The following is a 56764-nucleotide window of genomic DNA, read 5'->3' as shown; positions in this document are numbered from 1 at the left end:
AGCCCAGACCCGCCTCACCGTCGATCAATGCGCCGCCGGCGCGCAGCGTGGCGATATCGCGATAAAGCTGCCGCAGGGAAACGCCGGTATCTTCGGCCAGAGTGGCGGCGGTGACGGGGCCGCGGTGACGACGCATCCGGTCCATCAGCCGCATCAGCCGGTCGGTGCGGGCCATGCTGTCACCTTCTGTCAGCGTTCCTGTGCAAGATGATGGCCAGCCACATCGAAGGAGACAAGCGATGCTGACACTGTACCACTCGCCGATGAGCCGCTCGACCAGCATCCTGCAGCTGATCGAGGAAATGGGAATCGCGGACCAACTGGCGATCGAGCAGGTCGAGATCCCTCGTCAGGATGGGACAGGCGGGCGCGACCCGAACAATCCCCATCCCGAAGGCAAGGTGCCCTACCTCACCGACGGCGACGATTTCGTGCGCGAACGCAGCGCCATCATCCTGTACCTGACCGACCGCTTCGACAGTTCGCTGGGCCGCGAGGTGGGCGATCCGCAGCGCGGACGTTACCTGTCGTGGCTGTCATGGTATCAGGGCGTGTTCGAGCCGGTCGTGATCCTGTCCTGGGCCGAGGTCGATCATCCGGCGATCCATGCGGGTCTTCGTGATTACGACACGGCACTGCAACGGCTGGATGAGGGTCTGTCGAAACAGCCCTATCTGCTGGGACAGGATTACAGCGCCGCCGATCTGCTGTGTGCAGGCCCCTTCGTCTGGTTCGGCGATCAGATGAAGTCCACTCCGGCGATCGACGATTGGGTCGCGCGCTGTGCGGATCGCCCGGCCGCGAAGAAGGCGGCCGAGCGGGATGCGGTGGCCCGGACCTAGCCTTCCAGCGCGCGGTCCAGAAGCGCCTTGATGTCGTCTTCGGACGTGGCCGCGACGACGCGGCCCAGTTCCTGATTACCCTTCAGCACAATCAGGGTCGACCGGCGCGGCACGTTCATGTCGGTGACGATCTGGCTTTTCCCCCATTCGTCCCAATCGGCGATCATGAACGTAATCTGCTCATCATAGGCCGGGTTTTCGGCGCGCAGCGCGTTGATGACCCGACCCTGCGCGGCGCAAGTCGGGCACCAGCTGGCCTTGAAGTCGAGCAGCACGGTCTGACCGTCCGCCAGCGCGGATTGCAGTGCCTCGGGCGTGTAGGCGACGCCCGGCACCTCTTCGGCAACGACGGGGAGGGGTGCTGCGAGCGAGACGGCGATGGCGGCCGTGAAGGCAAGAAGGTTCATCTTTGGCTCCTGTCAGGGTCAGAGGGAAACGGAAAGGTCCTGCAGCCAGATCGGCAGGTTCTGAACGGCGAATGTCTCGATCATCCGCATCAGGCCGGACAGCATCGCCACGCCGACACCGATGAAAACCAGGCCCATCGCGGGGCGGGCACGTTGGGCGAAGGCCTGCGCACGGGCGCGGTTGCGCATCAGGATGCCTCGCGCGCCGAAGGCCAGCGCAAGGATCAGGGTGGACACGCCAGCGGCGAAGGCGAGCATGATAGCCGAGGCCCACAGCAGGCTTTCGCCCTGGCTCGCCAGCGCGATCGCGCCCCCGAGCGTCGGGCCGATGCAAGGGCTCCACGCTGCACCAAGCAGTGCCCCGGCGACGGCCTGCCCGCCCAGCCCTGCATCTGCGGTACGGTCGATCCCGGCATCGGCCCGCGCGGCAAGTCCTGCCGTCGCGGTCTGAAACAGCGTGCCAGCCTGCGGCAGCAGCAGGGCCGCGCCAAAGGCGATCATCGCCAAGGCTGCGATCTGCGTCAGCCCCTCACCGCTCAGCCCGATGGCACGCCCGAGCGCTGCGATACCGATGCCGAACAGCACGAACGAGGCGCTCATACCCCCGGCCAGCGCCACCGGGCCCAGCCGATGTTTCGATGCGGCCGAGGCCAGCACGATGGGCAGGACCGGCAGCACGCAAGGATTTATCAGCGTCAGCAGTCCGGCAAGATAGGCAAGGATCAGGGTCATCAGCGGTCCTCGTTTACCGCCGTTACGCTGATCCAAGCGCTGCCGTTACGCGCGTCCCCTTCACCGAAGCGTGAGCTAGACGCTTCTGGGTCGAACCGCCGGTGCGTTCTTGGAAAGTTGCACGGCGAGGATCCCCGCCATGATGATCGCAACGCCGATCATGTCGGTCATGCGCAATTGCTCGCCCAGAAGGATCGAGGCGATCAGGACCCCGAAGAAGGGCGACAGGAAATGGAAGGTCGCTGCCCGGACAGCGCCGATGCGACGGACCAGCTGAAACCAGACCCAGGTCGCCAGCAGGCCAGGCACGATGACGGTGTAGACGAAGGCAACGGTCAGCCGCAGGTTCGGCACCAGATGCCAGTCCTCAAGGAACGGGGCGATCAGCGACAGTGCGGCCGAGCCGACAAGCATCTGCAGACCCACGATCATCATCACGTTCCCGCCCGAACTGGCGCCGCGAACGGTCAATGTGGCGATCGCCAAGGCCAGGGCAGCGCCGAAGCAAAGAAGGATGCCAAACAGGTCGCTACCGCCGCGCAGCCGCGCGCCCATGATGATGGCGACACCGATCAGGCCAAGCGCCAGCCCGGCAATGCCGAGTGGCCGCAGACGCTCGCCCAGCAGCGCCCAGCCCAGGACGGCGACGATTAGCGGCATGGTCGCGGCGATGATCGAGGCAAGGCTCGCCTCCACCCATTGCATCGCGACCCAGTTCATCCCCAAGTAGAGCGCGTTCTGACACAGGCCAAGGATCACGATGGCCCGCCAGTGGGCACGGGTCAGGCTGCGGATGCTTTCACCCATCGCCCAGGCAAGGCCGATCCCGATCGCGCCCGACAAGGCGAAGCGCAGCGACAGCGCGATGAGCGGAGGGGTCTCGGTGACGATCAGACGCGTCGTGCTGAAGGCTGACGCCCACATGACGGCGAAAGCGACACCCATCGCGATGGCCTTGAAATCCATGATCCCTCGCTCTGGCTGGCTGGCCATGGGCTAGCAGAGTGGTTCGGCAACGAAAAGGGGCCGCGCCGTGCAGGCGCGACCCCGAAAGGATCGGTCCTGAAACGGACCCTGTCTTATTCGTTGACGCTGTCCTTCAGCGCTTTCGCAACGGTCACCTTGACCTGCTTGTCCGCCGGCTTGGTCATCATTTCCTGCGTCTGCGGGTTGCGAACCTGACGCTCGGGGCGGGCCCGGCAGGCGATCTTGCCGATACCGGGCAGCGTCACCGCGCCACCGCCGGAGACTTCACGCGTGACCACGGCGGTCACGGCGTCGAGCGCCGCAGCAGCCGACTTCTTGTCGCTGCCCATCTCGTCGGCAAGGGCCGCGACCAGCTGGGTTTTGGTCATCGGTTTCGCGGAAGGCGTAGCCATTCTTGGTGTCTCCTCTTTCCCCGTCGGGCTATTGTTTTGAGCCGAATTCGCGGCGTAGAGCCTTGCTACACACGCTTTTGATCGGCAGATCAAGTATTTTTCGACCAAAAGGCGATTTGCTGCCGCTTTATGTCAGGTTTGCCCCGGGTCACAGAAATGCGGTCTCGCTGAACGAGCGCAGCTTGCGCGAATGGATGCGTTCCAAGGGCATCTCGCGCAGCTTTTCCATCGCGCGGATTCCGATCAGCAGATGGTTCGCAACCTGCGTGCGGTAGAAATCCGTGGCCATACCCGGCAGTTTCAGTTCGCCGTGCAGCGGCTTGTCGGACACGCACAGAAGCGTGCCGTAAGGCACCCTAAAGCGGAACCCGTTGGCGGCAATCGTCGCACTTTCCATGTCCAGCGCGATGGCGCGCGATTGCGACAGGCGCTGGACGGGGCCGGACTGGTCGCGCAACTCCCAGTTGCGGTTGTCGATCGTGGCCACGGTTCCAGTACGCATGATCCGCTTGAGCTCGTAGCCTTCAAGCTTCGTGACCTCGGCAACCGCCTCCTGCAGAGCGACCTGAACCTCGGCCAGGGCCGGGATCGGGACCCAGACGGGCAGGTCGTCGTCCAGAACGTGATCTTCGCGCAGATAGGCGTGGGCCAGCACGAAATCGCCCAGACTCTGCGAATTGCGCAGTCCCGCGCAATGGCCCACCATCAGCCAGGCATGGGGTCGCAGGACGGCGATATGGTCGGTTGCGGTCTTCGCGTTCGATGGTCCGACGCCAATATTGACCAGGCTGATCCCCTGACCGCCCGGACGCAGCAGGTGGTAGGCCGGCATCTGCGGCATCTTGGCGCCGGTGTTGGCGGGATCTTCGGGTGCTTCTATCAGGTGGTTGCCCGGACCAACGAAGCCTGTGTATCCCATCGACGGATCGGCCAACGCCCGTCGCGCGAAGGCTTCGAACTCGTCGACGTAGAACTGATAGTTGGTGAACAGGACGAAGTTCTGGAAATGCTCGGGCGCGGTCGCGGTGTAGTGCGCCAGCCTCGCCAGCGAGTAATCCACCCGCTGCGCGGTGAACGGCGCCAGATGCGCGGCGCCATCGGCATGGGCGCCCGCGACGCCGTTGACGATGTCATCGTTCATCGTGCCCAGATCCGGCACGTCGAAGATGTCGCGCAGGCTGAAGCTCAGGACGCCTTCGTGCGGCACGTTCAGGTCGGTCTTGCTCGCCACCGCGAAATGGACGGGCATCGGCGTCTCGCTGAAGCCGACGGTGACGGGTGTCGCGTGGTTTCGCGTCAACAGGCCGATCTGCTCGGTCAGGTAATGCTGGAACAGATCGGGGCGGGTGATGGTGGCGGCATAGCTGCCCGGCACGACGACATGGCCAAAGGACAGGCGCGAGTCGGTCTTCGAATGGCTTGCCGTCGTCAGCCGCACTTCGGGGTAGAAGGCGCGATAGCGGGCACGCGGCTTTTCGCCGTTCAGCACGTCGACGAAGCGGTCGGTCAGGAAGCCGGCGGAGATGTCGTAAAGCTCGCGCAGCCGGGCGACCGCCGCTGCGGGGTCGGTGAACTGCTCGCGCGGGGCCGGTTCGGGCGATTCGACCGGCAGGAAGCGGCTGTCGTGATCCATTTGTCTTTCTTTCCTTTATGGCGGAATGTGCCAGCGCGCCGCAGCCGAAACAAGCGCCGGGCGGGCGTTTCAGCGAACGGACCAGCAGCATGCATCTTCTGATCTTCGGGCACGGCTATTCGGCAGGCTTTCTGACGCCCTTGCTGGTGCAAGAAGGCTGGACGGTCAGCGGCACGACGCGCGGTTCGTCGGATCGGGTCCGTGCGGCTGGTGCAAATCCGCTCCTGTGGCCGGGGGATGAAGACGGCGTGGCGCGCGCGATCGCCCAGGCCGATGCGATCCTGGCCTCGGTCGCACCCGACGGGGACGCCGACCCGGTTCTGGCCGCGTTTGGGCCACAAATCGCCGCCGCGAAGCCGAGCTGGCTGGGCTACCTGTCCACCACCGGCGTCTACGGCGATCGCGAGGGCGGTTGGGTTGATGAGGACAGCCCGCTTGAGCCTGCGACACGCCGTGGCAAGGCGCGGGTGGCCGCCGAGGCGGAGTGGCAGGCGCTGGCAGACAAGGCCGCGCTGCCGCTGCATATCTTCCGCCTGGCCGGCATTTACGGCCCCGGACGCGGGCCTTTCCGCAAGCTGCGTGACGGGACGGCGCGGCGGATCGTGAAGCCCGGGCAGGTCTTCTCGCGCATCCATGCCGCAGATATCGCACAGGCCGTCGCTGCGTCGCTGTCGGGCAAGGGCGGGCCGGGGATCTACAACCTTTGCGACGACGATCCGGCGCCGCCGCAGGATGTGATCGAACATGCGGCGCGCCTGCTCGACATGCCGGTTCCGCCCGAGATCGCTATCGACGATGCCGAGATGACGCCCATGGCGCTCAGCTTCTATGCCGAGTCGAAGCGCGTTCGGAACGATCGCATGAAGGATCATCTGGGCATCACCCTGATCCATCCCGACTATCGCAGCGGGCTGTCGGCGATCCTGCGCGAGGAAGAGGACGGGGCCGGATGGACTTCGGCTGCCCCGCGTGCATGATCCTGCCATGGACGACACCTATGACGTGCTGATCGCTGGCGGCGGGCTGAATGGCCCGACCCTGGCGCTTGCCCTGGCGGGCGCCGGCCTGTCGGTCTGCGTCGTGGACGCGCGTCCGGCCGAGGCGCGCAGTGCCGACGATTTCGACGGCCGCGCCTATGCGCTGGCGCTGGCGTCACGCCGGCTGCTGACGGCGCTTGGGCTGTGGGGCGATCTTGGGCCGAAAAGCCAGCCGATCCTGCAGGTGAAGGCGTCGCAGGGGCGTCCCGGCAGCGGTGCGGACCGATTCTTTCTGCATTTCGACAGCGCCGAGATCGAGGAAGGCCCGGTCGGTCACATGCTGGAGGATCGGTTCCTGTACCGCGCGCTCTTGGCCGCGATGCAGGACCGCGTGACGCATGTCGCCGGGACCGCCATCACCGATCACGAGGTCGGACCCGCTGGCATCACGGCGACCCTCTCAGACGGGCGTCGCATCGGGGCGCGGCTGCTGGTCGGCGCGGACGGGCGCGGCTCGGGCGTGGCCTCGCGCGCAGGGATCACGCGGCGAGGCCACGATTACGGCCAGATCGCGCTGGTCGCGGCGATCGAGCATGACAAGCCGCATGACGGGGTCGCGCATCAGTACTTCATGCCGACCGGGCCGCTGGCGATCCTGCCGCTGCCTGGCAACCGATCCTCGGTCGTGTGGTCAGAGACGGAGGCAAACGCGAAGGCCATCGTCGCGCTGGACGATGCCGCCTTTCTCGACGTGCTTCGTCCACGCTTCGGCGACTTTCTGGGCGCCATCACGATAGCTGGTCCGCGTTTTTCCTATCCGTTGTCGCTGTCGCTGGCCGAAACCTATGTCGCGCCGCGCATGGCGCTGGTCGGCGATGCGGCCCACGGGGTTCATCCAATCGCCGGGCAAGGTCTGAACCTCGGCCTTCGTGATGTCGCCGCCCTGGCCGAGGTGCTGGTCGAGGCGGTTCGCCGGGGCGAGGACTTGGGCGCGCCGGACGTTCTGGAGCGATATCAGGCTTGGCGGCGTCCCGACGCGACCCGGCTGGCCTTGGGAATGGACGGAGTGAATGCGCTCTTCTCGAACCGAAGCGGGATGCTGGGCGCGGCGCGCGGGGTCGGGATGGGACTGATCAGCGCGATGCCGATCCTGCGGCGCGGCTTCATGCGTCAGGCGGCCGGGCTGTCGCTGAACCCGATGCCGCGCCTGCTTGCCGGCCTGCCGCTTTAGTCACGCCGGACGCCGGGTTTCGTCATGGAACCCTCACGGAAGCGAGAGTGTTCTGGGGTATCGCCATCCGCCGATCGTGATGTGCAAGTCTTTGATAAAAGGATATGATCCTTGGTTATGAAAACACTCCGCTTCGCCTTGGCGCCCGCCCTCGCCCTCTGCCTGACCGCGCCTGCCGCGCTGGCCGAGAAGATCCCGCTGAACGACATTTCGACCTATCTCAACAGCCTCGGGACCGCGACGGCGCAGTTCACGCAGGTGAACAACGACGGCACCATCTCGACCGGGACACTCTACATCAAGCGACCGGGCCGCGTTCGGTTCGAATACAACAACGACAACACGCTGGTGGTCGCGTCGGGCGGCAACGTCGCGGTGTTCGACAGCAAGTCGAACAGCCCGGGTGAGCAATATCCCCTGTCGCAGACGCCGCTGTCGATCATTTTGGATGCCAACGTGAACCTGGGTCGAGCCAACATGGTGACGGGTCACAGCGAGCAGAAGAATTCGACCGTGGTGACCGCGCAGGACCCGGCGCATCCGGAATATGGCAACATCCAGATGGTCTTCACCAGCCCGACCGAGCTGCGTCAGTGGGTCGTCACCGACGATGCCGGTGAAAAGACCACGGTCATCCTGGGCGAGATGGCGAAGGGCGCCGGGATCCCGGACAGCAAATTCTCGATCGAGCAGGAAGTCGCTCGCCGCCGCTGAGGCGCAATGTTCTTCGCAGCAAGGCCGGGCCGTAATTGGTCCGGTCTTTTTGTATCGGCACAAGGCATCGCTTGATCTTTGCCGCGCGAAGCGCGAACGGATAGGCGCAAGTGCTTCGCGAAAGTTGCGCCCATGGCCGTGTCGCAGTCCCGATCTCAATCGCTCTTCACCCCGATCCTGATCGGCGGCTCGCTGATCCTCTTGATCAACTTCGCGATGCGCGCCAGCTTCGGCGTCTTCCAGATCCCGATCGGCGAGGAATTCGGCTGGCCACGGGCCGAATTCAGCCTCGCCATCGCGATCCAGAACCTCGCCTGGGGCATCGGCCAGCCGCTTTTCGGCGCGTTGGGTGAACGGTTCGGCGATCGCTGGTCGATCATCTTGGGCGCGCTGCTGTATTCCGCCGGGCTGATCCTGTCGGCCTACGCGACGACGCCGGAATCGATGCAGATGCTCGAGGTGATGGTGGGCTTCGGCATCGCGGGGACAGGCTTCGGCGTGATCCTTGCCGTCATCGGTCGCGCGTCGAGCGACGAGAACCGCAGCCTCGCCCTGGGGATCGCGACCGCTGCCGGATCGGCCGGACAGGTCTTCGGCGCGCCTTTGGCCGAGATCCTGCTGAACTTCTATTCCTGGCAGGCGGTATTCATCATCTTCGGCGTGCTGGTCCTGTCCTGCATGGCGTTCCTGCCGATGCTGGGCGACACGAAGCCCGCGACCCGAACCGAGCTTGAGGAGAGCATGGGGACGGTCGTGCGCCGCGCTTTCCGCGATCCATCCTATCTGATGATCTTTGCGGGCTTCTTTTCCTGCGGCTACCAGCTCGCTTTCATCACGGCTCATTTCCCCGCGATGGTGACAGAGATGTGCGGTCCGATCTCGCCCATGGGCTCGCTCGCCTCCATCGGGATCACCACCACTTCGGCGTTGGGCGCGGCGGCGATCAGCCTGATCGGGCTTGCCAACATTGGCGGCTCGATCCTCGCAGGCTGGCTGGGCAAGCGCTATACCCGGAAGTATCTGCTGGCCGGCATCTACACATTGCGCACGATTGCGGCGGCCGCCTTCATCCTGCTTCCGATCACACCGACCAGCGTCATCATCTTCTCGCTGGTCATGGGCGGGTTGTGGCTTGCGACGGTGCCGCTGACCTCGGGGCTCGTCGCCTATATCTACGGGCTGCGATACATGGGCACGCTGTACGGCTTTGTCTTCCTGTCGCACCAGCTTGGCTCATTTCTGGGCGTTTGGCTGGGCGGCTGGCTTTATGACGTCTATGGGGATTATACGCTGGTCTGGTGGGTCGGCGTGGGCGTGGGCGCGTTCAGCGCCATCATCCACCTGCCGGTGCGGGAAGCACCCGCGCGCCTGCCCGCCGTCGCCACTGCCTGAGGAGAACCCGATGCCCGATGATGCCCGTAAGTCGCCGCTGAGCGAACACGTCGTCGCGGTCCGCTACCAGCAGCTTTCGGCCGAAGTTCGCGCGCTGCAGATGCAGTGCTATGCGCTGGCGACGCTGCGCCTGCACGAAGCGGTCGCGGCGAATGGCGGAACGGGCGAGGGCTTGGCGATCGTCACCGACATTGACGAGACGGTGTTCGACAATTCCGCCGTGATGGCACTTGCTGCCACCGTGGGCGATCTTCCGGGCAACCTGGATACATGGGGCGCGTGGGAATTGCATGGCGAACCGGGGCTGATCCCGGGCGCCTACGACTTCCTGTGGCTCGCGGATTCTCTGGGCGTGGGCGTCTTCTACGTCTCGGACCGGTTTGGTGAAAACAAACACGCGACGCTGGCGACGCTCGCGGCGCTTGGACTGCCGCAGGCCAGTGAGGATCGTGTACACCTGTTCGGCTATCCGAAAGCGCATCGTCGCGCGATGATCGAGCGCGACCACCGGATCATCCTGCTGTTGGGCGATACGCTGCACGATTTCCACGCCGATTTCGCCGACGCGACGCTGGAAGAGCAGCACGCGCGCGCGGATGCCCACAAGGCGCGTTTCGGACAGGACTGGATCGTCTTCCCGAACGCCGCCCACGGCACCTGGATGGAGGCGGAACTGCGTCCGTGGGACATGCCCGCGACCGACTGAGCGGCGCGTGGTTGCCATCCCGGCTTCTTGCCACCTAGATGCGGCCATGTCCTTTCGTCATTCTATCACCTCGGGCCTTCGCGCCTTCCGTCAGGCGGCCCGCGCGCGTGGCTTTGGCGCGAGTGCCGCGAAGGCACTGCGCATCCTGCGACATGAAGGTCCTGTCGGCCTAACAAAGCGACTTCGGGCCTTGACACCCTTGCCACGGGCCAGCCGCGGCGACCCCTCGGCCTGCCTGATCGTCACCACGCCCCATGTCGAATGGATCGCGCGGATGATGGCCCGGATCCTGCAAGGACATGGCTTGCGGGCCGAAGTCTCGGGCGACACCGCCGGTGCCGAAACCTACGGCCATGTCTTTGTGCTGACACCGCAGATGTTCAAGCATCTGCCGCAGGACTTCATTGCCTTCCAGCTGGAGCAACATGTCAGCGGGCGCTGGATGACACCTGACTATCTTGCGTTGCTGAAAGGCGCGCGGGCGGTCATGGATTATTCGACAGCCAACATCGTTCGGCTTCGGGAGGCGGGGCTTCCACTGCAGCGCCTGTTCCACGTACCGCTGTCACCAGATCCCGACGTCGCGCCGCCCCAAGGTGAGCGACAGGGCGTCCTGTTTGTCGGCGACATGAGCGCTCCGCGTCGAAAGCATCTGATCGCAGAATTGAAGACGGCGTTTCCCGACCTAAGAGTCGAGGTCGCGCTGTTCGGCCAAGATCTCGATCGCGCCCTTGATCGCGCACAGGTCATTCTGAACCTGCATTTCTACGAAGATGCGTTGCTGGAAACAGCGCGCATCCATCAGGCGAGGTCGCATGGCGCCTGGGTTGTCAGCGAGACCGCGGCAGATCAAGATAGCCACCGGGATGTGCCAGGCGTGATCTTCGCCCGTGCTGGCGATGTCGATGCGCTGCTGGCCGGGATACGGCAGGCACTTGCTGCAGGACCAGCCCCCACAATAGCCCGAAGCGATTTTTCAGGTTGGTTTGACCGTGCTTTGCTGGGCTTGGAAATCATCGACCCAGACACTTTTGACGACTGCCACCCGGACTGGCCTTGCAAACTCGAAGCGACCCCGTGTCTCTGTCTGTCGCTCAGCGAAACGCCCGAGCGCCGGGCACAGTTCCTGAAGCAGCATCAGGCTTCGCAGTTTCGGATTTGGGAGGGGTTGCGCGCATCGCCCGGCTGGCGTGGTGCCGCACTAAGCTATCGTCAGATGTTCAATCGGTTGCAGGCCGAGGCTATCGATAAAGCGATCATTTGCGAAGACGATGTCGAATTTCCTGCCGATTTCGACCGACGTTTCGACGCACTCCGTCGCCACCTTGCCGAGCGCAACGATTGGGACATGGCTTCCGGATTCATCGCCGACCTTTCACCACGCGCTAAAGTGCTCGACGTTGCCGATGTCGAGGGCATGACCGTTGTCACGCTCAACAGTGCCGTCAGCATGGTCTTCAACATTTATCGACGCGGCGCCATGAGCTTGCTGGCAGGCTGGGACGTCAACGATACCGACCCCTTCACCAACACTATCGACCGACGACTTGAAGCAGGTCAGCTTAGGGTCGTCACAACCCTTCCGTTCCTGGTTCGTCATCGAGATGACAGTGCGTCCACGCTGCGAGAATTCGGCAACGACAAGTATCAGTCTGAGATTGCAGCAACCGAAAAACTGCTTGCGGAGAAAGTCTCTGCGTATCGTCAGAAAATCTAGTTGAGGCCTGCGACGGTGTAGTACTCGACTGCCTCGTTCTGTGGCGAATACCCGGTTCCCGACGCAATGATGCAACTGACTCCGTCGTCACGCGCGGCAACCAGTGTCCACGTCCCCATCTGCTCTGATCCCCAAAGTTCGGTTCCCATTCCCTGGTGTCCACCCGCGTCAATCAGCGTTTCGGCGAAATCATGATCCAGGGTCTGCTCGATCTCTGCGTCAGCTGCGCAATAAGGCTGGTCGCCGACCGCCATATCCGAGGTCGGCATATCTTGGGCCTGCCTCAGCAGCACCGGGACGGGCTGTCCCGCCATGGCGGACCAAGCGCGAACCGGCGCGTCGGGTTGCGGAACGGCGTGGGCGGGGGCTGCGGCAATGATTGCTGCCGCGAGAACGCTGAATTTGACAGGGCTGAACATCGAACTGAACCTTTGTTGAGCTGCAGATCAAACGTTTTGGGTGCGGCGCGGTTCCGCCTTCCGACCCGATCGGACTTGACCACGGCCCCTGCATGGTGCCGTTAGAAAGATTAACAGGACCTGAACAAGCGGGCTGAGGGGGACGCCAATGGCGATGTTGCTGGGCGATGTGGGCGGGACCAATGCGCGGCTTGCATTGGCCAGAAACGGGCAGATCGACCGCGCAACGATCACCCGATATCGCGGCGACGATTATTCCCGTTTCGACGACGTGATCGGCCGTTTCCTCTCGGAACAGGATCAGCCGCGAATATCAGCGGTCTGTATCGCCGTGGCCGGTCCCGTCAGTGGCGGTCGGGCCGAACTGACAAACCGGGACTGGAGCTTTTCGGACGAGGCCTTGGCGCGGATGACCGACGCCGATCAGGTGCGGCTGATCAATGATCTGACAGCGCTGGGCTACGCGACGCCGACCCTGACAGGCGAAGGGCTGGCTACCCTTCGTGATGCGCCTGCGGACCGAGCGCGAAACGGGCAGGCGCTGGTCGTCGGGCTCGGGACGGGCTTCAACGTCTGCGCGGTTCGCGCGCTGCCGGGCGGGACGATCACGGCGATGGAGGCAGAGGAAGGTCACACGAACCTGCCCGCCAACATCATGGCGCGGCTGCTGACAGAGATCGGACCTGCCGCGACGGCGGCCTTCTTTTCGACCGAAGAGACCTTCGCGGGGCGCGGATTGTCGCGTCTGCACGCCCTGCGCACGGGCACGGACCCCGTTCGCAGCGAGGTCATCGCCGAGGCATTGGCGAAGGGGGATCAAGAGGCCGCCGCGACTTATGATCTTTTCGCCGAACTCCTCGGACTGCTGCTGCGAGAACTGGCGTTGCGGTTCATGCCGCTGGAGGGGCTGTTCCTTGCAGGAAGCGTCGGGCGCGGCATGGCCGATCGGATCGCGCTGGTCGAAGCAGCCATGCTCGCCGAGGATTACATGCGCCACATCCCGCAGAATACGCCGATCCACCTGATCCGCGACGACATGGCGGCGCTGCAGGGTTGCCTGACCGCGCTTGCGCCTGCCGCGCAATAGCCATGATGAAACATTCGTCACTCGGGGCGCAATTGCTGGATTTTGGACGCGCTTCCTGCGAGGATCGCCCAAAACGATAATCGGGGTGGCAGGATGCGAGCGAGTTGGGCAGCGTTTATCGCGGCATTTGCAATGGTGTCGCCCGCCACGGTGGACGCGCAGTCATCCTCGCCCTTCTCGGGTCTCTTCGGACGGGGCAGCGAGGCTGAGGGTCCGGTCTCGCTGGACGTCCGGGTGGCGGGGGATGATGGCGATCTGGAGCGCAGCATCCGCAATACCTCGCTGATCCGGGCCGCTCTGGATGAAGGACGGACCACCGGTCAGGATGTCTTGGCGGCTGCCCGTGCGGATTATGCCCGCATCCTCGGCGCGCTTTTTGACGACGGACGCTATTCGGCGGTCATCACCATCACGCTTGACGGGCAAGAGGCATCGCAGATCGCGCCGCTCGACGCGCCAGACCTGGTGAGCCAGGTCGTGATCAGCGTCGATCCCGGGCCGCAGTTCACCTTCTCTCGCGCAGAGATCGCGCCGGTCGCCCCGGGCTCGGATATTCCGGAAGAATACGCGGTGGGCGAGCCGGGCGGCACAGGGGTGATCAAGTCTGCGGCGGCGGCAGGGGTGTCTGGGTGGCGCGACGTGGGCCACGCCAAGGCCGATGTCGGCGGGCAGGAGATCGTGGCCGACCACAACGTGAACACGGTCGACAGCCGTGTCGCGCTGGCGCCGGGGCCGACCGTCAGCTTCGGGCGGCTGAACGTGACCGGGAACCAGCGCCTGAACGAGCGTCGCCTGCGCAAGATTGCAGGCTTTCCGTCCGGGCTCCGCTACAGCCCCGAGGCGATCGAGACGGTGCGACGGCGCTTGCGCCGTACAGGCATCTTCTCGGCGATCACTCTGGAAGAGGCAGAGCTTCTGAACCCCGACAACTCGATGGACGTGAACCTGACGGTGGTTGAACAGAAGCCGCGCCGGGTCGGCGTCGGTTTCGAGATCTCGAACACCGAAGGGGCAAAGGTTTCGGCCTTCTGGATGCACCGCAACCTGCTGGGCGGTGGCGAGCGGCTGCGGATCGAGGGAGAGACGTCGGATATCGGCAGCAAGGACAGCGGCATGGATTACCGGCTGTCGACCCGTCTTGAACGGCCCGCGACGTTCCACCCGGACATTACCGCCTATATCGAACTCACCGCCGAACGGCGCCGGGGCGAGGAAGACGACGACTACGATTCCGACACCGTAGCCGCAGCGTTCGGCGCGAACTACATCCACAGCGAGCGACTGACCGCGGATGCGGCCATCCAGTATCAGTTTCAACGCGTCGATGACGGCGGCGGGCTCGAGACCGACTACAAGGTCGTGGCCTTCCCGATGGACGTGACCTGGGACGCGCGCGACGAACCGACGGACGCGAAACGCGGCTATTGGCTGTCGGGCGATCTGGTGCCGTTCATCGGTCTGGGCGACACCGACAGCGGTGCGCAAATCCTGGGCGAGGCGCGCGGCTATCGCAGCTTTGGTGCCGACGACCGACTGACATTCGCGGGGCGTGCGCGTGTCGGCAGCGTGCTTGGTGCCGATATCGAAAATACGCCGCGTGATTACCTGTTCTTCTCGGGCGGCGGCGGCTCGGTCCGCGGGCAACCGTTCGAGTCGCTCGGGGCGCGGGAGATCATCGGTCCGGACGGGCCGATCCTGACCGGCGGGATGAGCGTCGCTAACGCCACCGCAGAAATCCGCTGGCAGTTCCGTGAGCGGATCGGGGCGGTGGCTTTTGCCGATTATGGGCGGGTCTGGACCGACAGCGCCTTTGACGGTGACAGCGACTGGCATTCGGGCGCCGGCATCGGCATCCGCTATGCGACGCCGATCGGACCGTTGCGGTTCGACGTCGCGGGTCCGGTCGGCGGCGACACCGGCGAAGGTGTTCAATTGTATCTGGGGCTGGGGCAGGCGTTCTGATGCGGAAACTACTGATCCTGATGCTGCTGGTGCTAATCCCGGCGATCCTGTGGGGACAGGACGCGGCCGAGATATCCGAAGAGGTCGAGGATGACCGCGGTTTCATCACACGGCTTCTGGAAGAGAACCTGTCCGGCGCCGGGCGTCAGGTCACGCTGGATGGTTTCCGTGGTGCCCTTTCGTCGCGCGCGACATTCGAGAGGTTGACCATCGCCGACGACGAGGGCGTCTGGATCACCTTGACCGATGGCGCAATCCAGTGGAATCGCAGCGCTCTGCTGCGCCGCCGGATCGAGATTGCGGAACTGTCGGCAGCCAGTATCGACCTGCCGCGCCTGCCCGGTGCCGGTGAAGCAGAGCGGACGGCCGAAGCGCCCGAGTTCGCGCTTCCCGATCTGCCCGTGTCGATCGAGATTGGCGAGATCCGCGCCGATCGCGTCACGCTCGGCGAGCCTGTGATCGGGATCCCCGCTGCAGTGTCGTTGGCCGGAAACATGAATCTCGCAGGTGGCGAGGGCACGGCCAATCTCAACATCAACCGCCTCGACGGTCCACGCGGCGAGTTCGTTCTGGACGCCGGTTATTCCAACGAAACGAAGGTCCTGTCGCTGGACCTGACGCTGGACGAAGCGGCGGACGGATTGCTGGTCAATCTGGTCGATCTCTACGACAAGCCGGCCGTCAATGCGCGGATCAGCGGCGAGGGGCCGCTGAGCGACTTCGCGGCCGACATCACGCTGGCGACCGACGGACAGCCGCGCGTCACCGGCCGGGCCAGCGCGCGCGCCGCCCCGAACGAGACCGACAACGCGCCAGGCACGGCCTTCCGGCTGGAACTTGGCGGTGACGTTGCAAGCCTGTTGCCGCCCGAGGATCGCACGTTCTTCGGCACCAGCACCCAGCTTCTGGCCGAAGGGTGGCGCGGTGACGACGGTCGTCTGGATCTGCCCGTCCTGATGATCGACACGCAGGCACTGAACCTCTCGGGCTCGCTGTCGACGACCAGCGAAGGCGCGCCGCAGTCGGCCGTGCTGCTGATGACGCTTGGCGCTGATGCGGGTGCGACCGAACTGCCGGTCGTCCTGCCCTTCGGCTCGGTCGAGACGCGGGTGAACGACGGCAGCCTGACCTTGCAATACGACGCTTCCGAAAGCTCCGGCTGGACCTTGCGCGGCCGCGTCGGACAGATCGAGCGCGACGGCACCACGATTGGCGCGCTGCGGCTCGACGGCGAGGGGACCGTCGCGCTGGACGGAAATGCGCTGCAGGACATCACCGGCCGGATCGAATTCGGGGCCGAAGGATTGGGCTTCGCCGATGCGGGCCTTGCGCAGGCCATCGGCGACAGCGTTCAGGGCACGACGGGCTTCGACTTCACGCCGGGCAATGCGCTGCAGCTTGACGATCTGTCCTTCCAGGGCAGCGATTACGGTCTGGATGGGGTTCTTCTGGTCGCGGGGCTGGGGTCTGGGATCACAGTCTCTGCCGATCTCGATGCGCGCTATGAAGATCTGTCGCGACTGTCCACCCTCGCGGGGCGTCCCGTCACCGGACGCGCGGATGCCTCGGTCGAAGGCTATTACACAGTTCTCAGCAAGGCCTTCGATATCGATGCGAACGTCACCGGCAGCGACATCACGGTCAATCAGGATCAGATCGACCGCTTGCTTGGTGGAGCCTCGGAAATCGTGGTCGTGGCGCGCCGTGACGAAGCGGGGATCGAGCTGACGGAATTGTCGGTCAACGCACAGCGGCTGACTGCGAATGCGGAAGGCACGATCACGTCGGGCAGTAGCGATGTCCGCGCGACGATCTCGATGCCGGCCTTGTCAGACATGGATGCCGAGCTGGGCGGCTCGGTCGAGGCCGAGGCGTTCCTGAACGGACCCGCCGGACAACGCCGTCTGACAGTCAGCGGCGAGGCCATGGATCTGCGCACCGGCATCACCGAGCTTGACGCCGCCCTTCAGGGCCGGACCAGCCTTGCGGTGATCGCGGGCGAGACCGAGGGCGGCTACGAGGTCGAACAGTTCCAGTTCGGCAATCCTCAGATCCGCGCCGAGGGTCAGGGCGTCTTCGCGCCCGGACGCCTTGATGCGGATCTGGATCTGTCGGTACCCGACCTCGCAGCCTTTGGGCGCGGTTGGTCAGGCTCACTCGAGGCCAAGGCTCAGGCAAGGGAAGAGAACGGCACGCGCTTTCTGGACGTGACCGGACAGGGTCAGGAATTGCGGCTTGGTCAGGAAAACGTCGATGGCGCCCTGACCGGTACCACCGACCTGAAGCTGACGGCCGAAGAACGCGACGGCGTTTTCACCATTCGCGATCTGGACATCACCAACCAGCAGCTCACCGCGCAGGCGCAGGGCGTCTACGGTGAGGGCGTAACGGACTTGACCGCCGACCTGAACATCGCGTCGCTTGCGTCGTTCGGTCGCGGCTGGCAGGGCAGCCTGGCCGCGCAAGGGCGCGTGCGTGATGACGGCGAGGGCACCCGCCAGTTGGAGTTGACCGGAACGGGGGACGATTTGGCACTGGGGCAGAGCCAGGCCGACGGGGTTCTGTCCGGCACTACCCGGCTGAGCGTGCGGGCCGAGGAAACCGGTGGAATCTTTACCATCGATGAGGCGCGGATCGACAACGAACAGGCGGTCATCGAAGCCAGCGGTGTCTACGGCGGGACCAAGACCGATCTTCAGGCGAATGTTGACCTGCGGGACCTTGGCGCGTTGGGACTTGGATGGCGGGGCTCGTTCGTCGCCGATGCGACCTATGCCGATGACGGATCGGGCGTTCGCCAGGTCAGCATCGAGGGAACCGGCCAGGATCTGGCGCTGGGGCAGGCCGATCTGGATGCGGCCCTTTCCGGGCCCACGCAACTCAGCTTACAGGGGACCGAGCAGGGTGGTGTCTTCACCATCGAAGATACGCGCATTGCGAACGCAAACCTGAACGCCACCGCGACCGGCCGTGTCGGGGGTGGATCGACGGACCTGTCGGCAACCTTGCGTGCGGGCGATCTGCGCTTTCTCGGGCGCGGCATTTCGGGGTCCATCGACGCGCAGGGACGTGTCGTCGAAGAAGGGGGCACACGCCAGATCACCGCAAATGGAAGCGCCGGCGGCCTGTCGATCGGCAACGAGCGGGCAGACGCCTTGCTGCGCGGTCAGACGACGTTCGACGTCGCAGCCTCGCAGACCGGGGAACAGCTTTCGGTCAGTCGACTGGTCGTCCGCAACCCTCAGGTGACGATCAACGCCGACGGGGCGCCGCAGACAGGTATCAATCTGAACGCGACCCTGTCGGATCTCGCGCTGGTGCAGCCGGGCTTTCCGGGGCCGGCACAACTGACTGGTACCGTTCGTGAAGATGGACCGAACTTCGTGCTAGACCTTACGGCGACCGGGCCCGGTGGGACACGCGCACAGGTCGCTGGCCGTGCGGCGCGCGACTTCTCGGACACCGATCTTCGCATCTCGGGTGTCAGCGACGCAGCGGTCGCGAATCCTCTGATCCGGACGCGCAGTATCGAGGGTCCGATCAACTTCGACATTAGGGTTCAGGGCCAGCCGTCGCTTGATGCGATCAGCGGCCGCGTCCAGCTTGTCGGGGGCGCGATCGCCGAACCGAAGCTCGGGGTTCGGCTGGATCCTGTGAACGTGACTGCCGACATCGCGGGTGGCGCAATTGCAGTCAACGGGACGGCCGGGGTCGAGGCCGGGGGGCAGGCAACCGTCAACGGGACGGTCGACCTGCAGGGCGGCGCGACCGATATTGCCGTGCAGCTTGCGGATGTGGTCGCGCGAGACCCCAACCTCTACGAAGCACGGGTCAACGGCAATGTGCGCTTCACTGCTGGCGGTGATGGCCAGTTGATCTCTGGCCGTATCGACGTGGCCGAAGCCGAGATCCGCATCCCTTCGACAGGTCTGGGCGGCGCCAAGGCGATCCCCGAGATCGAACATGTCGGCGATACCCGCCCGGTCCGGGCGACGCGAGCACGGGCTGGGCTTGAGGCATTCCCCAGCGATGCGTCGCGCGATGCAGGGCTTAGCGGTCCGCCCGCGACGCCGCCCGCAAATCCGCCCCGGCTGGACCTGACCATCAACGCGCCAAACCAGGTGTTCATCCGGGGCCGCGGGGTCGACGCCGAGATGGGCGGCCAGCTTCAAGTTCAGGGCACCACCCGCAATCCGGTGCCGATCGGCTATCTGGAACTGATCCGCGGTCGTGTCGATCTTCTGGGCAAGCGTTTCGTCCTGACCGAGGGCTTGGTCGAGCTTCAGGGCAGCCTGATCCCCATTCTTCGGCTGGTCGCGGTGACGGAAGAGAACTCGATCACGACGCGGATCATCATCGACGGTGAGGCGCGTGATCCAGACATCACGTTCGAATCCTCGCCCGACATGCCGCAGGAAGAGGTGCTGTCGCAGCTGCTGTTCGGGCGGGGGCTCGACAATATCAGCGCGCTTCAGGCCGCTCAGCTGGCCAATGCCGTCGCGGTGCTGGCCGGGAGAGGCGGCGAGGGGATTGTGGGTCGCCTGCGCAGTCAAACAGGGCTCGACGATCTGGACGTGACGACGGACGACGACGGAGGTGTACAGGTGCGGGCGGGGAAATACCTGTCCGAGAATGTCTATACCGACCTGTCGGTTGGCGATGACGGCAAGACCGAGATCAACCTCAACCTCGATGTGACCGAGTCGCTGCGCGCACGTGCCTCCGCCGGCAGCGACGGTGAAAGCGCGATCGGCCTGTATTACGAGCGTGACTACTAGCGGTCAGCTCAGATCGCGGCGCGCTGCGGCTGTGCGGTGTCGTCGGCCATCGCATCGACCAGCGTTTCGGTGACCGGACGAAGCGCCTCCGGTGGGCGGAACTGGACCATAACGCGTCCCGATCCAAGGGGCGCGACTGTCCACGATAACAACCCGCCATCCGGTCCCGTCATTGCGCCACGATGCAGCGCCACGCTGTCGCCATGGTCTGTAAGTCGCTTGCGCAACGCCTCGAAGCCGGCACCGCTTTGGCCGATGCGCTGCTGCCAGTGGATGAGCGCCTCGGCTGCGTTGCCGCTGCGCTGACCCCAGATCCTGTCATAGGCATCGTTGGCCATCAGCATCTTTCCGTTCTGTCCGAAAACCGCCACGCCGTCTTCGATCCCGTCGAGCACGTGCTTGCCCAGCATCAGTTCACCCCGGAACTTCCGGGTCATGGAAATTTCGGATGTTATGTCCTCGAACAGGAAGGCCACGGCGCCATCGGGGTGGGGGCGGCCGGTCACCCGGTAGGTCTGCCCACCCGGCAGCGACCACGTTTCGACATGACGGCCTGTCGCTGCAGCCGTCTCCAGCGTGTTCATCTGCTGACGCCAACTGCGGTAATCCTTGGGTTCGGGCACCATCCGCGCTTCCCGAAGCTGGTCGAGAAAATCGAACAGCGTGGGCCGCGCCGTCAGGAAGCCCGCCGGCAGACCGGTCAGATCGATCAAGGCCGGGTTGAACAATTGCAGCTTGCGGTCGCGATCGAAGATCGCGAGTCCGATCGGCAGATCGGCAAAGGTCTTGGTCAGCGTCTGAACGAACTCGCGCAGGCTGCGCTCGGCCCGGACGGCTGCATCGGCGGGCAAGGCGAACATCATCGTCTGTTCGCCCTGCTGGTGGCTGTGGCAGTCGTACCAGCGGACCCGACCGCCGATATCCAGTTGCGCGCGCCGTCCCTGGCTCCCGCCCGCAGGAACGTCCAGCAGCCGCGGAAGCGGCCAGACGATCGCGCCACCCGAAAGCACCTCGGCCTGATCCAGATAGGCAGCGTTGGCCCATGTTATGCGCCCTTCGGAATCCTGACGCCAGCTGAGCATCGGTGTCCGGTCCATCGATTCTCGCAGCAGTTCCAGTTCCTGCTCCATCGCCTCCAGCGCCAGACCATCGACGACGATGCCGGCATTGTCGGCCGCGGGATCGGACAGCGTCAGACGCGTCAGCCCGCTATTCAGGCGTTCGGCCAGCAAATGCAGTCCGGCGAGACCGCTGCTGGCTTGCGCGCGCGCCTCGACCCGATCAGTGCGGTCCAGACCGTCAAGCCGCGAAAGGACATCCGGGAACCTTGCTGCGAGCCACGTGCAGAGCCGCCGCCAATCATCGGCCGGTCCGGTGATACTGGCAAGCAGCGCGCGGGCAGGCGGCGTCGCGTCGATCATCTGATTGTCGCGAAACAGAAAGACCATCGGTCGCAGCGTCGTTTCCAATCCGTCCGACGCGCGGATGCCCTTGGAAGTGTTGTCGAGACGGCGGATGACGAACCATGCCAGCAAGACCGATGACAGACCCGCGCCTAATGCGATGATCGCGGCCTGAATACCCTGCAGCATAACAAACAACCCCCGTAACGCTGACGGCACGCTATGGCCACAGGTTTAAAAATGGGTTAACGACGCAACTGAGGCGCGAGTATTTCAGGAATCCCGGGACAATCAAGAAACCAATCCGATCGGGTTGCACTTCACCGCTGGATAGCGCAATGAACGTGCCCTGAAGATATGAAGCACATGGCCCAAACTCGCACTCTCATCCTGACTTCGACCCTTGCCGCTGCTGTGCTTCTGGTCGGAGGCTGGCTGGTCATTCGCCCATCAGGCACCGACGGTTTCCAGCAATGCATGCGGTCCAACGTCCAAGGTGGAATGGACAGTTTTGGCACATCTTTCACGCTGACCAATCAGGACGGCGAGCGTGTGACGGACGCTGAGGTTTTCTCGCAGCCGAGCCTGTTATATTTCGGTTATACTTTTTGTCCCGATGTTTGCCCGATGGACACGGCGCGAAATGCGGCGGCGGTCGATATACTTCAAGAACGTGGATTAAACGCTCAATCGGTATTCGTTACGGTAGACCCTGCCTGTGATACGCCCGAAGCCTTGAGTGAGTTCGCTGATGCCGTCGCGCCGGACATGATCGGCCTGACGGGTTCGCAAGCCGAGATCGACGCGGTGTCCAAGGGGTGGCGCAACTACTACAAATTGCTGAACGAGGATGACGCTGACTACTATCTGGTTGATCATCTGGCCAATAGTTATCTGATCCTTCCGAAACAGGGCACGGTCGAGTTCTTCCCGCGCGACGTCAGCGCAGACGAAATGGCCGAACGATCCGCCTGCTTTATCGACGCAGCGGCATCTTAACACTGGCAAATTAAGCTTAATGAAAGGTTAACCAATGCCAGTGTATTGATCGGTCAAAATATGCCGACCATCATATTTTTTTGCTTTGCGTCGTTGAAACTTCTGCTAGCGTTAAATAGTTGGGTCCTTGAGAGCCATCTACTGACGAAACGGACACGGAAATGACGATCGAATTTGAAAAGCTCAGCCTCAAGGAAATGCGCGATCTTCGAGCCAAGCTCGACCGCGCGATCAGTTCTTACGAAGATCGCAAACGCCGCGAGGCGTTGCAGGCCGTTGAAGATGCCGCGCGCGAGCACGGCTTCAATCTGACCGACCTGACGGGTGGTCGCCCGAACCGTGCCGGCACGATCCCGCCGAAGTATGCCAATCCTGCCGATCCGACGATGACCTGGACCGGCCGTGGGCGGAAACCTCGCTGGGTGCAGGAGAACCTCGAAAAGGGAAAGCAGCTCGAGGATCTGGCGATCTAGACCAGGTCCTGACGGTCGATTTCGGCAATCAGTCGATCAAAGCACGCAAGATAATCTGCGCGCGTCTCTGCAGGCGGGCGCAGTTTTATTTTCAGCTCCCCAAGCCTGACGCCCGTCGGCAGCGGAAAGAGGCGCGTAGCCTCCGTATCGGAAAATCCGGCGATCCTCACAGCCTCCAGCCGGGCGGACACGCGATCGGCTGCCTTGATGGCACGCTTGATGTCGGCGGGAAGGGTCGCCGGCAGGCCGAAGCGCCTGTGGATCGCCTCGGTCAGGCGCTGATCCATCGCGGCGTAGTCAGGACCTAGCGCAGCCTTCACGGGCGAGATCATGTCGCCGATCACATATTCCGGTGCGTCATGAAGAAGCGCGGCCAGCCGCCAGCAAGTCTGGGTGCCGGGATTCATCGCTGTGAAGATCGTCTCGACCAGCAGCGAATGTTCGGCCACGGAATAGGGCCAATCGCCGGATGTCTGGCCGTTCCAGCGTGCAACGAAGGCCAGACCATGGGCGATGTCGGCGATCTCGATATCGACCGGCGTCGGGTCCAGCAGGTCCAGCCGACGGCCCGACAGCATCCGCTGCCAGGCACGCGAGCCTTTCTTGGGCGTCATGGCGCGATCAGGACAGGCGCTGGCCGTCCGGTGCCGACTCGGCTTGGCCAGCCTGGCTTTGCGCCCGGCGCTGCAATTCCTGCCGGTAAAGAGCGACGAAATCGACCGGGTCCATCAGGAAGGGCGGGAAGCCGCCATCGCGTGTCGCATCGGCAATGATGCGGCGCACGAAGGGGAACAGCATCCGCGGGCACTCGATCATCAGGAAAGGATGCAACTGCTCCTCGGGCACGCCCTCGATCTGGAACACCCCGCCGTAATCCAGCTCGCACAGGAACAGAGGCTGCTTCTCGCCAGTGGAATTGGTGGACGTGACCTTGAACTTGCAGATCACCTCATACTGGTTCTCGGTCGGGCGTTTGCGCGCGTCGAGACTGACCTGTACCCCGATCTCGGGCTTCACCTCGCCGCCGGGCACGCCCTTCTGGACGACGATGTTTTCGAAAGACAGATCGCGGATGTATTGCGCGAGGATCTGCATGCGGAGCGCCGGGTTCGCGGCTCCGGCCGCTTCGCCATTCGCGGCGTTGGTGTCTTCGTCAGCCATGATAGCCTCTTTGCCTCGGGTTCGCGATGCTTCTATCAGCCGCGACGTGCAGCCTCAATGCCGCGTCCAGCCGGACTGCCCCTGGGTGGGGCGGCGCACCACCTCGTCGTCGGACAGCATATCGGGTCGGGGCGCGTCGTGGCGGTATCGGTCGTGCGTTTCGTCAGGGTCGAGCTCGACGAAATCGGCATCAATCACGCCGTCGCCGAATGGCGGGCGGTGCGGATCACGCGGCGTGCGCGACATCTGGACGCGCCGCCCTGCACGGGCGATCACCCAGTCCCGCACCGGCGGCACCAGCAGCAGAAGGCCCAGCGTGTCGGTAAAGAATCCCGGTGTCATCAGCATCGCACCGGCCAGCAGGATCATCGCCCCATGTGCCAGCGGCCGACCGGGATCGCGGAATTCGGTGATCGAACCCTGAAGCTCTGTCCAGGCGCGTGCGCCCTGCGCGCGCACCAGCGTCGCGCCGACAACCGCGCTGAGGACGACGAGACCGATCGTGGGCCAGACACCGATCTGCCCGCCGATGGTAATGAACAGCCAGATCTCGATCAGCGGCACGATCAGAAACAGCGCGACCAGACGCATGGAACCCTCCCCATCCCGGCCGAGCGCAAACTGGACTTGGCCCGGTCGAGACCCTACATAATGTCCAATCGCGCCGATACCAACCGGCGCCCAGCAGACGAGGTGTCCGTTGATGTCGAACCCCACCATCCAGCTTCTGGTGCTGGCAGCGATCGCGATCTTTCTGATCCTGCGGCTGCGCAACGTGCTGGGGACACGCGACGGGTTCGAACAGCCCCAGCAGCCCGAGGCCCAGCAGAGCGCCAATCGTCAGCGTTTCGAGGTGATCGAAGGTCGTCAGGACGGCCCCGATGCGGATATTGCGGATCATGCCGAAGCTGGCAGCCCCACTGCACTGGCGCTTGAAAAGATGAAGTCGATCGAGCCTTCGTTCAACGTCGGCAGTTTCCTTGGTGGGGCCAAGTCGGCCTACGAGATGATCCTGATGGCCTTCGAACGCGGCGATCTGAGCGAGGTTCGACCGTTCCTGACCGATGAAGTGGCGGCGGCATTCCAGTCGGTGATCGATGATCGCAAGGCTCGCGGTCACACCGTCGAGGCGCAGTTCCTCGGTGTCCGCGAAACGGCGCTCTCCAGCGCCGAGTTTGACGATGCAAGTTCGGAAGGCGAGCTGACCGTGCGTTTTGTGGGCGAGATGATCGCTGCCACGAAGGATGCGGACGGCAACGTGGTCGAAGGTGATCCAAAGGCGCCTCGCAAGCAGCGTGACATCTGGACCTTCGGGCGCGAGATGGGTCAGGACGACCCGAATTGGCGGCTGGTCGCGACCGGCTGATGTCGCGCAGACGGGGTCTTTCGCGCGAGGACCGCGTCTTGTGGTCTCGCGTTGCGCGAACGGCTTCGCCGCTTCGACCTTCGTCCCCGTCCGCTGACGACGAAGCGCCAGATATTTCAAGCTTCGTCGCCAAAAAGGTCACACCGGCCCCCTACCAGCCACCGCCGTTTCGTGTTGGCGGCAGCAGTGCTCTGCCCAAGCCTTCGTCGCGCGCCACTGTGGCTCCGTCGCCTGCAGAAAGGCTTGCCAGCAACCCGGTCCGCATGGACGCCAAGACCTACCGCCGCATGGCGCAGGGCAAGCTGCGCCCCGAGGCGCGCCTGGACCTGCACGGGATGACGCTGGCCGAGGCACAACCGGAACTGATCCACTTCATCCATGCTGCCCGCGCGCGGGGTCTGCGCCTTGTCCTGGTGATTACGGGCAAGGGACGCGGCGATCACGGTCCGTTGCCGACACGTCCCGGCGCGCTGCGCCATCAGGTGCCGCATTGGCTGGGAAGCGCGCCGCTCGCGCCGCTGGTGCAACAGGTCAGTGCCGCCCATCTCCGCCACGGCGGAGAAGGCGCCTATTACGTCTATTTGCGTCGCTAGAGCAGCCGCCAGAAGCCACTCGCCCGCGACAGATGCTGTGGATCACGTCCGATGAAGGCAAGGCTTTCGCCGCGTGCGACGTAGCGACGCAAGCTCAGGTCGAGACCATCGAAATCCAGGGTGACGAACTCGTTCTGAAGGTCGGTCGTGCGGTCGCAAAGGGCGGTGCCCCCCTGGATCTGCAGGATCTTCCGATCCTGCCCTTCGATGAAATATTCCGCGAACCAGCGATGCAGATGGCCTGACAGAAGCACATTCACGCCGCTTTGCGCGAACCGCTCCATCGCCTCGGCCGCGTTGACTGTCAGGACCTTGTCCACGTCGGGATGCTGTTCCAGCGGATGGTGCACGGCAACGACGACACTGCGGCCCTTCGCCGCTTCGGGCGCGGCGAGTCGGCAAACCCTCTCGATTTGTGCGGGGCCCAAGCCGCCTCGCTGCCAGCGATGGGGATCGGTGGTGTTGGCACCGATCACACAGACATCATCCAGCCTGCGGACAAACTCGGCCTCGCGTGACAGCTTGTTTCGGAAGTCACGGAACGGATGGGCGAACCGTCCCAGCACGTTGTACAGGGGAACGTCGTGATTGCCCGGCACGACTGTCCAGGGCGCGGTCAGCGAATCAAGAAAGCGCCGACCGGCAGCCAGAAGGCCCGGGCGCGCACGGTGCGCGATATCGCCGCCACACACGACCAGTGCAGGGCGCGCTTCGTTGACCGCGCGGACCAAAGCGTCGCGCAGTTCGTGACGCTCCAGGCCGAAGTGAAGGTCGGTGAGGAAGGCGATCCGGGTCACGGGGCGGCTCACGAAGGCGCCGCCCGTCCCGTATCGCGGATCTGGGCGGGAACCAGCACGTTCAAGGCTTCGGGCAGCGCGCGCAGCTTGAACGGACCGCGGACGCGGGACTTCTCGCCGTCATGCGCGATCAGCCGCTTGCCACGACCCGTGTCGATCTCGATCTCGTCAGACGTGATCAGATCGAAATCGTCGTCGCGTGCGGTTTTTCCGAAGGCGAGCCTCAGCGCGGCGCGGATCAGGGCCATGGGACCGTTGGCCTTTGCGACGAACAGCGCGAGGTGACCGTCCCGAACCGCCTGGGCACCTTCGTCGAGACCGAAGGTTTCCAGCTGGAATGCGCTTTTGCCGATGAAGGCCAGCGCCGTCTCGTAATGCCGCTCGACGCCGTCGACGCTTGCCGTCAACGACATGGGGTGGCGCATGTCCTTCAGCGCGGCAAGGACGGACCAATAGGCCGCCACGCGGGAACGACCCCAGCGACGGTAGATCGCCTCACGACGCTGCAGGATTTCGGGATAGGCGCCGAAACTGACATTGTTGAGAAAGATGCGCCCATTCACCTCGCCGACGCTGATTGTCGACAAGCGGGCATCAAGGATGGTGTCGATCCCGCCTTCGACATCCTCGCCGCATCGCAACTCACGGGCAAAATAGTTGAAGGTCCCGGTGGGGATCACACCCATCACCGCATCGGTTCTGGCCAGTGCCTGTGCGACCGCCGCCTGCGTTCCATCCCCGCCGACGGCCAGGATCACGTCGAATCCGTCCGCGATCGCCTGCTTGGCGACCTTGCCGATCTGCGAGCCGTGGGCAGGTTTCCGGATCTCGAATGCGGCTGAGCGACCCTCGAGCCGTTCGCGCAGCATGCGCTCGTTCTGGTCGCCGTTCTTGCGTCCGGAACCCTTGTTGAGAACCGCGCAGACACGTGCCGCTGACAGATCGAAACTTTGGTCGTTCTGGGGCATGGCATGCGATCCTGAGGCTGATGGGACAACGCCGCACCAACGCGGTCGGGCGTAATCGGGTTTCTCGGCAACCTCCGAAGGGACCGTGGGCGACGATGCCTTGACCTTGACGCTGGCTTCCCGCCATCCTGCGGCGGATCGCAGCCTTCGGTTTTCATGACGCCATGAACGACAACAGCCTGCCGCCCGCGCGGTCCGATGCCGAAAAGACCCGGCCGCCGATGGGGTCGCTGCGCTACGACGCGCCGCAGGAACTGTTTCTCAATCTTCCGCAGATCGCCGAACTGACCCAGCAACGCCCGCGTCCGGGCGAAGATGCGCTGGCGTTTCTGGGTCGCCTCCGATCCTCGACCACGCCGGAAGAGGCCGTGACCTATACCGCTTTCGCCGCCTTGCCGCAGATGGCTGTTCGCTGGGGATACGAGTGTCTACGCCTGATGGCCGAGCATCTCGACCCGATGGAGCGGCCGATGATGGAATTGATCGCGGCCTGGCTGGACCATCCATCGACCGCGATGCGCCAGCGGATCGCGCTAGAGGCATTGTGGGCGCCGTCGCGGTCACCCTCGGTCCTGCTGGGGCTGGCCGTCGCCTGGTCGGGCGGGCCGGTGGCGCCGAATGATCCGATGCCTGCGGCGCTGCACCGCGCGCCGCGCTCGGTCAACAGCGCCGTGCTGTCCTGTCTCGCCCGGTCCGATCTGCGCGCCCGTTCGGTCTATCTGGCACGGTTCATCGACATGGCCGAATCCCTGTTCCGCGTCTATTGAGATCCCGTCAGCCCATGTCGCTTGTCCTGCAGATCGAAAACCACCAGACGATGGACGATGGCGGTCCATCGCGGATCGTGGTGCCGCAAAGCGGACTGTCTGGCGGACGCTCGCGGGCGATGGATTGGGTGCTTCCCGATGCAAGCCGCCACATTTCGGGCCATCATTTCGATGTCTATCACGACGCTCGCGGATGGTGGTTGCGCGACGTCTCGACCAACGGGACGTTTCTGCAGGGTCAGCGCTATAGGATGGACGGCCCGCACCCCCTGCAGGACGGCGATCGCTTTCAGGTCGGGCAATACCTGATCGTAGCCCTGTTTGGTCAAGGAGGCGCGGCTTCCGGTGGAGACGGGGAAGCACATCGGATCAGCAGTGACTCGTTGCCCGACCGCTCTCATGCGCCGCGCGTGGATGACGACCCTTGGGCGATCGGCGGCGGGTTCGAACCGGTGGAGCCGCTGCCCGCCCGGCCGCTGCGCCCGATGGATGATTTCGCCAGCGATTTCATTCCGACCGGTGCACCAAGGCCGTCGCCCGCCGCGGTCCAGCCAGCGCCACAGGCAGGTTCGTCTGCGCGTGAGACGACAGGGGTCAAGCCACCGTCCCAGCCCACGCCCGATGCCGATTTCGTCCGCGCTTTCTGCAAGGGGGTCGGCCTGCCGCCGGAACTGTACGGGGATGTCGATGCAAGCGCGCTGGCGACCGCGTTGGGCCGGACGATGCATTCCGTCGTGCAGCAGATCATGATGGCGCTGCAGGATCGCGCCGCCGCCAAGCAATTCGCGCGCACGGGCGAACGGACCATGCGCGCGGCCACCGACAACAACCCGCTGAAGTTCCTCCCCGACCCGGCGCAGGCGGTCGAGGCGCTGTTCCTGAAGCCGCGCGACGGCTTCATGACTGCGCCGGATGGGCTGGATGAGGCCCTGCGCGACCTGCGCCTGCATCAGGCGGCATTGTTCGCGGCGCTGCAGCCGGCTTTGGGTGCATTGCTGTCCGACCTCAGCCCGGAAGGGATCGAGGCCGATGCGGACACCCGCCGTCTTGGCGGCAACCGCAAGGCCAAGGCGTGGGAGTTGTTCGTGGAACGATGGGACGCCAAGGCGGCGCGGCACGACAATGGAATGCTGGATGAATTCCTCGATCATTTCGCGGCTGTCTACCGCGATGTCGAGGGTCGCGGCGACCCGGGCGCCAGCCGTGGCGGCAGATAGCGGAGCGGGCATGACTCTCGACTGGATCCTCGACCCTCTGCCCGACGCGCCCCCCTGCGGGCCCGATCTTGCGGCCAACGATGATCCGGCCTTCGCCGACTATTACTATGAGGCAGAGGCGCGGCTGCCCGAGCGCTACGTCATCCCCGGCATGGCAGGGGTCGAGGGCAGTATCGACCGTGTCTTCGATCCGAAATCGATCAATCTGTCGGCCGAGACGCAGGCAATCACCGCGCTTCTGCGTCGTTCGCGCGACCTGCGGTTGCTGTCCCTGCTCGCTCGGTTCCAGATCCTCGCCGCTCGACCGGCCGATTTTGCCGATACGTTGGTTGTCGTTGCGGCGCTGATGCGAGCGCACGGTGCGTCGGTTCATCCGACACCTGCCTCGGCCCTGTCCGATCGGCGCGCTGCGCTGGATGCGCTCGGGTCGGTGACCGCCATCATCATGCCGCTGCAGCACCTTGCGCTGAACGGTCGCGCCGACGCGACGTGGCGCCGGATGATGATCGCGCAGGGTCAGGCGCAGCCACGAGCGGGCGAAGAGGTGCCGGACCGGGACGCTGTCCTGTCGGCGCTGTCCGGTGCCGCCCATCGCGCTTCGATCGAGCGGACCCATGCGGCTTTGTCACAGGCGGCCGACGCGCTGGCCGACATCGCGCAATTGTCGGGCAGCGAGGAAGGCGGACGGATCCGTCCCGCGTTTCAGGATACACAGGTCACGCTTGCCGCGATGCTGGATCTGATCGCCAAGGCGCAGCCAGACCTGTCCCGGGCAACCGTGTCGCAGCCTGCTGCGATCGAAACGGATCAGGATCAGCCGGAACCAGCAACGTCAGCAACCGGAGCAGGGGCCCTGCCTGCGGTCTCGATCGCCGACCGCGCGGCCGTCCGCGCGGCCCTGACCGCCGCCGAACGCTGGCTGGCCCGCAATGAACCGTCATCACCCGCACTTCTTCTGGTCACGCAAGCCCGCCTCTTGGTCGGGCGTCCGCTGATCGAGGCGCTGGAGGTGCTGATGCCGGGCGAAGCGGGGCGGGCCGTGATTAGCTTTGGTCGCGAGACCGGATTCTCGCTGCCGATGGATCGTCTGCGCGCGCTGTCGCAATCGGTCGAGGGTGGTTTCGAGGAGCCGCCGGTCGAGGATGTCTCGGCCCCTCTGTCGCAACCGACAGATCGCAGCCAGCTTGCCGCGATCCTGCTGGGCGTCGAAAGCTTCTACCAGCGTGTCGAACCAGCAAGCCCGATCCCGATCCTGTTGGCGCGCGCCCGCGGCTTGATGGACAAGGGTTTTCAGGCCATCGTGGCCGAGCTTATTCCGCGACCCACCTCGGAATGACGTGCCGAAGATCAAGGCCGAATTCCGCCCTATCGTTAAAGCATAGCCCGCGCTTGTTGACTCCACCGGCATTTGCGCGTTTCGTCCCGATGATCGTCCAGGAGTTCTGTAATGGCCGCTGACAAAGCCACGGATTTCATCAAGAGAAATCGCCCGCCGCGCGTGAACATCTCGTACGAGGATCCCTACGACAGCGAGAAGATGGTCGAACTGCCCTTCGTGATGGGTGTGTTGTCGGACCTGTCGGGCAACGCCTCGAAGGTCGATAAGGCGCCGATGGAAGAGCGTGACTTCGTCGATGTGACGGCGGCGTCGCTGGACGAGTACATGGCCAGCATCGCACCTGCCTTGTCGACCCACGTCGAGAACCGGCTGGGTGGCGAGGACGGTCAGCGTGTCGGGGTATCGCTGGAATTCACCAAGATGGCCGACTTCGAACCCGCCGCCATCGCGCGCCAGGTCCCGGCCCTGAAGAAATTGCTGGAGGCGCGTGAACACCTCGCCAATCTCCAGCGTTATCTCAGCAGCAAACCCAAGGCTCAGGACCAGATCCGGCAATTGCTGAACGATCCCGAACTGATGGCCGCGCTGGCCGAGCGTGAAAAGGCGAAGTCCAGCACGGCGGAGGACGAGTGATGGCCGAGAACACGCAACGTCAGGGCGACGCGACCCGCGATCTGGGCGAACTCGACGAATTCTCCGACATTCTGCGCCAGACCATCAAGCCGCGCACGGAAGTCGCCGCCAAAGAGGTCGACAACGCCGTCGCGGCGCTGGTGGACGAGGCGCTGGCCGACCAGTCGCTGATCGGCGAGGATGTGATCGACACGGTCACCTCGATGCTGGCCCGGATGGACCGCAAGCTGACCGACCAATTGAACGCGATCATGCATGACGAGGAATTCCAGAAACTGGAAGCTTCGTGGCGCGGTCTTGCTTACACGGTCAACAATTCGGAAACCGATGCCAGCCTTCGGGTCAAGGTGCTCAACGCCTCGAAACAGGAACTGGCGGCGATGATGCGTCGCTATCCGGGGGCGAAATGGGACAAGTCGCCGCTGCACCTGAAGATCTACGAACAGGAATTCGGTACGCTGGGCGGCAAGCCCTTCGGTGCGATCATCGGCGACTACTATTTCGATCAGTCGACCGCCGATGTCGGATTGTTGCGAGCGATCGGCAAGGTCGCTGCAGCGGCTCACGCGCCGTTCATCAGCTCGGCCGCGCCCGAACTTCTGGGCATGGACAGCTGGAACGAGATCGGCACCCCGCCCGATCTGTCGGAAATCTTCGACACGCCGGATTACGCTGCGTGGAACAGCCTTCGCGACAGCGAGGACAGCCGCTACATCGCGCTGACCCTGCCGCGCGTCCTGTCGCGCGAACCCTATGGCCAGAACAGCAATTCGGTCGTCCCGGAATTCGATTTTGAGGAAGAGACCGATGGTCATGACGGCCGGCAATACGCCTGGATGAACGCGGCCCATGCGATGGCGGTGAACATCAACCGCGCGCACAAGGAATACGGCTGGACGGTCCAGATCCGCGGCGTTCAGTCAGGCGGCGAGGTTCTGAATCTGCCGACCCACGCTTTCGACACGGGCGACGGCTCGAAAGACCTGAAATGCCCGACCGAAGTGTCGATCACCGATCGGCGTGAAGGCGAATTGTCGAAAGCGGGCCTGATCGGGCTGATCCACCGCAAGCATACCGACAAGGCTGCCTTCATCGGCGCGCAGACGCTGTATCGTCCGAAGAAGTACACGGATGACATGGCGACAGCTTCCGACAACATGTCGTCGCGTCTGCCCTACATCTTCGCCGTGTCACGCTTCAGTCACTACCTGAAGGTTATGGTTCGCGACAAGATCGGCCAGAACCCCGATCGTCTGCAACTGCAGACACAGCTGCAGACCTGGGTGAACAAGTATGTCTCGGGCAATCCCGAAAGCGCGAGCGAGCGCGAAAAGGCCAAGAAACCGCTGGCGGGCGCCAAGGTCGAGGTCGTCGAGGACGAGGAAAATCCGGGCTACTATGTCGGCAAGTTCTATCTGAAGCCGCATTTCCAGCTTGAGGGAATGGATATCGGGATGAGCCTCGTGTCCAAGCTGCCGAAGGGCAATTGACGAAAAGGCAACCGTCGCACGTCGCGACGGCTGCACGGAATTGACGCACAGCTGAAGACACAGGAGAAATCGCTATGGCTGTTGATATCTTTCTGAAGCTTTCCAACAACATCAAGGGCGAGTCCCAAGATGATCGTCACCGCGACAATATCGACGTGCTTGCCTGGTCCTGGGGTCTGACCCAGTCCGGCACGACCCACCTGGGCAAAGGCGGCGGCGGCGGGAAAGTGAACGTCTCCGATATCACGCTGACGAAATACGTCGATCTCGCCTCGAACGATCTGATCAAGCGTTGCACCTCGGGTGAGCATATCGAGAACGGCGAACTGATCGTGCGGAAATCGGGCGGCGGGGCGCCGGTCGAGTATTTCCGCATCAAGCTGCAGAACATCATGATCACCAGCTACAATACCGGTGGTCAGAAGGATGGTCTGGACCGGATCCAGGAAACTCTGACGCTGAACTTCCGCAAGTTCGAAGTCGTCTACACGCTGCAGGAGGAGTCCGGCGCGGCGGGTGCCGAAACGATGGCCGGTTGGGACATCGCCGAGAACAAGGAATGGAACGCCTGATCCGTCGGGATCCTTGCGGTTCCGCATGTCATGGCCCCGGCGCGGCGCTGAACCCGCGCCGGGGCCTTTGCACCATCAGCGCTCATGCCCTCCACTGATCCAAGTGACCGCCTGATCCGGGATCGCCGCATGTCGGTTCTGCAGATCTTCCGCGCCGCTGCTGCGGCGGGCGATGCGCGCGACGCCGCGCCCGCAAGCCAGCGCCAGGGTGATGCGCGGATGATCTCGGCCCGCCGTCGCGCCAGCCGAGAGGGCAGTGATGAGGCAAGCCTTCGCCGCGATCTTGCGCTGGACATCGCGAGTCTTCTGAACACCGTGCGGCTCGACGCCGCGATCGACCTTGGCGATGCGCCCTATGTCGAGCGGTCGGTGATCAATTACGGCTTCCGTGACCTGTCCAGCCTGACGCGCAGCAACGAGACCGCACGGCGCATCGCGGAGGCGATCCGCGAAACGCTGATCCGTCACGAAACGAGGCTCAATCCCCGGACGATCGAGGTGCGCGCGACTGACCGCAGCAGTCAGTCCGATCAGCGCCTATTCTTCGACATCGTGGCCGAGATGATCGCCTCACCTGCCGACATCCCGATGGACTTCGTGGCAGAGGTGGACATGGGCGCGGGCAAGCTGCGCATGTTGCCCGCCGAGTCCGTCCGGTGAGGGCGGAACGATGAAGAAGGCCTTTCGCGACGCCTACAACCGCGAACTTGCGCTGCTTTACGAACGATCGGCCGAATTTGCAGCCGAATATCCGGGCATCGCCGACCGTTTGGGCGGCCTGCTGCGTGACAACACGGATCCCGCGGTTGCAGGTCTGCTGGAAGGGACGGCTTTCCTTGCCGCGCGTGTGCAGCTGAAGCTGGACGAGGAATTCCGCACCTTCACCACCGAACTGCTGGAACAGATCTTCCCGGACGCCCTGGCGCCGACGCCATCCGTGATGCTTGTCCAGGCGCAACCCCCCGCCGAAGGTCGCGACACGGACGAGCCGCGCGAATTCGCGGCGGGTGATTATCTCGACGCGCGTTTCTCGGACACGGACGGACGCGTCGCCTGTCGCTTTGCACTGGCGGCCTCGCTGACGCTGCGGCCGCTGGCGATCGGCGACATCACCTATCTTGCCGGACCCGGCCCGCTGGGCGCCCTGGGGCAGGACCCCGATCCCGCGACCAAGGCCGGCCTGCAGATTGCGATCGCGCGAACCACCAAGGGGACTTTGGCCGATCTGCGACCCGACAGCCTGATCATCCACTTGACTGGCGACATGGCCCATGCGGTGCCGCTTTACGAACAGATCCACTGCGACCGATTGCGGGCTAGCCTTCGCTGGCTGGACCAGAACGGCGATCCCGTCTTTCTGCGACTGGCACCCGACCAGATCGAACAGATCGGCTTTGGCCGTGACGAACGGCTGTTCTCGCGCGACACGCGGCTGTTCGACGGTTTCGCGGAACTGCGCGAGGCGTTCGTCTTTCCGCGCAAGTATCTGGGTCTGCGGCTGACCGGTCTCGGCCCGCTGATGACGCGGATCACTGCGCAGGAATGCGACCTGGTGCTGGAATTCCGGCGCAGCGATGAACGGCTGGCTGCTCGCGTCGGGCGCGGTCACGCGCGGCTGAACTGCGCCCCCGCCATCAACCTGTTCGAGGAAACGGCAAGCCAGATCAGGCTTGACCCGAAGCGCCATGAATTCGTCGTCACACCAGATTCCAGCCCGCTGACCCATTACGAGGTTCAACGGATCACTGGCGTCTTCGCGCATTACGACAGCGGTGCGGGGAAAGTCCCTGTCCGCCCCCTCTACGCGCTGCCCGACGGTCAGACCGCGCCGCGCCAGGCGCTGTACTACACAGCCCGGCGCAAGCCGCGGCGGCTGACCCCGCAGGAACGTCGCTTCGGGTTGCGTCACCGCTATCGCGGCACCGAAACCTACGTCGCGCTTTATGAACCACCGGCAGAGGACGGCGGCATTCGCGCGCAGCGGCTGCAGATCCGGACGCTCTGTTCCAATCGCCACCTGCCTGAATACCTGCCGATCGCGGGTGGCACCGATGATTTCCATCTGGCGCGCGACACGACCGTGGCGCTGGCCTGTGTCGCTGGACCCACGCCGCCGCGCGAGTCGATGCTGGACATCGACCGCGCCGCGCCACATCGCGCCGTGCAGGGCGACGTCTATTGGCGCCTGATCTCCTACCTGTCGCTGAACCATTTCGGGCTGGACGATCGTCCTGGTCGGGATGGCGCGGCCGCGCTGCGCGAATTGCTGAGCCTGTTCGCGGATTTGTCGGACACGATCACCGAAACGCAGATTCAGGGCATCATCGAACTGAAGACCCGGCCCGTCGTCCGCTCGATCCGCCGCGCCGACGGCTATTTTCCGGCCCGCGGCCTGGAAATCGCCGTGACCTTCGATGAGACCGCATTCGAGGGCAGCGGGATGATCCTGCTCGCCGCCGTTCTGGACCGTTTCTTCGCTGAATATGCCAGCGTGAACAGTTTCACGCGGTCGGTGACGATCAGCCAGCAACGGGGTGAGGTCATGCGCTGGCCGCCGCGCACCGGGTCGGGAGCGCTGTTGTGAGCGGGCAGGGCTTCCTCTCCCTGCTGCGCGATCTGGAACGCGCCGCGCCCGACAAACCGCCGATCGGACGCAACCGGCGGCTATCGGATGAAACGGTGCGGATCGGGCAGGACCCGTCGCTTGCCTTTCCGGCGGGCGACTTCGCGCCGCCTCGCGCCGATGCGCTGCGCGCGCAGGTCCTGGGTCTTTTCGGGCCGCAGGGGCCGCTTCCGCTGAACACGACTGAAGAGGTCGCGCGCTGGCTTGAAGGCGGCGACGACAGCTTCGTGGCCTTCACCGACCTGCTGGCGACTCGCTTTCTGCAGTTGTTCTTCAGGGCGTGGTCCGACAGCCACGCGATCACGCAATACGATCATCCGACCGAGGATCGCTTCAACCGCTATGTCGCGGCGGTCGCGGGCGTCGGCACGCCTGCCTTCCGTGACCATGACGGTCTTCCCGACATCGCGCGTCTGCCGATGGTTTCACTGTTCGGGGGCCGCGTCCGCTGCCCCGTTCGGCTGCGCCAGATGATCGAGACGCATCTTCAGATCGCCGTTTCGGTCGAGGAACATGTGCCGCTGTGGATGGAGTTCGAGCCCGGCGATACCAGCACGCTCGGCCAGCAGGGCTGCTCGCTGGGCCGCGACATGTATCTGGGCGCCCGGGTGCAGTCAGTGAACGACAAGATCGCGCTGCATCTGTCGGCCCGCTCGCTGGAGGAATACGGACGCTACCTGCCCGGCCAGCCTGGCTATCAACGCCTGGCGGACATCGTTTTCTGGTACCTCGGACGTTCGATGGTGGTCGAGGTGGCCCTGTCGCTGCCCGCGACCGAGATCGGTCAGACCAGCCTGGGGCAGGCCGGACGGCTTGGCTGGATGGCCGCCCTAGCACCTGCCTCCGATCTCGACCCCGATACGATGGTCGAGGCGGCTCGCTTCGCGCTCGATCCCGAATATCTTCCGACGCAAGAGGCCGCATGACCGAGATCACGATCGAAACCTTTGCCGGCAAGATGAACCGCGCGGGCTACGACGCCTTCATCCAGGCGATGCGGCACGCGCGGGGCGAGGGGAATCGTCATGTCGAAATCTGCCACTGGCTCTTCCATGCGGTGTCGAACCGCAATTCCGATATCTCGGTGACGCTTGCCGCATTGTCGCTGGATCGCGGGCAGGTGCTGAAGGATCTCGACCGGGCGATGGGGAGCCTGAAGAAGGGCGTGACCGAGACGCCCGGGATCTCTGCCAGTCTCGGGGCCACGCTGAATCACGCCTGGACCTACGCGACACTGTTCTTCGGCGAAGCGCAGATCCGGACGGGCCATGCGCTAACGGCTTTACTGAACGATGCGAACCTGCGGCGCGAGATGACGCTCGCCTCGCCGACCCTCGCCGAAATCGGCCCCGACCGGTTGGGCCAGGACAGCCGGACTTTGTGGGCCGACAGCGAAGAAGAGACGATGCGCCCGATGGACGGATCGGGGCTGCTGGGCGCGGGGACGCCGGGGGCGGCACAAGGTGAAGGCGCGACGACGGCGCTGGGCCGGTTCTCGACCGACATGACCGCCGAGGCGCAATCCGGCAAGATGGATCGGGTCGTCGGACGCGAGGACGAGATCCGCCAGATCATCGACGTGCTGATGCGGCGGCGGCAGAACAACCCGATCCTGACCGGTGAGGCAGGGGTGGGCAAGACAGCCATTGTCGAAGGCTTTGCCCAGCGTCTTGCAACGGGCGACGTACCGCCCGCGCTGAAGGGGACACGGCTGCACATGCTCGACATCCAGGCGATGCAGGCCGGCGCCAGCATGCGCGGCGAGTTCGAGCAGCGGCTGAAATCGCTGATCGATGAGGTCCAGGCCAGCCCGACCCCGATCATCCTGTTCATCGACGAGGCGCATACGCTGGTCGGCGCCGGCGGTGCGCAGGGGACGGGCGATGCCGCCAACCTGATGAAGCCGGCGCTGGCGCGCGGCACGCTGCGGACGATCGGCGCGACGACCTGGGCCGAATACCGGACCTATTTCGAAAAGGATCCCGCGCTGACCCGGCGCTTCCAGCCGATTCAGATCGCCGAGCCTGGGATCGACCAGTGTTGTCACATGATCCGGGGCATCCTGCGCCCGATGGAGGAACATCACGGCGTCCGCATTTCCGACGCTGCGATCGTGGCGGCGGTCAAGCTGTCTGCGCGCTATCTGCCGGCGCGACAATTGCCGGACAAGGCGGTCTCTCTTCTGGACACGGCCTGCGCCCGTGTCGCGGTCGGCATGTCCTCCACGCCGGCACGCATCGCCGATTTGCGCGAAGACATCGCTTCGCTTGAAGCCGAGATCGCAGCCAAGGAAGCTGCGCGCGATCTGGGCGAGACGGACGAGGATCGTCTGGCAGACGCGCGTGCCGAGGCCGAAACGCTGCGCGAGAGGCTGGCCGCGTTCGAGGCGATGTATGCCGAGGAAAAAGAGACGGTGGATCGGATCGTGGCGCTTCGCGCCAAGCTGGCCGAAGGGCACGACGACGTCGGTGCGATCCGCGCCGCGATGGCTGAAGCCGCGGCTGCCCTGGATGCGAGGAACCCCGACGACCGGATGGTCCGGTCCCATGTCGACGAACAGGCCGTCGCAACCGTCATCAGCGATTGGACCGGTATCCCCGCCGGGCGAATGGTCGCTGACGAATTGCAGGCGATCCTTGGCCTTGCCGACCATCTGCGCGAACGGGTGATCGGGCAGGATCATGGATTGCAGATGATCGCACGGCGGGTGGAGACCAGCCGCGCGGGTCTTTCTAACCCGGCCAAGCCCATCGGTGTCTTCATGCTCGTCGGCCCCTCGGGCGTCGGCAAGACGGAAACCGCGCTGGCCCTGGCCGAACAGCTTTACGGTGGCGAGCAGAGCGTCATCACCATCAACATGTCCGAGTTTCAGGAAGCGCATTCGGTCAGCCTGCTGAAAGGCGCGCCGCCGGGCTATGTCGGCTATGGCGAGGGTGGGCGATTGACCGAAGCGGTGCGGCGCAAACCCTATTCCGTGGTGTTGCTTGACGAGATCGAGAAGGCGCATCCCGACGTCCACGAACTGTTCTTCCAGGTCTTCGACAAGGGCATGATGGAGGATGGCAACGGCCGTGCGATCGACTTCAAGAACACGCTCATCCTGCTGACCTCGAATGTCGGGACCGACGTGATCATGCGGATGGCAGAGGGAAGCGACACCGCACCCGATCCTGAGACGCTGGATGCGGCCCTGAAGCCCGAGTTGCTGAAGGTGTTTCCCCCCGCGCTTCTGGGCCGGATCGTGACGATCCCCTATTTCCCGCTTGGGTCCGAGGTGCTGGCTGGCATCGCGCGGCTGAAACTGGGCGCCATCGTGCGCCGACTGCGCGAGGCGCATGGCGCTCGGTTGGGTTGGGATGATGCCGTGATCGAGCATATCGTCGCACAGTGTCGCGATCCCGACAGCGGTGGACGGATGATCGACAACATCATCACCAATTCGATCCTGCCCGACCTGTCGCGGCAGGTTCTGTCGCGGATGGTCGAGTCGCGCGGAATGTCGGACGTGACGATTCGGGTCGAGGACGGCCGCTTCGCCTACGACTTCGCCTGAGATTCAGCGCAGGTCGAAACTGGCGAGGCCGATCTTGATCGCGGCAGGATCGCCGATCTCGGCCGACAGTGCTGCGAAGACGTCCTCGGCTAGCTGTCCGTCTCGCAGTGAAACCGTCTCGATCGGCACGGGACTGGTCAGGGCGATCAGCAACTGCGCGGTCTCGCGCGGATCGCCGGCCCGCCGCGCGGGCACGTCGAAGGCGGTTGCCGATCCCCTGCCGGCGGTGAAAAATCTGGTCAGGTCCTGCACCACGCCGTTGTCGTCGATCAGCAGCAGCGCCAGCGTATCACCGTCCGCAATGCCGCTGATCGTGCCGGTCAGGGGCTCGCCCGCGGCAAGGGTAGTGGTGTCGAGTGCGATGCGCAGCGGAAAAACCGGATAGCTTCGATAGGCACGCGCGAAGTTCACCGCCGGGCACTGGCGGGCATCCACGAGAAGCGGCTGCTGGCTGAGTGCAACGCCCTGCGGCGGATCAACCGCCTCGATCAGCGGCGCGAAGCGCGCCTCATCCTCGCCCAGCAGCGTGACACGCAGACCTCCATCCTCCACGTTGCGGGGCAAGGCGATCAGGCATGGCTCGGCCACCTGCTGCCGGATCGAGCCGATCAGCGCGGCGAGACCCGCATCCAACGCTGCCGCATCTGCGCCGCTGCCCTCCGCGCCGTTGGCGCGCGATTGTGTCGTGGGTGCAAGCGCGATGTCGATGCCGGGCAGATTGGCGGTCGCGTTAGACTGCGGTGCCACCGGCGTCGGGGCGATCACGGAACGAAGATCCTCTGCCGGGCTGAGGATATCGGTCTGTGTCGGCGTCACCGCGTCTGCACCTGCCGGTACCGCTTGCTCTGGCATCACCGCCTCTCCCTCGGCGGTCGGGACCGGTTGCGCAGGCGTCAGCGTCGCCGCCCCGACCGAGCCGGTGGTGACGTCCAGCGGCGCGATCTCGATCTGCAGCGAAATGGTCTCGTCAGTGCGCCGCGGCAGCGACGGGATCACATCGAGGATCGCCGCCGCGCCTACGCCGTGCAGCCCCAGCGACAGGACCAAAGCCTGAAGCCAGTGTTTGCGGCGTTCGACCAGTCCACCGATCATCGCGCCGCCCTGTCGCGCAGCGTCACCAGCTTGACCGCCCTGTCGTCGAGTGCAGGATGGTTCAGCAACGCGACCAGACCGTCGGCGGGCGCCGTGCGGTCGATCAAAAGGTGCAGCGTGACCGGCTGGGGCAAGGCATCCAGCGCCACGCCAAGCAGGTCGGCTGCGACCGGCTCGCCGTTCAGCAGCAGGCCGCCGCCGGACTCGACGATCAGGATCGGGCGCGGCAGCTGGTCCAGCGGCAATGCGCTGGTTTTGGGCAGTGCCACACCCTCGACCCGTTCATCTGCAGTGACCTGTCCGGTGACCAGAAAGAAGAAGATCAGCAGCAGGACGATGTTGACGATCGCGATCGACACATCGATCCTAGGTGAGCGGCGGCGGCGCGGCAGCACGACGCTCATGAACCCGTCCCGCCGCTTGCGACCTGAACGTCGGTGATCCCATGGGCGGCTACAGCTTCAAGCACCGCGACCATGCCCTGAACCTGCGCGCCGGGTCGCGTCACCAGCAGAACCCGTTCGGTGCCGCCCGCCTGCATCGCGGCGGCAAGGTCACCCAGACGGTCGAACCCAAAGCGCTGTCCGCTCGACACGATGGAATCGCGGCTGACCGACCAGATCGCGGTGTCCTGCGCGGACACGACATCCGTCCGGGACGCCTCGCCGTCCGCGTCATCCCCGCCACTGGCATCGGCCGCCAGCGCGCCGCTGCGCAACGGCATCAGCGAATAGGGCGTCAGGTTCGACGACAGCATGAAGAAGATCAGCAGCTGAAACATCGCATCGGCCAGCGCGGTCAGAGTGAAGGTGCGGCCACGGGCGCGGCGCGGCAGCTCGATCCGGTGGATCGCGACGCCGGCCATGATCAGCGCCGCTGGCCGGTGCCGGTGACGCGCCCGTGGATCGCAGCCGAGATCGCCATCTCGATCCCTTGATGCTCGGCCTCGATCCGCGATTCCAGCCAGTTGCTGATGAAATATGTGACCAGCGCGATGGCGAGGCCCATCGCCGTCGTGGTCAGCGCGGTCCAGATCCCACCGGCAAGCTGCGCCGGATCGACAGCGGTTTCAGCGACCGACAGGGCAGAGAAGGCGTCGATCATCCCGATCACCGTGCCCAGCAATCCCAGAAGCGGCGCGGCCTGAACGACGGATTCCAGCAACCTCATGCGTCCGTTCAGCGCAGCCAGTTCTACCAGAGCCGACTGGCGGCCCAGTTCTTCGGCATAGGCCGGGTCGCCGGGACGGGCGCGCAGCCCCGCCATGACGGCGCCCAGTACCCGGGTCAGGACGGAGTCGTTTGACGAGGCCCGGCGCATCGCCTCGTCCGGACGGCCCTGCAGCCAGTCATCCAGCACAGCCTCGGCGGGCTGCGCATGACCGACGCCCATGCGCGAGAACTGCATCACCTTGAAGATCGTGACCGTGACCGAAACGATCGACAGCGCGACAAGCGCGGCGAACACGACATAGGTCGACGCGGAAAGGCCGGACAGAAACTCGAACTGCATCGGGTTCAGATGCCGAAGTCGAGTTCGGTGCGCGAGCGCGTCGAGAGCGCATCGAGGCAGGTGTCGGCAAGCTCGGTTTCGGCCGCGCCTTCGGGCTGGCACTGGGCGACATCGTTCACGACGACGCGCGAGATGTCGGCGCAGCCGCTGCCGGGCAGATCGAACAGCACGATCTTGGTCTTGCCGTCGCTCAGCGCCCCGAATTCAAGGACCAGGATCGAACGCACGATCCCCTCGCCATCGAAGACGCCCACCTGCCAGGCGGTTCGCTCGAACGCCTCGCCGCTGTCATTGGTCGCCACGAAGGTCATCCGGCAGGCACCCGCGTCGGTGTCGGTCGCGCCGTTCAGTTCCAGCACGATCCGACCCGCATCTTGTGTCGCCGCCGCATCGCCGGACCCATCGTCAGCAGGCGCCTCGACCTGAGCCATCGCAGGCGCGGTGGCGAGCAGAAACGTCAGGGCGGCGAGCTTGCAGCGAGCGAGAACAGCCACGGTCGAACCTCTCGAATCTTGAACGTCGCCAATGCATAACATGATTATGAAGGCTGATAAGCCTGATCGACGGACCACTTGCTTCAAAGGTTGCTGAATGGCGCGTGCAGCGCACAGGACGTTTCGCCGCCTAGTGCGCGCCGCCAGGATTTCGCGATGCGTTGCCTGAGTCTTGCGACATTTGGTTTCGCGATAGCCCTCGCCGCGCCGGCCGCGCGTGCCGAGTTCAGGCTATGCAATCAGAGTTTCGACGTCCTCAACATCGCGCTTGGCCAGCCCCATGACGATGATTTTCGGTCCGAAGGTTGGTGGCGCGTCGCGCCGAACCAATGCGCAACCCTGATCCGCGGAGATCTGCCGGCGCGCTACCTCTATGTCTTCGCAACCGACGTTTTCGGCAAGGAGGCGCTGTCGGGTTCGGTGCCGCTCTGCGTGGCCCCCAAGCGCTTCCGGATCGAGGGCAACGCGAATTGCCTGCTGCGCGGCTATCTGGACGCGCGCTTCGTCGAGATCGATACCGGCACCGCCAAAGACTGGACCCTGAACATAGCGACGCGCCCCTGACGGGCGCTTTGACGCCCGGGCCCGCGGGCCTTCCCAAACTGCACCATTTGCTGTAAAGGCCCGCCATCTGCGACGTGAGGCCCGGCCCCGGGGCGACGCATCAGGATTGGGGCGGCGGCAATGGGGCCGCCATTTGACAAGGGCGGCCGGAGGGCCGGTGCGCCCGTGAGGAAACCAGATGTTTGATGAAGTGAAAAAATCTATCCAGTGGGGCCAGGAAACGCTCACGCTGGAAACGGGCAAGGTTGCCCGTCAGGCTGACGGCTCGGTGATCGCCACTCTGGGCGAGACCAGCGTCATGGCCAACGTCACCTACGCGCGCGAGCCGAAGCCCGGTCAGGACTTCTTCCCGCTGACCGTGCACTACAACGAGAAATACTACGCCGCCGGCAAGGTGCCCGGCGGGTTCTTCAAGCGTGAAGGCCGTCCGACCGAGAAAGAGACGCTGACCTCGCGCCTGATCGACCGTCCGATCCGCCCGCTTTTCGCCAAAGGCTTCAAGAACGAAGTGCTGGTGATCTGCACCGTGCTGAGCCATGACCTGGTCAACGATCCCGACATCGTCGCCATGATCGCGGCTTCGGCGGCGCTGACGATTTCCGGCGTGCCCTTCATGGGCCCCATCGGCGCGGCACGCGTCGGCTTCAGCGATGGCGAATACATTCTGAACCCCGAAGTTCAGGACATGGACCAGCTGCGCAACAATCCCGAACAGCGTCTGGATCTGGTCGTCGCCGGCACCAAGGACGCCGTCATGATGGTCGAATCGGAAGCCTATGAGCTGTCCGAGGCCGAGATGCTGGGCGCGGTCAAGTTCGGCCACGAGCAGATGCAGCCGGTCATCGACCTGATAGTCGATCTGGCCGAAGCTGCCGCGAAAGAGCCGTTCGACTTCCAGTCGCCGGACTACAGCGCGCTTTATGACCGCGTGAAATCGCTGGGCGAGGCCGACATGCGCGCCGCCTACGCGATCAAGGACAAGGCCGAGCGTCAGGACGCGGTCGCCGCGACCAAGACCAAGGTCAAGGAAAGCCTGTCCGAGGACGAACTGGCCGATCCGAACCTTGGTTCGGCCCTGAAGAAGCTGGAATCGGGCATCCTGCGCGGCGACATCATCAACGGCGGCGCCCGGATCGACGGTCGCGACACCAAGACGGTGCGTCCGATCGATTGCGAAGTCGGCTTCCTGCCGCGGACGCACGGTTCGGCCCTGTTCACCCGCGGCGAGACGCAGGGTCTGGTCGTCACCACGCTGGGCACCGGAGATGACGAACAGATCATCGACGCGCTGCATGGCAACTCGCGCTCGAACTTCCTGCTGCACTACAACTTCCCGCCGTACTCGGTCGGCGAGGTCGGGCGCTTTGGTCCTCCGGGTCGTCGCGAGATCGGCCACGGCAAGCTCGCGTGGCGGGCGCTGCAGGCGGTCCTGCCCGCGGCGACGGACTTCCCCTACACGATCCGCGTCGTGTCCGAGATCACGGAGTCGAACGGTTCGTCCTCGATGGCGTCGGTCTGCGGTGGGTCGCTGTCGATGATGGATGCGGGCGTGCCGCTGAAGTCGCCGGTGGCGGGTGTGGCCATGGGCCTGATCCTGGAAGACGACGGCAAGTATGCGGTCCTGACCGACATCCTGGGTGACGAGGATCATCTGGGCGACATGGACTTCAAGGTCGCCGGCACGGAAAGCGGCATCACCTCGCTGCAGATGGACATCAAGGTCGCAGGCATCACGCCCGAGATCATGGAACAGGCGCTGGCGCAGGCCAAGGACGGCCGGATGCACATCCTGGCCGAGATGGGCAAGGCGCTGACCGAGGGTCGCCGCGAATTCTCGGCCCACGCCCCGCGTATCGAGACGATGACCATCCCGACCGACAAGATCCGCGAAGTGATCGGTTCGGGCGGCAAGGTGATCCGCGAGATCGTCGAGGTTTCCGGCGCCAAGGTCGACATCAACGACGACGGCGTCATCAAGATCGCTTCGGCCAACGGGGATTCGATCAAGAAGGCCTACGACATGATCCACTCGATCGTGGCCGAGCCTGAAGAAGGCCAGATCTACACCGGCAAGGTGGTGAAACTGGTCGATTTCGGCGCTTTCGTGAATTTCTTCGGCAAGCGCGACGGGCTGGTCCATGTCAGCCAGATCGCCAACAAGCGCCTGAACCATCCGTCGGACGCGCTGAAGGAAGGCCAGGAAGTGAAGGTCAAGCTTCTGGGCTTCGACGACCGTGGCAAGGTCCGCCTTGGCATGAAGATGGTCGACCAGGAGACCGGTGAGGAAATCACCGAGAACAAGGAAGAAGCCGACGCCTGAGCGCCGCGCGACATGATCCGGAACAGCCCCCTTGTGGGGCTGTTCTGCGTTTATCAGGATAGATACGTCAGCGTGCTTGAGAGGCGCGTGGTCTCGCGGCCATCTCTGAGAGGGTTCCCATGCCAGATACAGTTGACTTGCTCGCTGTTTTTCAGCGGATCTACGTTATCAACCTGCCAGAGCGAAAGGACCGTCGGGACGAGATGGAAGCGGAGTTAGCCCATCTGGGTCTTAGCTTGACCGACAACCGTGTGATCCTGTTCGAGGCGAGCAGGCCGAACGATGCAGGTAAGTTCCCTAGCCGCGGTGCGAGAGGATGCTTTGAGAGCCACCTTCGCGTACATCAAGACATCCTTGCCACCGAGGTTGATCACGCCCTGATTCTTGAAGATGACGCAAGTTTCGTTTCTGATTTTGCCAAGCGGTTCGGCCAATTGCGGCCTTACTTAAATGGTGGATCATGGGATCTGTTCATGTCTGTCGGAACGCTATCCCCTCGGCACGAAGAAAAAGTCATCCAGACCGATCTGCTCGAATTGCGACCGGATAGTATAGTCAATCTTTCCCATTTCCTGGGGGTGAGCAGAGCATGCTCAAAAGCGGTTGTGCCTTACTTCGAGGCAATGCTTGCGCGGAATGAGGGGGATCCCGCAGGCGGGCCGATGCATGTCGATGGCGCCTATAACTGGTTTCGGCGTGCTCATCCGGAACTGACGGTTGTCGCCACCAGAACGCCGCTTGCGCTCCAGCGGTCATCGCGCAGTGATATCGCGCCGCCAAAGCCCTGGCATCGAATACCAGGTGTTCATGGCCTGATCAGAAGGATGAAGCGGCTCGGCCGCTGAGGCGGCGACAGAATCCGCTCTCGATGGACAACATCTGCCTCACTGCTCTTCTCGAGCCGCCAAGGCTTCGTGCCTTGCATGGCGCGCAAGAAGGTCTTGCGCGGTGAAGTGGCCGGCGCGAAGATCCTCGTCTCGGACGAAATAGTCGTTGAAGAGAAACGTCATCAGATCGTCGCGGGCGGTCGCGTCGAACTGTAGAGCATCGGGGTCGGCCAACAGCAAGGCCAGCGCCTCGGGCGAGGGTGCCAGTTCTGTGCGGCCGAGCCCGCCGTAATAGCTGTCGCCCAAGACGATGACCGGCTTGTCGAAGAAGAACGCCTCGATGCCCATCGCGGAATTGACCGTGATGACGCCGCGCGACGCCTTCAGCTGATCAAGCGAATTCGTCGTGCGGTCGATGACCATCCTCGCGTTCGGATGCCGGTCGACCAGTCGGGCCAGATCGCCGCGGGCATTGGGATGTGGCTTCAGCCGCAGATGCCAGCCTTTCGGCAGTGACAGGCTTGCGCGCGCCAGTACCTCGACTAGGTCGCCGGCATCGGCGGCCCATCCGGCGTCGGGCAAGGGATCATTCGCCACGTTCAGCTGAAAGGGAACGAACAGGAACGGGCCTTCGCCGGACCAGTCTTCCCGGCGGTCCTGCCGGGACAGGGCGCGTCGTGGTGTCCGCGCTTGCAGCGTCGCGCGAAGGTCGCGCCAGTCGGCCTGTGGCCCTTCGAATGTCGCACGCCAACGCCGAAAGAAGGCGGCGTCGCGCGGGACGGAATTGCGGGCGTTTACGCCGTTCGGGTCGATCTGCAACCAGCCGGGAAGCGGCCCGCGCTCGAAGAACGCGCAGGGCACGCCCAGCGACCGGGCAAGATAGGTTCCCATCAGCGATCGGCCAAGCAGACCGCGCCAGATGCAGAGGAAATCGACGGGCCCATCCTGTAACTGGCGCGATAACGCCTGCATTCGCCCTGCGGCGCCGACCCTGTGAACCATGCCTTCACCCGGCGGGAAGCTCATCGATGCGCGCCACGTGCGGGCCAGCGACCAGATACCTGTGTCCCGGGGCAGCGATATCCGGCGAAGCGAGACTGAACGTGGCGTTTTCCCGTCGCACTGCAGCGATGTCATCACGCCGTCGCAAAACGCGTCGTCGGTTTGCAGATAGGCCGGATGCTGGATCATCATGACGAGGTTAGCGTGTCGTCATACGGGATGCCAAGCGGTAGCAGTGCGGAGACCGGTGAGGCGCAGGTCAGCTCCGTGCCCTGCTTTTGTGCCTCTCGGTATGCGAGCGCGAAGCCCGCGAGGATCCGTGTCAGGCCGGCGCTCAACCCCGAAGGCGCGCTATCACCTGTCTCATAGAAGCGCGGTTGCGCGTCGTTGCTGAGATCGATACCTGCCAGCAGAATTTTTCCGGGCCTCGCGGCAAGCGCAAACTGTAGCGCCGAGAAGGCAACCGTGCCGGTGATGACCACCCCTGCATCAGGATCGCGCGACAGAAAGGTGGACCCGTCCGAGGCAACGTCGGTCTGCACCTCGCTCAGCGAGCGCCTCGAAGCGTTCACCGGTTTGGCGAGATTTTCGATCAATGCCACCGTTCGTCCCCGCAAACTGGCCGTGTCAACCTCGGCCCAGGCCCGGATTGCGGCGGGCGACAGCAAGAGCGGGATGGAAGCATCCAACGCCGCGAGCATCAATTGATGGCGAAAGACGAACCGCTCATCCTCCACGGCCACGGCCAGGGGACGGATGCGGTCGGAAAGGCTAGCAGCGCCGTTGCAGAGGATTGCGGTGCGGTCGCCGAGCGCCTCGATCCGCTGAATTCTCAGGGATGGGCCTGACCCGACCACCGCAATCATCGGCAGGCTTCGGGGCACGATCGCAACGGTTGTCGTCAGTTCCAGAAGCGTCGATCCCCGCCAACGGACTAGGCCTCTGTCGCGGTCGATGGACAGACCCGGCCAGATATCCTGTCGATGGGCGCGCGCGGCACCCATCGCCCGGAAGCCCAGCCGGATCAGCTTTCGCGAAAGCGGACGGTCGGAACGCGCCATCCGCGGCGCCGATCAGGCCGGGTCCTTGGCAAAGCGCAGATACGGCAGCTTCTTGTCCAGAGTGCCGTACCGCTTTTCGGCCTCTGCATCGTCGAGGCTCAGCGCGACGATCACATCCTGTCCCGGCACCCAGTTCGCGGGTGTGGCGATCGGCACGCCATCGGTCTTGCGCACCGCATCAAGCGCGCGCAGGATCTCGGCAAAGTTGCGCCCGATGGTCATCGGATAGGTCATCGTCAGGCGAACCTTCTTGTCCGGCCCGATGATGAAAACGCTGCGCACCGTTGCCGAATGGGCGGGCGTCCGGCCTTCCGTCGGCAGGTAATACTCAGCGGGCAGCATGTCGTAGGCCTTGGCCATCGCCAGATCGCGGTCGTCCACCATCGCGAAGTTCGCCGGACTTCCAGCGAATTCGGCGATGTCGTTCTTCCACTTGACGTGATCATCGAGGCTGTCGACCGAGACGCCAAGAACCTTGGTGTTGCGATTCTCGAACTCACCGGCCAACTGCGCCACGGCACCGAATTCGGTCGTGCAGACCGGCGTGAAGTCGCGCGGATGGCTGAAGATCACCGCATAGCCGTCGCCGATCCAGTCGTGGATCTTGATCTCGCCTTCGGTCGTATTGACCGTCAGATCGGGCGCGACGTCATTGATGCGCAAGGACATGATTGAACCCCTCGATTGGTTGGCCTTGGCCCTGAAGATAGGCAGAGCCGTTGCGAATGAAAGCCCTGACAAGGCGAATGTTTCCGTCGAACGCCGCTGCTCGGGCGCTCTTGCGGCGGCGGATCGGCGGTGCCACCTTGAAGCCCAGACAGCATCAAGAGGAGGTCCGGATGTCCGACCTGGCAGACAAGCGCAAGTTCTACATCGACGGTGCGTGGGTCGATCCGGCCGCACCGCAGGATCTGGAGGTGATCGACCCCACGACCGAAGAGCCAGTGGCGGTCATCAGCTTGGGCGATCAGGCCGATACCGACCGTGCGGTCGCTGCGGCGAAGGCCGCCTTTCCGGCCTGGGCCGACACTCCGCCGGCCGAGCGTCTTGCTGCGGTGGAGCGGTTGCTGGCCGTCTACAAGAAGCGCGCCGGCGACATGGCTGCGGCGATCACGCATGAGATGGGGGCGCCCGCCGACATGTCGCTTGCCGATCAGGCTGAAGCCGGAAGCTGGCATATCGAGACCTTCATCGAAACGTTCCGCGACTTCGAGTTCGTCCGTCCGCTGGGCGATCACGCGCCCAGCAGCCGCATCGCGTGGGAGCCTGTAGGCGTCGTGGGCCTGATCACGCCGTGGAACTGGCCGATGAACCAGGTCACGCTGAAGGTCACGCCCGCGCTGCTTGCGGGCAACACGGTGATCCTGAAGCCCAGCGAGATCGCGCCGCTGTCCTCGATCGTCTTTGCCGAGATGGTGGATGAGGCCGGTTTCCCGCCCGGCGTCTTCAACATGGTGAATGGTGACGGCCAAGGCGTCGGCACGCAGTTGTCGACCCATCCCGATGTGGACATGATCAGCTTCACCGGCTCGACCCGGGCCGGGATCGCGATCACCAAGGCCGCGGCCGATACGGTCAAGAAGGTGGTGCTGGAACTGGGCGGCAAGGGGGCGAACCTGATATTTGCCGATGCCGACGAAAAGGCGGTGATCCGCGGCGCGCGGCACTGTTTCTACAACAGCGGCCAGTCCTGCAACGCGCCGACCCGGATGCTGGTCGAGCGTCCCGCCTATGACAAGGCGGTGGCTCTGGCGGCCAAGGTTGCCGAAGACACCCGTGTCGGGTCTGCCCATGATGCAGGCCCGCATATCGGGCCCGTGGTCAGCAAGCAGCAATGGGACAAGATCCAGGATCTGATCCAGAAGGGCATCGACGAAGGCGCCCGGCTGGTCGCCGGCGGCACCGGCCTGCCCGAAGGCGTCAACCGCGGCTATTTCGTGCGTCCGACGGTCTTTGCCGACGTCACCAACGACATGACGATTGCGCGGCAGGAAATCTTCGGTCCGGTCCTGTCGATCATCCCCTTCGACACCGAGGACGAGGCGGTCGAGATCGCAAACGACACGATCTACGGGCTGACCAATTACGTTCAGACGCAGGACGGCGCGCGTCGCAATCGTCTGGCCAGGAAGTTGCGGTCCGGCATGGTCGAGATGAATGGCGAAAGCCGGGGTCGCGGTTCGGCCTTCGGCGGCGTCAAAGCGTCCGGGCGTGCGCGCGAAGGCGGTATTGCCGGGCTTGAGGAGTTCATGGACAGCAAGGCGATCTCGGGCTGGGACATCGAGGCTGGCGAGAACGCCTAGGGATCAGGCTGGCTCACTCGATTTCGGCCATGAAGATGTAACCCGCGCCATAGATCGTCTTGATCAGGCGCGGGTTTTTCGGATCTTCCCCCAGCTTGCCGCGCAGGCGCGAGATGCGCACGTCCATCGCCCTGTCGAAACTGTCGCCGGCCGCGCCGCCCAGCAGATCCAGCATCTGCGAGCGCGTGATCAGGCGCCGCGGCGCATCGAGAAAGATGCGCAGCACCTCGGCCTCGGCATGGCTGATCGGCGTTTCGGTCCCATCGGGCGAGGTGAGGATGTAGCGTCCGAAATCGGCGGACCAGCCGGCAAATCGCGTCACGGCATCGCTGCGCGCGGGACCGGGTGCGGGCTTGCGCAGGCGCGCCCTGATGCGGGCCACCACTTCGGCCGGTTCGAACGGTTTGATGATGTAGTCGTCCGCGCCGAGCTCCAGTCCGGTCACCCGATCCTGAACCTGCGCCCGACCCGATACGATGATGATCGCTGCGCCGGATTCCGTGGCCAGTCGGTGGACCAGCGCGAGCCCGTCGCTGTCGGGCAGGCCCAGATCAATCAGACAGGCATCGGGGCTGATCCGGCGCAGGGCGGCCTCCAGATCAGCGGCGCGGGCGAAGGCGGCGGTCCGGAAGCCCGCATCCTCCAGCGCGCCGACCAGCAACGACCGGATCTGCGGTTCGTCATCGAGGATCGCGATCAAGGGTGCATCGGTCATGATGTGGCCTCCGTGATTGCCAGGGCAAGGCGGGCCGGATCGACGGGTTTGCCGATCACCGAGCAGGCCAGGCCGCTACGCGCAGGATCCCCGGGCGGAAGGGACGTCATCAGGACGCAGGGCAGGCCCAGCGAGGTCAATCGCTCGCCCGAACCATCGCCCAGTTGCAGATCGCTGAGGATCAGGGTCAGGCCGGGCAAATCGGTCATCGCCTGCGCCTCGTTCAGGCTCGCAGCCTCGATTACAGCGTGGCCAAGGCCGGTCAGCATCTCGCGCACATCGGCGCGGATCGTGTCGTCATCTTCGGCCAGCAGCACCATCTGCCGCACCACCGGGCGCAAGGGTAGGCGCAAGCGCACGCGCGCGCCGGACGCCGTATTGTCGAGCCGCAGCGAGCCGCCCGCCAGTTTCGTGTGATCGTAGACCATCGGCAGGCCCAAGCCGGACCCGCGATGCCGACCGGTCGAGAAGAACGGCTCGACCGCCCGGCTCAGCGCCTCGGGTGTGAAGCCAGGGCCGGTGTCTTCGACCCGGATGTCCAGCCAGCGACCTGCCGCACTGGCAACCAGCGTGATCTCGCCCGGACCGGTCAGCGCATGATCGGCGTTCAGGATCAGGTTCAGAAGCGAGTCCTGCAGGCCGCCGGGGTCCAGCAGCAAAAGTCCGGGCGGCAGGTCGGCCTCTATCGTCAGGGTGACACCGTCGCTCAGGGATGGCCGCGCCAGCGTCGCCGTCTCCGCCAGCAGCGCGGGCAGGTCCACCGGCTGCAGGGACAGACTGCGCGGGCCGGAAATGCCTGACAGACGGTCCAGCAGCGCGACGCCACGCCGGGCGGCGGCCAGCGTCGCCTGTACCTCGTCCCGTGCTGCCTCGGGCAGATCGGCGCGGGCAAGCCGACCCTGCAGGCCGAGGATGATCGTCAGCAGGTTGCCGAAATCATGCGCCATCCCTGAGGTGAGCTGTGCGGCGAGGTTGCGGCGAGCGGCATGGGCTAGCGCCTCGCGTGCCTGAACTTCGGCGCTGACATCGGTGGACAGAACGTACACGCCGCGCCCGCCGGCCCGGTCCGGGGTCAACGCGATGCGGACGCGACGGCCCGAATCGGCGTGGTTGATCTCGAAGACCTGCGGCTCGCCGTCGAGCGCCCGGTCGAGGCTGGGACGAAGCGCACCGAAGGTCTCATCGCCCAGGGCCTCTGCCACGCTCAGGCCCACTACGGTCGCGCTCGCGCCGGGAAAGACTGCGGAAAGCTGCCTGTTCGAGAAGGTGTAGCGATAGGCGCTGTCCACATGCGCGATGTGGGCCGGGATCATCTCGGTGACCTGCCGGGTGCGGGCCTCCGTCTGGGTCAACACGCGCTGCGCCTCTTGCAGGGCAGCGTTGGTCGCGGCCAGTTCACGGTTCGCAGCAGACAGCCGCTCTGCGTGATCCAGCACCTGCTCGGTCAATTCCTCGGACCGCGCGTGCAGCAAGCCTTCCTGCCGGCGGATCTCGGTGATGTCCGTATAGACCGTGACCCATCCCCCCTGCGAAAGCGGTGCGCCCTCGACCGCGATCCACCGTCCATTCGCGCGCTGTCGTTCGAAATAATGCGGCTGGAAGCTGCGCGCCTGTTCCACGCGCAGCGCCACCGCCGCCTCTGGATCGTCCTGGGGACCGTATTCGCCCCGCCCGACCAGAAAGCGGATCGTGTCCTCGAACCGCGTGCCCAGCCGGGTCAGATCGTCGGGCAGGTCGAACATCGCCTGATAGGGCCGGTTCGACACCGCAAGCCGCAGGTCCGCGTCGAAAACCGACAGCGCCTGGCCGATCAGGTTCAGCCCGGAGATGATCAGATCGCTGCGCGGATCGTCGGCCCTCATGGCCAAGGGCTAGCACCGCACGTGGCGTCGCGGAAGCGGTAACAATTCGTAGGAATCGGGACATAATCGCGCAAAGATTGGTGGCAAGGTTTGCACCTGTCCGGCGGAGAGGAGATCGCGGGACGAAAGGCGGCACCTTGATACGACCGCCGGGGGGAAGAGGATGACCGAGACGCCGGCCGCGACGGCACAGTTGCGTTCGATCCCCGCGCTTCTGGCGCGGAACGCGGCCCAACTGGGTACGCGGCCGGCGTATCGGGAAAAGGAATTCGGGATCTGGCAAAGCTGGACCTGGTCCGAAGCGGCCGATGAGGTCCGGGCGCTGGCACTGGGTCTGCTGGAGCTTGGGCTTGCACCCGGTGACCATGTCGCGCTGATCGGACGCAACCGGCCGATGCATTACTGGGCGATGGTTGCGGCGCAGATGTGCGGTGCGGTGCCTGTGCCGCTGTATCAGGACGCGGTCGCGGACGAGATGGCCTATGTGCTGGGCCATTGTGGCGCACGGTTCGTTCTGTGCGGTGATCAGGAACAGGTGGACAAGGTGATCGAGGCCGAGGCCTCGGCACACAGCGTCGATCGGATCATCTACACCGATCCGCGCGGCCTTCGGAAATACGACCACGGCCGAATGGATGCGCTGGCCGACGTGCAGGCCAAGGGCCGCGCGGCGCGCGCCGATATCGCGGCGGAACTGGACCGGCGGATCGCGGCGCTGGATTACGACAGCACCTGCGTGATGCTGTACACCTCGGGGACGACCGGTCGGCCGAAGGGCGTCGTCCTGTCCAACCGCAACATCATCGAGACGGCCAAGAATTCCGCCGAGTTCGACGGCCTTGGACCGAAGGATGAGGTTCTTGCCTACCTGCCGATGGCCTGGGTCGGCGATTTCATCTTTTCCATCGGGCAAGCCTACTGGACCGGGTTCTGCGTCAGTTGTCCCGAGGGCGCGCATACGATGATGACCGACCTGCGCGAGATCGGGCCAAGCTACTTCTTCGCACCGCCTCGCGTTTTCGAAGGCCAATTGACCAACGTGATGATCCGGATGGAGGATGCGAGCCGCCTGAAGCGCTGGCTGTTCCATCGCTTCATGGCGGTCGCGCGCCGCGTCGGTCCTGCGATCCTCGACGGACGCCGCGTCGGCGCGGGCGACCGCCTGACCTATAATCTGGGCAAGCTGCTGGTCTACGGCCCGCTGAAGAACACCATGGGATATTCGCGTATCCGCGTCGGCTATACGGCGGGCGAGGCGATCGGGCCCGAGATCTTCGATTTCTACCGCAGTCTGGGGATCAACCTGAAGCAGCTCTACGGTCAGACCGAAGCGAGCGTCTTCATCACCCAGCAGCCTGATGGCGAGGTCCGCAGCGATACCGTGGGCGTGCCCAGTCCCGGCGTGGAGGTCAGGATCGGCGAGACCGGTGAGGTCTTCTACCGCTCGCCCGGGACGTTCGTCGAATATTACCAGAACGCCGAAAGCACCGCGTCGACCAAGGATGCCGAGGGATGGGTGGCCACCGGCGATGCCGGCTTCTTCGAAGAAGACAGCGGTCACCTGCGGATCATCGACCGCGCCAAGGACGTGGGCAAGATGGCCGACGGGACGATGTTTGCGCCCAAGTATGTCGAGAACAAGTTGAAGTTCTATCCCGACATTCTGGAGGCGGTGGTGATCGGCAATGGTCGCGATTTCTGCGCGGCGATGATCAACATCGACCTGAACGCGGTGGGCAACTGGGCCGAGCGCAACAACATCGCCTACGCCTCCTACCAGGAATTGGCTGGCCATCCGCGCGTCTACGCCTCGATCCGCGAGCATGTGGAGGCGGTGAACCGCTCCATCGCCGACGATCCGATGCTGGCCGGCTGCCAGATCCGGCGATTCCTGGTGCTGCACAAGGAACTGGACCCCGACGACGGCGAAATGACCCGAACCCGCAAGGTCCGCCGCGCGGTCATCAACGACAAATACGCCGATCTGGTGACTGCGCTGTATGACGGGTCCGATAGCGTGAAGACAGAGACCGAGGTGACCTACGAGGACGGGCGAAAGGGCAAGATCCGCGCGACGCTGAGGATCGAGGAGGCCGAGGTTATGGGCCAGTCCGAGGCACGGAAGGTGGCAGCGGAATGAGCGAGGCGGCCGTCTTGGATGCAGCGATCGTCGACACCCGCCCGGTGCTGATGGACCTGAAGAACATCACCCTGCGCTTCGGCGGAGTCGAGGCGATCAAGAACATCAGCTTCGATATCCGCGAGGGCGAGATCCGGGCGATCATCGGCCCGAACGGCGCGGGCAAATCCTCGATGCTGAACGTGATCTCGGGCTTCTATATCCCGCAGGAAGGCGAGGTCTGGTTCCGCGGCGAAAAGCGCGGCCCGATGAAGCCCTATCAGGTCGCCCGTCTCGGGATCGCCCGGACCTTCCAGAACATCGCCTTGTTCGAGGGCATGTCGGTTCTGGACAACATCATGACCGGGCGGCTGAACCGGATGAAGGCGGGTTTCCTGAGCCAGGCGATCTGGTGGGGCGCGGCCGAGCGCGAAGAGATCGAGAACCGCGCGGCGGTCGAGCGGATCATCGACTTTCTGGAGATCCAGAACATCCGAAAGACGCCGGTTGGCCGGCTGCCCTATGGCCTGAAGAAGCGGGTGGAACTGGCCCGCGCGCTGGCGGCCGAGCCGCAGCTTCTGCTGCTCGACGAGCCAATGGCCGGCATGAACGTCGAGGAGAAAGAGGACATGTCGCGCTTCATCCTCGACGTGAATGACGAGTTCGGCACCACGATCGCGCTGATCGAGCATGACATGGGTGTGGTGATGGACCTGTCCGACCGCGTCGTGGTGATGGATTACGGCCGCAAGATCGGCGACGGCACACCGGCTGAAGTGCGGGCCAGTCAGGCCGTGATCGACGCCTATCTGGGCGTGGCCCATGACTGATCGCACGGGAGACGTCTGATGGACCAGCTGTTCTTCGCCGCCGAGGTGTTCCTGAACGGCCTGATGACCGGCGTCATGTATTCGCTGGTCGCCCTGGGTTTCGTGCTGATCTTCAAGGCGTCTGGTGTCTTCA

Annotated in this window: 54 protein-coding genes (2 of these 54 only partly in view); 31 read left to right on the top strand and 23 right to left on the bottom strand. The window is 64.5% G+C overall.

The window, feature by feature from the left end; translation table 11 throughout:
• Positions 1–175 carry the beginning of a helix-turn-helix transcriptional regulator gene (locus MLD63_RS01995; RefSeq protein WP_255328161.1) on the bottom strand. It extends 539 nt beyond the left edge of the window, so the window shows 175 of its 714 coding nt (coding positions 1–175); it begins with the start codon at positions 173–175; its stop codon lies beyond the left edge, outside the window.
• Positions 176–239: 64 nt separating this feature from the next.
• Between MLD63_RS01995 and MLD63_RS01990 the strand changes: the two genes are divergently transcribed.
• Positions 240–842: a glutathione S-transferase family protein gene (locus tag MLD63_RS01990; protein WP_255328160.1), complete on the top strand. Its 603-nt coding sequence runs from the start codon at positions 240–242 to the stop codon at positions 840–842.
• Here the strand turns inward: MLD63_RS01990 and MLD63_RS01985 are convergent.
• From MLD63_RS01985 to MLD63_RS01965, 5 genes are all read right to left on the bottom strand, one after another.
• Positions 839–1249 (bottom strand): thioredoxin family protein, encoded by a 411-nt coding sequence (locus tag MLD63_RS01985; protein ID WP_255328159.1) that lies wholly within the window; start codon positions 1247–1249, stop codon positions 839–841. The genes MLD63_RS01990 and MLD63_RS01985 overlap by 4 nt on opposite strands.
• An 18-nt stretch (positions 1250–1267) precedes the next feature.
• Complete coding sequence (locus MLD63_RS01980) at positions 1268–1981, bottom strand: cytochrome c biogenesis CcdA family protein (protein ID WP_255328158.1); 714 nt, start codon at positions 1979–1981, stop codon at positions 1268–1270.
• A 75-nt stretch (positions 1982–2056) separates the two neighbouring features.
• Positions 2057–2947: a DMT family transporter gene (locus tag MLD63_RS01975; protein ID WP_255328487.1), complete on the bottom strand. Its 891-nt coding sequence runs from the start codon at positions 2945–2947 to the stop codon at positions 2057–2059.
• A 113-nt stretch (positions 2948–3060) separates the two neighbouring features.
• Positions 3061–3360, bottom strand: a complete 300-nt coding sequence (locus MLD63_RS01970) for an HU family DNA-binding protein (RefSeq protein ID WP_255328157.1) — start codon at positions 3358–3360, stop codon at positions 3061–3063.
• 148 nt (positions 3361–3508) lie between these two features.
• Entirely contained in the window at positions 3509–4993 is a 1485-nt protein-coding gene (locus MLD63_RS01965; RefSeq protein ID WP_255328156.1) for an AMP nucleosidase, read from the bottom strand.
• An 89-nt stretch (positions 4994–5082) separates the two neighbouring features.
• Between MLD63_RS01965 and MLD63_RS01960 the strand changes: the two genes are divergently transcribed.
• The 6 genes from MLD63_RS01960 (at position 5083) to MLD63_RS01935 (ending at position 11730) form a co-directional block, all read left to right on the top strand.
• Positions 5083–5970, top strand: coding sequence for an SDR family oxidoreductase (locus MLD63_RS01960; protein WP_255328155.1), 888 nt, complete (start codon positions 5083–5085; stop codon positions 5968–5970).
• Positions 5971–5977: 7 nt separating this feature from the next.
• Positions 5978–7201 carry an FAD-dependent monooxygenase gene (locus tag MLD63_RS01955; protein ID WP_255328154.1) on the top strand — a complete coding sequence of 408 codons (1224 nt, stop codon included), beginning with the start codon at positions 5978–5980 and terminating at the stop codon, positions 7199–7201.
• Between the two features lie 117 nt (positions 7202–7318).
• Positions 7319–7915 carry a LolA family protein gene (locus MLD63_RS01950; RefSeq protein ID WP_255328153.1) on the top strand — a complete coding sequence of 199 codons (597 nt, stop codon included), beginning with the start codon at positions 7319–7321 and terminating at the stop codon, positions 7913–7915.
• Between the two features lie 132 nt (positions 7916–8047).
• Positions 8048–9307 (top strand): MFS transporter, encoded by a 1260-nt coding sequence (locus tag MLD63_RS01945; RefSeq protein ID WP_255328152.1) that lies wholly within the window; start codon positions 8048–8050, stop codon positions 9305–9307.
• A gap of 10 nt (positions 9308–9317) precedes the next feature.
• Entirely contained in the window at positions 9318–10013 is a 696-nt protein-coding gene (locus tag MLD63_RS01940; protein ID WP_255328151.1) for an HAD family acid phosphatase, read from the top strand.
• Between the two features lie 46 nt (positions 10014–10059).
• Positions 10060–11730, top strand: a complete 1671-nt coding sequence (locus MLD63_RS01935; protein WP_255328150.1) for a glycosyltransferase family protein — start codon at positions 10060–10062, stop codon at positions 11728–11730.
• Here the strand turns inward: MLD63_RS01935 and MLD63_RS01930 are convergent.
• Positions 11727–12149 (bottom strand): hypothetical protein, encoded by a 423-nt coding sequence (locus tag MLD63_RS01930; RefSeq protein ID WP_255328149.1) that lies wholly within the window; start codon positions 12147–12149, stop codon positions 11727–11729. The two genes, MLD63_RS01935 and MLD63_RS01930, sit on opposite strands and share 4 nt — an antisense overlap.
• 148 nt (positions 12150–12297) lie before the next feature.
• On the opposite strand from MLD63_RS01930, the gene MLD63_RS01925 reads away from it, so the two are divergent.
• From MLD63_RS01925 to MLD63_RS01915, 3 genes are all read left to right on the top strand, one after another.
• Positions 12298–13236: a glucokinase gene (locus MLD63_RS01925; RefSeq protein WP_255328148.1), complete on the top strand. Its 939-nt coding sequence runs from the start codon at positions 12298–12300 to the stop codon at positions 13234–13236.
• Positions 13237–13329: 93 nt separating this feature from the next.
• Positions 13330–15198: an autotransporter assembly complex protein TamA gene (locus MLD63_RS01920; protein WP_255328147.1), complete on the top strand. Its 1869-nt coding sequence runs from the start codon at positions 13330–13332 to the stop codon at positions 15196–15198.
• Positions 15198–19976, top strand: a complete 4779-nt coding sequence (locus MLD63_RS01915; RefSeq protein WP_255328146.1) for a translocation/assembly module TamB domain-containing protein — start codon at positions 15198–15200, stop codon at positions 19974–19976. Before MLD63_RS01920 ends, MLD63_RS01915 begins: the two co-directional genes overlap by 1 nt.
• Before the next feature lie 8 nt (positions 19977–19984).
• Here the strand turns inward: MLD63_RS01915 and MLD63_RS01910 are convergent, their stop codons facing one another.
• Entirely contained in the window at positions 19985–21568 is a 1584-nt protein-coding gene (locus tag MLD63_RS01910; RefSeq protein ID WP_255328145.1) for a PAS-domain containing protein, read from the bottom strand.
• A gap of 177 nt (positions 21569–21745) precedes the next feature.
• Between MLD63_RS01910 and MLD63_RS01905 the strand changes: the two genes are divergently transcribed.
• The gene (locus MLD63_RS01905) at positions 21746–22378 is read left to right on the top strand and encodes an SCO family protein (protein ID WP_255328144.1); all 633 of its coding nucleotides are present in this window, start codon (positions 21746–21748) and stop codon (positions 22376–22378) included.
• A gap of 161 nt (positions 22379–22539) precedes the next feature.
• The gene (locus MLD63_RS01900; RefSeq protein ID WP_255328143.1) at positions 22540–22851 is read left to right on the top strand and encodes an H-NS histone family protein; all 312 of its coding nucleotides are present in this window, start codon (positions 22540–22542) and stop codon (positions 22849–22851) included.
• Here the strand turns inward: MLD63_RS01900 and MLD63_RS01895 are convergent.
• Genes MLD63_RS01895 through MLD63_RS01885 form a run of 3 tightly spaced genes read right to left on the bottom strand, consistent with a single transcriptional unit; the run spans position 22848 to position 24603 of the window.
• Complete coding sequence (locus MLD63_RS01895; RefSeq protein WP_255328142.1) at positions 22848–23465, bottom strand: HD domain-containing protein; 618 nt, start codon at positions 23463–23465, stop codon at positions 22848–22850. The two genes, MLD63_RS01900 and MLD63_RS01895, sit on opposite strands and share 4 nt — an antisense overlap.
• Before the next feature lie 7 nt (positions 23466–23472).
• On the bottom strand, positions 23473–24012 hold the full coding sequence (gene secB / locus MLD63_RS01890) for a protein-export chaperone SecB (RefSeq protein WP_255328141.1): 540 nt from the start codon (positions 24010–24012) through the stop codon (positions 23473–23475).
• A 54-nt stretch (positions 24013–24066) separates the two neighbouring features.
• Complete coding sequence (locus MLD63_RS01885; protein ID WP_255328140.1) at positions 24067–24603, bottom strand: FxsA family protein; 537 nt, start codon at positions 24601–24603, stop codon at positions 24067–24069.
• 112 nt (positions 24604–24715) lie between these two features.
• Here MLD63_RS01885 and MLD63_RS01880 point away from each other — a divergent pair, with 112 nt between their 5' ends.
• Complete coding sequence (locus tag MLD63_RS01880) at positions 24716–25378, top strand: Tim44/TimA family putative adaptor protein (protein WP_255328139.1); 663 nt, start codon at positions 24716–24718, stop codon at positions 25376–25378.
• The gene (locus MLD63_RS01875) at positions 25378–25971 is read left to right on the top strand and encodes a Smr/MutS family protein (protein ID WP_255328138.1); all 594 of its coding nucleotides are present in this window, start codon (positions 25378–25380) and stop codon (positions 25969–25971) included. Before MLD63_RS01880 ends, MLD63_RS01875 begins: the two co-directional genes overlap by 1 nt.
• Here the strand turns inward: MLD63_RS01875 and MLD63_RS01870 are convergent.
• Positions 25968–26780: a metallophosphoesterase family protein gene (locus MLD63_RS01870; protein WP_255328137.1), complete on the bottom strand. Its 813-nt coding sequence runs from the start codon at positions 26778–26780 to the stop codon at positions 25968–25970. The genes MLD63_RS01875 and MLD63_RS01870 overlap by 4 nt on opposite strands.
• Positions 26777–27736 carry a diacylglycerol/lipid kinase family protein gene (locus MLD63_RS01865; RefSeq protein WP_255328136.1) on the bottom strand — a complete coding sequence of 320 codons (960 nt, stop codon included), beginning with the start codon at positions 27734–27736 and terminating at the stop codon, positions 26777–26779. Before MLD63_RS01865 ends, MLD63_RS01870 begins: the two co-directional genes overlap by 4 nt.
• Positions 27737–27900: 164 nt before the next feature.
• Between MLD63_RS01865 and MLD63_RS01860 the strand changes: the two genes are divergently transcribed.
• The 10 genes from MLD63_RS01860 (at position 27901) to tssH (ending at position 39930) form a co-directional block, all read left to right on the top strand.
• Positions 27901–28503: a DUF6931 family protein gene (locus MLD63_RS01860; protein WP_255328135.1), complete on the top strand. Its 603-nt coding sequence runs from the start codon at positions 27901–27903 to the stop codon at positions 28501–28503.
• Positions 28504–28517: 14 nt separating this feature from the next.
• On the top strand, positions 28518–29720 hold the full coding sequence (gene tagH / locus MLD63_RS01855; protein WP_255328134.1) for a type VI secretion system-associated FHA domain protein TagH: 1203 nt from the start codon (positions 28518–28520) through the stop codon (positions 29718–29720).
• Positions 29721–29730: 10 nt separating this feature from the next.
• On the top strand, positions 29731–31056 hold the full coding sequence (locus tag MLD63_RS01850) for a type VI secretion system protein TssA (RefSeq protein WP_255328133.1): 1326 nt from the start codon (positions 29731–29733) through the stop codon (positions 31054–31056).
• 111 nt (positions 31057–31167) lie between these two features.
• Entirely contained in the window at positions 31168–31692 is a 525-nt protein-coding gene (gene tssB, locus MLD63_RS01845) for a type VI secretion system contractile sheath small subunit (protein WP_255328132.1), read from the top strand.
• Positions 31692–33182 (top strand): type VI secretion system contractile sheath large subunit, encoded by a 1491-nt coding sequence (gene tssC / locus MLD63_RS01840; protein ID WP_255328131.1) that lies wholly within the window; start codon positions 31692–31694, stop codon positions 33180–33182. Before tssB ends, tssC begins: the two co-directional genes overlap by 1 nt.
• 74 nt (positions 33183–33256) lie before the next feature.
• A complete protein-coding gene (locus MLD63_RS01835) occupies positions 33257–33754 on the top strand; it encodes an Hcp family type VI secretion system effector (protein WP_255328130.1) in 498 nt (165 codons plus the stop codon).
• A 129-nt stretch (positions 33755–33883) separates the two neighbouring features.
• Positions 33884–34414 carry a type VI secretion system baseplate subunit TssE gene (gene tssE / locus MLD63_RS01830; RefSeq protein WP_255328129.1) on the top strand — a complete coding sequence of 177 codons (531 nt, stop codon included), beginning with the start codon at positions 33884–33886 and terminating at the stop codon, positions 34412–34414.
• 10 nt (positions 34415–34424) lie between these two features.
• Complete coding sequence (tssF, locus tag MLD63_RS01825) at positions 34425–36338, top strand: type VI secretion system baseplate subunit TssF (RefSeq protein ID WP_255328128.1); 1914 nt, start codon at positions 34425–34427, stop codon at positions 36336–36338.
• Positions 36335–37303, top strand: coding sequence for a type VI secretion system baseplate subunit TssG (tssG, locus tag MLD63_RS01820; protein WP_255328127.1), 969 nt, complete (start codon positions 36335–36337; stop codon positions 37301–37303). Before tssF ends, tssG begins: the two co-directional genes overlap by 4 nt.
• The gene (tssH, locus tag MLD63_RS01815) at positions 37300–39930 is read left to right on the top strand and encodes a type VI secretion system ATPase TssH (RefSeq protein ID WP_255328126.1); all 2631 of its coding nucleotides are present in this window, start codon (positions 37300–37302) and stop codon (positions 39928–39930) included. The genes tssG and tssH overlap by 4 nt, the downstream gene beginning before the upstream one ends.
• Positions 39931–39933: 3 nt before the next feature.
• Here the strand turns inward: tssH and MLD63_RS01810 are convergent, their stop codons facing one another.
• The 5 genes from MLD63_RS01810 to MLD63_RS01790 are packed head-to-tail and all read right to left on the bottom strand — an operon-like array spanning position 39934 to position 43028.
• Positions 39934–41022, bottom strand: coding sequence for a hypothetical protein (locus MLD63_RS01810; protein ID WP_255328125.1), 1089 nt, complete (start codon positions 41020–41022; stop codon positions 39934–39936).
• Positions 41019–41426 (bottom strand): ExbD/TolR family protein, encoded by a 408-nt coding sequence (locus MLD63_RS01805; protein WP_255328124.1) that lies wholly within the window; start codon positions 41424–41426, stop codon positions 41019–41021. The genes MLD63_RS01810 and MLD63_RS01805 overlap by 4 nt, the downstream gene beginning before the upstream one ends.
• Positions 41423–41887 carry an ExbD/TolR family protein gene (locus MLD63_RS01800; RefSeq protein ID WP_255328123.1) on the bottom strand — a complete coding sequence of 155 codons (465 nt, stop codon included), beginning with the start codon at positions 41885–41887 and terminating at the stop codon, positions 41423–41425. The genes MLD63_RS01805 and MLD63_RS01800 overlap by 4 nt, the downstream gene beginning before the upstream one ends.
• A 2-nt stretch (positions 41888–41889) precedes the next feature.
• A complete protein-coding gene (locus tag MLD63_RS01795; RefSeq protein ID WP_255328122.1) occupies positions 41890–42534 on the bottom strand; it encodes a MotA/TolQ/ExbB proton channel family protein in 645 nt (214 codons plus the stop codon).
• Positions 42535–42539: 5 nt separating this feature from the next.
• Positions 42540–43028, bottom strand: coding sequence for a hypothetical protein (locus MLD63_RS01790; protein ID WP_255328121.1), 489 nt, complete (start codon positions 43026–43028; stop codon positions 42540–42542).
• Positions 43029–43184: 156 nt separating this feature from the next.
• On the opposite strand from MLD63_RS01790, the gene MLD63_RS01785 reads away from it, so the two are divergent.
• The 3 genes from MLD63_RS01785 (at position 43185) to MLD63_RS01775 (ending at position 46757) form a co-directional block, all read left to right on the top strand.
• Positions 43185–43592 carry a DUF1036 domain-containing protein gene (locus MLD63_RS01785; protein ID WP_255328120.1) on the top strand — a complete coding sequence of 136 codons (408 nt, stop codon included), beginning with the start codon at positions 43185–43187 and terminating at the stop codon, positions 43590–43592.
• A 178-nt stretch (positions 43593–43770) separates the two neighbouring features.
• Positions 43771–45912, top strand: coding sequence for a polyribonucleotide nucleotidyltransferase (pnp, locus tag MLD63_RS01780; protein ID WP_255328119.1), 2142 nt, complete (start codon positions 43771–43773; stop codon positions 45910–45912).
• A gap of 119 nt (positions 45913–46031) precedes the next feature.
• Positions 46032–46757, top strand: coding sequence for a glycosyltransferase family 25 protein (locus MLD63_RS01775; protein WP_255328118.1), 726 nt, complete (start codon positions 46032–46034; stop codon positions 46755–46757).
• A gap of 39 nt (positions 46758–46796) precedes the next feature.
• Here MLD63_RS01775 and MLD63_RS01770 read toward each other — a convergent pair whose 3' ends face one another.
• The 3 genes from MLD63_RS01770 to MLD63_RS01760 all read right to left on the bottom strand — a co-directional run bounded on the left by MLD63_RS01770 (position 46797) and on the right by MLD63_RS01760 (position 49471).
• Positions 46797–47933, bottom strand: coding sequence for a capsular polysaccharide export protein, LipB/KpsS family (locus MLD63_RS01770; RefSeq protein ID WP_255328116.1), 1137 nt, complete (start codon positions 47931–47933; stop codon positions 46797–46799).
• The gene (locus tag MLD63_RS01765) at positions 47930–48607 is read right to left on the bottom strand and encodes a WaaZ-like lipopolysaccharide core biosynthesis protein (RefSeq protein WP_255328115.1); all 678 of its coding nucleotides are present in this window, start codon (positions 48605–48607) and stop codon (positions 47930–47932) included. The genes MLD63_RS01770 and MLD63_RS01765 overlap by 4 nt, the downstream gene beginning before the upstream one ends.
• A 207-nt stretch (positions 48608–48814) precedes the next feature.
• A complete protein-coding gene (locus MLD63_RS01760; protein ID WP_255328114.1) occupies positions 48815–49471 on the bottom strand; it encodes a peroxiredoxin in 657 nt (218 codons plus the stop codon).
• 170 nt (positions 49472–49641) lie between these two features.
• Between MLD63_RS01760 and MLD63_RS01755 the strand changes: the two genes are divergently transcribed.
• Positions 49642–51105, top strand: a complete 1464-nt coding sequence (locus MLD63_RS01755; RefSeq protein ID WP_439957606.1) for an aldehyde dehydrogenase family protein — start codon at positions 49642–49644, stop codon at positions 51103–51105.
• 13 nt (positions 51106–51118) lie between these two features.
• Here the strand turns inward: MLD63_RS01755 and MLD63_RS01750 are convergent, their stop codons facing one another.
• Positions 51119–51820, bottom strand: a complete 702-nt coding sequence (locus MLD63_RS01750) for a response regulator (RefSeq protein WP_255328113.1) — start codon at positions 51818–51820, stop codon at positions 51119–51121.
• The gene (locus tag MLD63_RS01745) at positions 51817–53682 is read right to left on the bottom strand and encodes a hybrid sensor histidine kinase/response regulator (RefSeq protein ID WP_255328485.1); all 1866 of its coding nucleotides are present in this window, start codon (positions 53680–53682) and stop codon (positions 51817–51819) included. The genes MLD63_RS01750 and MLD63_RS01745 overlap by 4 nt, the downstream gene beginning before the upstream one ends.
• A 163-nt stretch (positions 53683–53845) precedes the next feature.
• Between MLD63_RS01745 and MLD63_RS01740 the strand changes: the two genes are divergently transcribed.
• The 3 genes in view from MLD63_RS01740 to MLD63_RS01730 are tightly spaced (at most 15 nt apart) and all read left to right on the top strand, a layout consistent with a single transcriptional unit that may run on beyond the window.
• Complete coding sequence (locus MLD63_RS01740; RefSeq protein ID WP_255328112.1) at positions 53846–55822, top strand: AMP-binding protein; 1977 nt, start codon at positions 53846–53848, stop codon at positions 55820–55822.
• Positions 55819–56631 carry an ABC transporter ATP-binding protein gene (locus tag MLD63_RS01735; protein ID WP_255328111.1) on the top strand — a complete coding sequence of 271 codons (813 nt, stop codon included), beginning with the start codon at positions 55819–55821 and terminating at the stop codon, positions 56629–56631. The genes MLD63_RS01740 and MLD63_RS01735 overlap by 4 nt, the downstream gene beginning before the upstream one ends.
• A gap of 15 nt (positions 56632–56646) precedes the next feature.
• Positions 56647–56764, top strand: partial view of a branched-chain amino acid ABC transporter permease gene (locus MLD63_RS01730; protein ID WP_255328484.1) — the 5' end (the start) only. 869 nt of this gene lie beyond the right edge of the window; only the first 118 of its 987 coding nucleotides appear in the window; its start codon is at positions 56647–56649; its stop codon lies beyond the right edge, outside the window.

It is taken from the genome of Paracoccus albicereus, assembly GCF_024359525.1.
GTDB lineage: Bacteria > Pseudomonadota > Alphaproteobacteria > Rhodobacterales > Rhodobacteraceae > Paracoccus > Paracoccus albicereus.
The sequence above is the reverse complement of the archived record's forward strand: the minus strand, read 5'-3'. Positions and strand labels throughout refer to the sequence as shown.

Excerpts from the sequence above, each read along its gene's own strand:
- MLD63_RS01990 (WP_255328160.1), top strand. The coding sequence starts at position 240 with ATGCTGACACTGTACCACTCGCCGATGAGCCGCTCGACCAGCATCCTG.
- MLD63_RS01985 (WP_255328159.1), bottom strand. The coding sequence starts at position 1,249 with ATGAACCTTCTTGCCTTCACGGCCGCCATCGCCGTCTCGCTCGCAGCA.
- MLD63_RS01980 (WP_255328158.1), bottom strand. The coding sequence starts at position 1,981 with ATGACCCTGATCCTTGCCTATCTTGCCGGACTGCTGACGCTGATAAAT.
- MLD63_RS01975 (WP_255328487.1), bottom strand. The coding sequence starts at position 2,947 with ATGGATTTCAAGGCCATCGCGATGGGTGTCGCTTTCGCCGTCATGTGG.
- MLD63_RS01970 (WP_255328157.1), bottom strand. The coding sequence starts at position 3,360 with ATGGCTACGCCTTCCGCGAAACCGATGACCAAAACCCAGCTGGTCGCG.
- MLD63_RS01965 (WP_255328156.1), bottom strand. The coding sequence starts at position 4,993 with ATGGATCACGACAGCCGCTTCCTGCCGGTCGAATCGCCCGAACCGGCC.
- MLD63_RS01960 (WP_255328155.1), top strand. The coding sequence starts at position 5,083 with ATGCATCTTCTGATCTTCGGGCACGGCTATTCGGCAGGCTTTCTGACG.
- MLD63_RS01955 (WP_255328154.1), top strand. The coding sequence starts at position 5,978 with ATGGACGACACCTATGACGTGCTGATCGCTGGCGGCGGGCTGAATGGC.
- MLD63_RS01950 (WP_255328153.1), top strand. The coding sequence starts at position 7,319 with ATGAAAACACTCCGCTTCGCCTTGGCGCCCGCCCTCGCCCTCTGCCTG.
- MLD63_RS01945 (WP_255328152.1), top strand. The coding sequence starts at position 8,048 with ATGGCCGTGTCGCAGTCCCGATCTCAATCGCTCTTCACCCCGATCCTG.
- MLD63_RS01940 (WP_255328151.1), top strand. The coding sequence starts at position 9,318 with ATGCCCGATGATGCCCGTAAGTCGCCGCTGAGCGAACACGTCGTCGCG.
- MLD63_RS01935 (WP_255328150.1), top strand. The coding sequence starts at position 10,060 with ATGTCCTTTCGTCATTCTATCACCTCGGGCCTTCGCGCCTTCCGTCAG.
- MLD63_RS01930 (WP_255328149.1), bottom strand. The coding sequence starts at position 12,149 with ATGTTCAGCCCTGTCAAATTCAGCGTTCTCGCGGCAGCAATCATTGCC.
- MLD63_RS01925 (WP_255328148.1), top strand. The coding sequence starts at position 12,298 with ATGGCGATGTTGCTGGGCGATGTGGGCGGGACCAATGCGCGGCTTGCA.
- MLD63_RS01920 (WP_255328147.1), top strand. The coding sequence starts at position 13,330 with ATGCGAGCGAGTTGGGCAGCGTTTATCGCGGCATTTGCAATGGTGTCG.
- MLD63_RS01915 (WP_255328146.1), top strand. The coding sequence starts at position 15,198 with ATGCGGAAACTACTGATCCTGATGCTGCTGGTGCTAATCCCGGCGATC.
- MLD63_RS01910 (WP_255328145.1), bottom strand. The coding sequence starts at position 21,568 with ATGCTGCAGGGTATTCAGGCCGCGATCATCGCATTAGGCGCGGGTCTG.
- MLD63_RS01905 (WP_255328144.1), top strand. The coding sequence starts at position 21,746 with ATGGCCCAAACTCGCACTCTCATCCTGACTTCGACCCTTGCCGCTGCT.
- MLD63_RS01900 (WP_255328143.1), top strand. The coding sequence starts at position 22,540 with ATGACGATCGAATTTGAAAAGCTCAGCCTCAAGGAAATGCGCGATCTT.
- MLD63_RS01895 (WP_255328142.1), bottom strand. The coding sequence starts at position 23,465 with ATGACGCCCAAGAAAGGCTCGCGTGCCTGGCAGCGGATGCTGTCGGGC.
- secB (WP_255328141.1), bottom strand. The coding sequence starts at position 24,012 with ATGGCTGACGAAGACACCAACGCCGCGAATGGCGAAGCGGCCGGAGCC.
- MLD63_RS01885 (WP_255328140.1), bottom strand. The coding sequence starts at position 24,603 with ATGCGTCTGGTCGCGCTGTTTCTGATCGTGCCGCTGATCGAGATCTGG.
- MLD63_RS01880 (WP_255328139.1), top strand. The coding sequence starts at position 24,716 with ATGTCGAACCCCACCATCCAGCTTCTGGTGCTGGCAGCGATCGCGATC.
- MLD63_RS01875 (WP_255328138.1), top strand. The coding sequence starts at position 25,378 with ATGTCGCGCAGACGGGGTCTTTCGCGCGAGGACCGCGTCTTGTGGTCT.
- MLD63_RS01865 (WP_255328136.1), bottom strand. The coding sequence starts at position 27,736 with ATGCCCCAGAACGACCAAAGTTTCGATCTGTCAGCGGCACGTGTCTGC.
- MLD63_RS01860 (WP_255328135.1), top strand. The coding sequence starts at position 27,901 with ATGAACGACAACAGCCTGCCGCCCGCGCGGTCCGATGCCGAAAAGACC.
- tagH (WP_255328134.1), top strand. The coding sequence starts at position 28,518 with ATGTCGCTTGTCCTGCAGATCGAAAACCACCAGACGATGGACGATGGC.
- MLD63_RS01850 (WP_255328133.1), top strand. The coding sequence starts at position 29,731 with ATGACTCTCGACTGGATCCTCGACCCTCTGCCCGACGCGCCCCCCTGC.
- tssB (WP_255328132.1), top strand. The coding sequence starts at position 31,168 with ATGGCCGCTGACAAAGCCACGGATTTCATCAAGAGAAATCGCCCGCCG.
- tssC (WP_255328131.1), top strand. The coding sequence starts at position 31,692 with ATGGCCGAGAACACGCAACGTCAGGGCGACGCGACCCGCGATCTGGGC.
- MLD63_RS01835 (WP_255328130.1), top strand. The coding sequence starts at position 33,257 with ATGGCTGTTGATATCTTTCTGAAGCTTTCCAACAACATCAAGGGCGAG.
- tssE (WP_255328129.1), top strand. The coding sequence starts at position 33,884 with ATGTCGGTTCTGCAGATCTTCCGCGCCGCTGCTGCGGCGGGCGATGCG.
- tssF (WP_255328128.1), top strand. The coding sequence starts at position 34,425 with ATGAAGAAGGCCTTTCGCGACGCCTACAACCGCGAACTTGCGCTGCTT.
- tssH (WP_255328126.1), top strand. The coding sequence starts at position 37,300 with ATGACCGAGATCACGATCGAAACCTTTGCCGGCAAGATGAACCGCGCG.
- MLD63_RS01810 (WP_255328125.1), bottom strand. The coding sequence starts at position 41,022 with ATGATCGGTGGACTGGTCGAACGCCGCAAACACTGGCTTCAGGCTTTG.
- MLD63_RS01805 (WP_255328124.1), bottom strand. The coding sequence starts at position 41,426 with ATGAGCGTCGTGCTGCCGCGCCGCCGCCGCTCACCTAGGATCGATGTG.
- MLD63_RS01800 (WP_255328123.1), bottom strand. The coding sequence starts at position 41,887 with ATGGCCGGCGTCGCGATCCACCGGATCGAGCTGCCGCGCCGCGCCCGT.
- MLD63_RS01795 (WP_255328122.1), bottom strand. The coding sequence starts at position 42,534 with ATGCAGTTCGAGTTTCTGTCCGGCCTTTCCGCGTCGACCTATGTCGTG.
- MLD63_RS01785 (WP_255328120.1), top strand. The coding sequence starts at position 43,185 with ATGCGTTGCCTGAGTCTTGCGACATTTGGTTTCGCGATAGCCCTCGCC.
- pnp (WP_255328119.1), top strand. The coding sequence starts at position 43,771 with ATGTTTGATGAAGTGAAAAAATCTATCCAGTGGGGCCAGGAAACGCTC.
- MLD63_RS01775 (WP_255328118.1), top strand. The coding sequence starts at position 46,032 with ATGCCAGATACAGTTGACTTGCTCGCTGTTTTTCAGCGGATCTACGTT.
- MLD63_RS01770 (WP_255328116.1), bottom strand. The coding sequence starts at position 47,933 with ATGATGATCCAGCATCCGGCCTATCTGCAAACCGACGACGCGTTTTGC.
- MLD63_RS01765 (WP_255328115.1), bottom strand. The coding sequence starts at position 48,607 with ATGATTGCGGTGGTCGGGTCAGGCCCATCCCTGAGAATTCAGCGGATC.
- MLD63_RS01760 (WP_255328114.1), bottom strand. The coding sequence starts at position 49,471 with ATGTCCTTGCGCATCAATGACGTCGCGCCCGATCTGACGGTCAATACG.
- MLD63_RS01755 (WP_439957606.1), top strand. The coding sequence starts at position 49,642 with ATGTCCGACCTGGCAGACAAGCGCAAGTTCTACATCGACGGTGCGTGG.
- MLD63_RS01750 (WP_255328113.1), bottom strand. The coding sequence starts at position 51,820 with ATGACCGATGCACCCTTGATCGCGATCCTCGATGACGAACCGCAGATC.
- MLD63_RS01745 (WP_255328485.1), bottom strand. The coding sequence starts at position 53,682 with ATGAGGGCCGACGATCCGCGCAGCGATCTGATCATCTCCGGGCTGAAC.
- MLD63_RS01740 (WP_255328112.1), top strand. The coding sequence starts at position 53,846 with ATGACCGAGACGCCGGCCGCGACGGCACAGTTGCGTTCGATCCCCGCG.
- MLD63_RS01735 (WP_255328111.1), top strand. The coding sequence starts at position 55,819 with ATGAGCGAGGCGGCCGTCTTGGATGCAGCGATCGTCGACACCCGCCCG.